The following is a 56731-nucleotide window of genomic DNA, read 5'->3' as shown; positions in this document are numbered from 1 at the left end:
CCTATCCGGACTCGATACGCCGATTCACCGCACCAAGGTCATTGGGCTCTAGGTTCATCCCGGAGGGAGGCGAACGATGGTTGCACGGGCGAGGGGTTGCTGAATGCCGGGCGCCCGGGCAACGCTTGCTGGCAAGAACCATGATGGGCGGAACTTTCAAATGTTGGAACGGCATGTGGTCTGGTTTGAGGACGTCGGCATGGGTGACGTTCCGGAAGTCGGCGGGAAGAACGCGTCACTGGGCGAGATGACCCGGTCACTCATGACCAGCGGCGTGCGCGTCCCTGCCGGTTTTGCTACAACGGCCGCCGCGTACCGGGCGTTCGTGGAGGCGAATGGCATCGATTCGGCGCTTCACCAAAGACTCCAGCTGTTTCGCGCCGGTGAAGCATCGCTCCGCGACACAGGGGAGGCGCTCAGGTCCTTGGTCCTCAACAGCTCATTCCCGGACGACATTGCCGAAGCGATCGTGAACCATTACCGGTCACTGGCTAAACGGTCCGGACTCGATGATCCAGCCGTGGCCGTTCGTAGTAGTGCCACGGCAGAAGACTTGCCGGACGCCAGTTTCGCGGGCCAACAGGAGAGCTTCCTCAACGTTGCGGGGGAGGCGGAACTGCTCGACGCGTGTCGCCGCTGTTACGCGTCGCTGTTCACCGACAGAGCCATCAGTTATCGGGAACTGAAGAATTTCGATCACTTGAGCGTGGCCCTGTCCATTGGCGTGCAACTGATGGTGCGATCTGACGTGGGTGCCTCGGGAGTCATGTTCTCCATCGACACGGAGTCCGGCTTTCCGCGGGCGGCCGTGATCAGCGCGGCGTGGGGCCTGGGCGAAACCGTGGTCCAGGGAAGCGTCGACCCCGACAAATACGTGGTCTTCAAGCCCCTTCTCGCCGAACCGGCCATTGTCCCGATTATTGAAAAAATCCTCGGAACCAAGGCACAGAAATCGGTGTACGGGCAGAATGCGAACGGCCGCACGCGGATTGTCGATACGTCCGAGGAGGAAAGGCAGGCGTTCGTCCTCGCCGACGCCGAGATCGTCTTGCTTGCGCGCTGGGCACTGCTCGTCGAAAACCACTACGCCTGTCCGATGGATATGGAATGGGCCAAGGACGGCTTAACGGGGGAAATCTATATGGTCCAGGCACGCCCCGAAACTGTGCAGGCGCGAAAGAGCGGCACCCGGTTTACGGTTCACCGTCTTCTGCAGCAGGGCAACATACTCCTGACGGGGTCGGCCGTCGGCGATTCGATTACGCGCGGTGAGGTTTGTGTGATCCGGAATCCGGCGGACATCGAGAACTTCCGTGACGGAGCCCTGCTCGTCACGGAGATGACCGACCCCGACTGGGTGCCGGTGATGAAGCGGGCTGCCGGCATCATCACCGATCACGGCGGCCCGACCAGTCATGCCGCAATTGTGAGCAGGGAACTGGGGGTGCCGGCCGTTGTCGGCACCGGCAAGGCAACGGCGGTCCTCACGGAGGGTCAGACAGTGACTCTTTCCTGCGCCGAGGGTAACGAAGGGCGCGTCTACGAGGGCGCCCTGGCATTTGATTCTGTCGACGTCGACCTGGGGGACGTGCCCCGGACGAGGACCTCCATGATGGTCAACGTCGCCAGCCCGGCGGCAGCTTTCCGTTGGTGGCGTCTGCCGGCAGAAGGTGTGGGCCTGGCACGTATGGAATTCATCATCGCCAGCCTGATCAGGATTCACCCAATGGCCCTCGTCCACCCCGAGCGCGTGCGGGACCCCGAGGTGACCCGGCAGATCCAGGAAATCACCAAAGACCACAGCAATCCGCAGGAGTATTTCGTGGAGACTTTGGCTCTCGGCATCGCGAAGATAGCCGCTGCCTACTATCCAGGGCCGGTGATTGTCCGGTTGAGTGATTTTAAGTCCAACGAGTACGCCCACCTGATCGGCGGCGAGTACTTCGAACGGCCGGAGGAAAACCCGATGCTAGGCTTCCGGGGCGCCTCCCGCTACTACCATGACCGCTACAAAGACGGCTTCTCGCTGGAATGTAAGGCCCTGAAACGCGTGCGGGAAACTATTGGCTTCACCAACGTGATTATCATGGTGCCGTTCTGCCGCACACCCGCTGAAGCGGACCTCGTTCTGCAGACCATGGCAGCCAATGGTCTAAGGCGGGGAGACAACGGCCTGCAAATCTACATGATGTGCGAGATCCCCTCCAACGTCATTCTGGCCGAGGACTTCGCCCGGCGGTTCGACGGGTTCTCCATCGGTTCCAACGATCTGACTCAACTCATCCTGGGTGTTGACCGGGACGCGGAGGACCTGGCCGGGCTCTTCGACGAACGCAACGAAGCGGTCACCTCAATGATCAGTGACGTAATCCGAAAAGCTCATGCGGCCGGCATCAAGATCGGTATCTGCGGGCAAGGTCCCAGCGACCACCCCGATTTTGCAGCCTTCCTCGTTCGCGAAGGCATAGACTCACTGTCCCTCAATCCCGATAGCTTCCTGCACACACTTCACATCGTTGCCCAAGCAGAATCCCAGACGTAACCGGACGGTCGCCCCAGTTCAGCGCTCTCCGGACTCTTGGCCTACGACAACGACCGGGCAAAAGGCGTGCGCGGCACAGGCGCTACTCACGGAGCCGATGACCTGGTTTAAGAAGCCGCCGTGGCCCCGGCGGCCCACGATCAGGAGTTGCGCATCCTTGCTCTCCTCGACCAAAACCTTCGCTGGTGTTCCAAACTTCACCGTCGTGGAGAGCCTTGGTGGACGATCCTGACCGAATGCGGTGTCAATGGCCTGATCCACCAGGCGTGCAGCGACCTCTTCCAGCTGAGTAGCCACTTCATCACTGACACGCGAGAGATGGGCCGGGAGGTAATAATCGGACAGACCAACGCAGGTTATGACCTCAAGGGGTGCGCCCAACGCCGCGGCAAAGCGCCCGGCAAGCCGCAAGGGCGCCGGCGAGTATTCAGAGCCGTCGATACCGACAACGATGCGTTCCGTGGATTCCATGGAAACACCGTGGACCCGGTATCCGTGCGGGTCTAGGGTCGAAGGTCATCGCGAGTCCACCCCGGTTCACTCAGGTCGCGAGTGGTCGGGGCGGAGGCCGGGCCGGGTCAACTGCCCGGCCCGGTGGACGGGCGCGTGAACGCGGTCCAGGGCGCTGCGACAAGCTCGCCATCACCTACCCCGCCGTCTACATCCTCCGCGTCTGCACCGCCTGGACTCGTGCAGGAACCAGGCTCCGCGTCACCGCGGGGCGAGGACGCAGAACTCGTTGCCCTCTGAGTCGGCGAGGCACACCCATGGCACATCGCCCTGGCCGACGTCGGCGTCAGTGGCGCCCAGAGCCCGCAGCCGGGCCACCTCTGCCGCTTGATCATCACCGGGGTACGGCATCAGGTCGAGATGGACACGGCCATACACGGTCTTCCCGGCGGGCGTGCGCAGGAACTCCAGATACGGCCCGACACCCTTGGCCGAACGCAGCCTCGCATGATCGTCGGTCACCTCGTGCAGGGTCCAGTCCATCGCCCCGCCCCAGAACCGGGCCATGGCCCGCGGTTCCGCACAGCGGACCACCACCGCGGCGATCGGCCCGGTGTCCCGGTAAATCGATCGAGGCTCCAACACTCGGAACACGTTGCCCTCAGGGTCGGCCAGAACCGTCCACGGCACATCACCCTGGCCCACGTCGGCAGGCGTCGCACCGAGCTCCAACAGGTGCGTCACCAGTTCCGCCTGATGGGCCGCAGAGGTGGTGGCGAGATCGAGGTGCGCGCGGTATCTCACCGTCTCGGGGTCCGGGACGGTGACGACGTCGACGCAGACGGCGGCCGGGTCCGGCCAGTCAAAGCCCACGGGTTCAACATTGGTTACACCGGGTCCCTCGCTGGATACACCCCAGCCGAGCGCCTCCGCCCAAAACCGGCCGAGTGCCGAGTCATCGCGAGCCTTGAAATTCACCTGAACAAGTCGCAGCGCCATACCGCCCGATCCTATACAGGCAATGCCCGATATGGGAGGCACTCTAGGGGGTCGCGGGTGAAGTGCCCGTCCCGGCGGTGTCCACCACGCAGAACCTGTTGCCTTCCGGATCGGCAAGTATCACGTAGTCGGCGTCGGCCGGCCGCTGGCTCCATTCGATCCGGGTGGCGCCCAGGGCCAGGAGGCGCTGCACCTCCGCGTCCTGGGTGTCCGTATACAGGTCCAGATGCAGGCGCGGGGGGACCTGGACGGCCGCGGGGACCCGGTCCAGGGAGATGCACGTGCCCACGCCGCCGGGCGGCTGCAGGATCACAAAGTCGCCGTCGGGCGCGTACCGCGGCTCATAGCCCAGGGCAGCCTGCCAGAAACTCATCTGGCGTTCCAGGTTGTCCACCCGGATCACGATCGAGCCAATGCTCAGCATCCGCCTCAAGCTACACCCGGGCCACCGGCCCGGCAAGCAAAAACATAACCGCAGGCAAAACATCACCCGAGGCCAGCGCCCCGCTTCGCCCTGAGAAGAACCCAGCTATCTCCGGGCGGCCGGACGTAGACTGACCCACACAAGTGCCCGTGACGCGTGAAGTGGAGACCAGATGCTCTGGAAACTGCTCGTCGAATACCTGCGGCCGCAGCGGCGGCTGCTGTTCGCCGTCGTCGTCTTCCAACTGGCGGCGTCCATTGCCTCGCTGTACCTGCCCACCCTGAATGCGGACATCATCGATCAGGGCGTGGCGACGGGGAACACGGAGTACATCCTGCGCATCGGCGGCCTCATGCTCCTGGTTACCCTGCTGCAGATCGTCTGCACGGTTGTGGCCGTGTATTTCGGGGCGAAGGCCGCGATGGCGATGGGCCGGGACGTCCGCGGGGCAATCTTCACCCGGGTGGCCGAATTTTCCGAGCAGGAAGTCACCCGGTTCGGCCCACCCAGCCTGATCACCCGCTCCACCAACGATGTCCAGCAGGTCCAGCAGCTGGTCCTGATGTCTGCAACGCTCATGGTCACGGCACCCATGCTCTGCATCGGCGGGGTGATCATGGCCATCCGGCAGGACCTGCAGCTGTCCTGGCTGATCGCGGTCAGCGTGCCCGTGCTCCTGATTGCGGTGGGGTCGATCATTATCCGGATGGTGCCGCTGTTCCGGCTCATGCAGACCCGGATCGACACCGTCAACCGGGTGCTGCGCGAACAGCTCACCGGCATCCGTGTGGTGCGGGCCTTCGTCCGGGAGGACGTGGAAACCGCACGCTTTGCCCGCGCCAACGAGGACGTCACGGACACCGCGCTGCGCGCCGGCCGGCTCATGGCGCTCGCGTTCCCCACCGTGATGCTGGTGCTCAACGTCTCCAGCGCCGCCGTGATCTGGTTCGGCGCGTTCCGGATCGAGGACGGGTCCATGCAGGTGGGCACACTCATCGCGTTCCTGAGCTACCTCATGCAGATCCTGATGTCCGTCATGATGGCCACGTTCATGGCGATCATGATCCCGCGCGCGGCGGTGTCGGGGGACCGGATCGGCGAGGTGCTCGGGACCGAGTCCAGCGTCCGGCCGCCGTTGCGTCCGGTTTCGCGCGCGGCCGGGCGGGCGGCGCGCGGTGAGCTGGAAATGCGCGACGTCGGGTTCGCCTACCCGGGGGCCGAGCAGCCGGTGCTCTCGGACGTGAGCTTCACCGCCCGCGCGGGGCAGACGACGGCGATCATCGGCAGCACCGGTTCCGGCAAGACCACCCTGGTGAACCTGATGCCGCGGCTGTTCGACGCGACGTCCGGCTCGGTGCGGATCGACGGTGTGGACGTGCGCGAGCTCCACCCGGACCTGCTGTGGGGGCACATCGGACTGGTCCCGCAGAAGCCCTTCCTGTTCTCCGGCACGGTGCGCAGCAACCTGCTCTACGGCAAACCCGACGCCACCGAGGACGAGCTCTGGCGGGCCCTGAGCATTGCGCAGGCGCAGGACTTTGTGGAGGAGCTCGAAGGCGGACTGGACGCGCCGATCTCACAGGGCGGCACCAACGTCTCCGGCGGCCAGCGGCAGCGGCTCGCGATCGCCCGGGCGCTCGTGAAACGGCCCGAGCTCTACATTTTTGACGACTCGTTCTCCTCGCTGGACACGGCCACGGACGCCCGGCTGCGGCAGGCGCTCAAGCAGCACACTGCCGGGGCCACGCTGGTGATCATCGCCCAGCGGGTCTCGAGCATTGTGGACGCGGACCAGATCCTGGTGCTGGACCGCGGCAGGATCGTCGCGCACGGTTCGCATGAGGAGCTGCTGGAGACGTCCGAGACGTACCAAGAGATTGTGAACTCCCAGCTCGCGGCGGAGGAGGCGGCATGAGCCGCACCGACAAGGCACCGACGCCGGTCCCCGCCGCCGCCCCCGGGGTTTCCGGGGCGCCCGCCGCGCAGGCCCCGCTGCGGATTCCCCGCCCCGCGGGTGGGCCCGGCCGCGGCGGACCGTTTGCCGGGATGAACATCCCGGCGGAGAAGGCCATGAACTTCGGGCCGTCCGCCCGGCGGCTGCTGGGGGAGCTGAGACCCGAACGGCTGTGGCTGACGCTGGTCCTGCTGCTCGCCGTCGTGAGCGTGACGTTCTCGGTGATCGGGCCCCGGCTGCTGGGCGAAGGCACCAACCTGATCTTCGCCGGCGTCGTGTCCAAGCAGCTGCCCGCCGGGGAGACCCAGGCCCAGGTGATCGCGCAGCTGCGCGCCGCGGGGGAGACCCAGCAGGCGGACATGCTCAGCGCCATGACGCTGACGCCCGGCGCCGGGATCGACTTCGCCGCGCTGGCCACCGTGCTGCTGTGGGCGGTTGCCCTGTACGTGCTGGCCTCGGCGTTCGGCTGGCTGCAGGCGTATATCCTCAACGGCGTCGTGCAGCGCACAGTCTTCCGGCTGCGCGAACGGATCGAGGCGAAGATCAACGGGCTGCCGCTGCGCTACTTCGACTCGATCCAGCGCGGCGAGCTGCTCAGCCGGGTGACCAACGACGTCGACAACATCTCCCAAAGCCTCCAGCAGTCCATCAGCCAGGCCGTGACCTCGGTGCTGACCGTGGTGGGGGTGCTTGTGATGATGATCCTGCTCTCGCCCACGCTGGCGCTGATCGCGCTGGTGACCATTCCGCTGACCCTGGTGACGACGGCGGTGATCGCCAAACGCTCCCAGAAGCTGTTCGTGTCGCAGTGGAAACACACCGGCGAGCTGAACGGGCAGATCGAGGAGACCTACACCGGGCACGCGCTGGTGAAGGTCTTCGGCCGGCAGCGCGAAGTGGAGGAGCGGTTCCGGCAGAAGAACGTGGAGCTGTACCAGGCGAGCTTCGGCGCGCAGTTCATTTCCGGGCTGATCATGCCGGCCATGACGTTCATCGGGAACCTGGTCTACGTGGGGATCGCCGTGGTGGGCGGCCTGCAGGTGGCCTCGGGGGCGATGCAGCTGGGCGACGTGCAGGCGTTCATCCAGTACTCCCGGCAGTTCACCCAGCCGCTGGCCCAGCTGGGCTCCATGGCGAACCTGCTGCAGTCCGGCGTGGCCTCGGCCGAGCGGGTGTTTGAGCTGTTGGACACCGAGGAACAGTCGGCGGATCCTTATCCGTCGGTGGCGCCTAACGGGGGCCGCGGCCGGCTGGTGTTCGAGGACGTCTCCTTCTCCTACTCCCCGGACAAGCCGCTGATCACTTCCCTGAGCCTGGTCGCGGAGCCGGGGCAGACGGTGGCCATCGTGGGGCACACCGGCGCGGGCAAGACCACCCTGGTGAACCTGATGATGCGTTTCTACGAACTCGACGCCGGGCGGATCACGCTCGACGGCGTGGACGTCACCGCGATGACCCGCGACGAGCTGCGCTCGCGGATGGGCATGGTGCTGCAGGACACCTGGCTGTTCGGCGGGACCATCCGGGACAACATCGCCTACGGCCGGCCTGGTGCTTCGGAGGACGAGATCCTGGAGGCGGCGCGGGCGACCTATGTGGACCGGTTCGTCCGGTCCCTGCCGGAGGGCTACGACACCGTGCTCGACGACGAGGGCTCCAACGTCTCCGCCGGCGAGAAACAGCTGCTCACGATTGCCCGGGCGTTCCTAGCCCGGCCGTCCGTGCTGATCCTGGACGAGGCGACTTCTTCAGTGGATACGCGGACCGAGGTCCTGGTGCAGAAGGCGATGAGTGCTTTGAGATCCGACCGGACTTCGTTTGTCATTGCCCACCGGCTCTCCACCATCCGCGACGCCGACCTCATCCTGGTGATGGAGTCCGGGCAGATCGTGGAGCAGGGCTCGCACGCTCAATTGTTGGCTGCGGGCGGGGCGTACGCGGCGCTGTACGCGGCGCAGTTCGCGGCTCCTGTGGCCGAGGTTTAGGGCGCAGAACATTTCTTCTGTCGGCCTCGAGACGGGTAGTTCGTCTCTGCGCGGATTCGACTTTACGTAAGATCCGCTATCGGTGGGATGAATGTGAGTACTGGAGTAGGGGGCGAGGTCATGCTTTCTCACCTCCGGTGGTCGAGGAAACAAGACCCCGCCGGCTCTCCCTTGGGGCAAGAACCGGCGGGATCACGCGTGAATCAAGGACTAGGGCGTGTCTCCTTATTGTCGTAGCCAGATGACGACGGCGTAGAGGACGACGCCTGCACGCGGCCTACTGCCTGACCGACTACCTCGCGCGGTCGGAAGAGCACCAGACGGCGGTCCATGCGTCGGGGCCCGAGGCTTCGAACTAGCGCTTCCCCGCCTTAAATCCGGCAAGAGCCGCGACGACTGCATCACCGTCAACCCCTTGACGGTGTGATCTGCGTCGCGTAAATTGTTCAACAAGTTCGGATTGTTCAACAATCCAACAATTGATCGCAGTCCCGACTTCCGCAGCCCATCACGGTAGCCGCACACGCACCCGGATGTCCCCACCTGCAACGACGCAGGTCCGGACAGAAAAGGCGCACAAACACCATCCGCCCGCACTCGGATGACATCCACACTCTTCATGGAGGTACAAATGGCCACTCCATCTGTAATGGCCCCCGCTGACCCGAAACCCTTTGTGGGGCGCAAGGGCATGTACAAGGCATTCGCGGCCAGCCTGACCGGAACCGCGCTGGAGTTCTATGACTTCGCCGTCTACTCCGCCGCGGCTGCGATCGTTTTCCCGCTGGTCTTCTTCCCGGCCTCGGACCCTGTCACGGGCACCCTGCTGGCCTTCTCCACCTACGCCGTGGGCTACATTTCCCGGCCCGTCGGTGGCATCATCTTCGGCCGGCTCGGGGACGAGATCGGCCGCAAGAAGATCCTGGTCATCACGCTGATGCTGATCGGCGTCGCCACGTTCCTCATCGGCCTGCTGCCCACGTACGACACCATCGGCATCATCGCCCCCGCCATCCTGGTCTTCCTCCGCTTCGCGCAGGGTGTCGGCGTCGGCGGCGAGTGGGGCGGGGCAGTCCTGCTCTCCAGTGAATTCGGTGACCCGAACCGCCGCGGTTTCTGGGCATCCGCCGCGCAGATCGGCCCGCCCGCCGGCAACCTGATGGCCAACGGCGCGCTTGCCGTCCTGACTTTGACCCTGTCCGAAGAGGATTTCCTGAACTTCGGCTGGCGAATCGCCTTCCTGATCTCGGCACTGCTGGTGGCCTTCGGGCTCTGGATCCGGCTCAAGCTTGAGGACACCCCCATCTTCAAGGCCATGGAGGCCAGGGGAGACAAGCCCAAGTCCCCGATCCGCGAAGTCCTGGCAACCCAGCGCCGGCCCCTCATCGCGGCCATGCTCAGCCGCATCGGCCCGGACGTCATCTACGCGATGTGCACCGTCTTTATGCTCACCTACGGCATTCAGAAACTTGGCTTCGACCGCGGCCAAGTGCTGGTGGCCGTCCTCATCGGTTCGGCACTCCAGATTTTCACCATGCCGCTTGCCGGAGCCATCTCTGACCGCATCAACCGCCGGCTGGTCTACGCCATCGCCGCAGTGGCCGCCGCCGTCTGGGGGTACCTGTTCTTCATCGTCCTCGAAGGTCGGTCCCCGGTCATGCTGATAGTGGGAACGGTGCTGGGCCTGCTCTGCCACTCGTTTATGTACGGACCCCAGGCGGCCTTCGTTGTTGAACAGTTCTCGCCGCGGCTCCGCTCCACCGGCAGTTCGCTGGCCTACACCTTCGCCGGAATCATCGGTGGCGCCATCGCACCGTTCATGTTCACCCTCCTGCTGAGCACCTTCAACAGCTGGGTTCCGGTTGCCATCTACCTCAGCGTTGCCTGCCTCCTGACCCTGGTGGGCCTGGCCCTGGGACGGGACTCCAACGTTGCCGAGGACCAGGAGTACCTGCAGTCTTCAACTGAGCTGGCGGAGACCCGGTGAACCAGATCAACGCACTCCAGGCACCCTCCGATGCGCGCCTGAAGTTTCGCAACGGCCTGGTCACCCCCACCTCCGGATGGAGCGACGGCTACACCCAGGCAAACCTGATAGCGGTGACGGCCGACTACGCCGACGAATTCATCGAGTTCTGCCGGCTCAACCCCAAGGCCTGCCCCGTCATCGACGTCATCCCGGCGGGACAGTACGAGAGCGCCCTCGCCGCAGGGTCTGACATCCGCAGTGACATCCCCGCCTACCGGGTGTGGGTGGACGGCGAACTTGCCGATGAAGTCACGGACGTCGCATCGGTCTGGCGTGATGACATGGTGGGCGTCCTCATCGGCTGCAGTTTCACCTTCGAAGCCGCGCTCGCCAGCGAGGGCGTCCCGCTCCGGCATACCGAAACGGGCCGTAACGTCCCCATGTACCGCACGAACATCGCGTGCATCCCTGCGGGACGAATCCACGGACCGATGGTGGTTTCCATGCGCCCGATGCCGCTCGAGCTGGTCGAAACGGCAATCAGGGTGACGTCGGAAGTGCCCAAGGTCCACGGCAGCCCGGTTCATGTCGGGGCGCCCGGGGACCTCGGCATTGCCGACATCAACCGCCCCGACTTCGGCGATGCGGTGGAGATCAGGCCGGGGGAAGTGCCGGTTTTCTGGGCCTGCGGCGTGACACCGCAGAGTGCAGTGATGGCATCCAGGCCCGCCTTCGCCATCAGCCACGCCCCCGGACACATGTTCATCACTGATGTTCCCGAAAGCACCTACCGGGAACCGGCAGGAGCGTCATTGTGAAGAAGAGACTTCCCGTTGCCGAGAAACGGGCACGCAGGATCATCAACCTCTCGGCGCCACGGCGGCAAGCCACCGGCACCCACTGCGAACTGACCGGAGTCTGGCAGAGTCCGGCGGGAGCGAGCATCTCGCTGTACGAAGGCCAGCTTCTCCCGAGCGATGCCGGCCGGCCATGTGTCTGGACGTATGCAGGCCAACCGGCAAGCAAGGCCGATTCCGGAGAACCCCGGTGGGCAGCTCCGGAGCATCACAGACTGTAGGGCAGCAAACGGCAAGCGGACGACGGCGGGACTCCCCGCCGTCGTCCGCTTGCCGTTGATTCGACAATCGCCAGCAGCTGCAAAAGCTCCGCACCATTGTGTGCCCGGGCATTCGGTCCTAGGGTGGGTGCGTTCTCACCCAAGACCAGGAGGAGCCATGTCCGGCGAGCCAGCGTTCTTTGAAATCGGCGTCAAAGATCCCCAGCGCGGCAAGGCGTTCTACGGGGCGCTCTTCGGCTGGGACTTCACGCCCGGGCCCTCCGCCGGCGGAGGATTCATGATCGGCACGCCCGGGCTCTCCGGCGGGATGCACGGCGGCGACTCCGGCGCCGTGCCGTACATCTTCTTCGGGGTGGACGACATGGATGCCGCACTGGACCGGGTTCGGGAGCTCGGCGGCTCAGTCGACGAACCCGAGCTTGGGGATGAGACCAGTGCGGGGGAGTACGGCAGGTTCAAGCTCTGCAAGGACGACCAAGGCTCGGCATTCGGACTCCACGAACCTCCCCGGCCGGCGGACTAGGGCGTGTCTCCTAAATAGGGGGTTGCTGGCTGGAATGCTTAAACGGTGTCGAGAACATCTGTTTTGAGTGATGAGCAGTGGTCCCGGATCGAGCCGTTGCTGCCCAGCTCGGACGGACAGCGGGGGCGCCCGTTCCGTGGCCACCGCCAGGTCATTGAAGGCATTATCTACCGGTACCGGTGCGGAATTGCATGGCGGGACCTACCTGCGGAGTTTGGTCCCTGGCAGACGGTATGGAAGCGTCACCGGCGTTTCGCCTCCGACGGGACATGGGACCGGATCCACGCGAGGCTTCTGGCCGAGGCGGACGCCACCGGGCAGGTCGACTGGGCAGTTTCGGTGGATTCGACCATCAACCGGGCCCACCAGCACGGGACGAACCTTCCCCGCAGCACAGGGGGAACTCCCGAAATACAAGAAACTGTTTGCTGAACCCTCAGACCACGCCATCGGCCGCTCCCGCGGCGGGCTGAGCACCAAGATCCATCACGCCTGCGACGGAAAAGGCAGGCCGCTGGCCATGATCCTGGGCCCCGGACAGGGCGGTGACTCGCCGATGTTCCCGGTCGTCATGGAGGCAGTGCGGGTGCCCCGTCTCGGCGGGGGCCCGGCCAGAACGCGGCCGGATGCCGTGATGGTCGACAAGGCGTACTCCTCCAGGGCCAACCGGTCACTACTGCGCGGTCGGGGCATCAAAGCCGTCATCCCGGAACCGTCCGACCAGATCGGACACCGGAAACGCCGTGGTTCACGCGGCGGGCGCCCCGTGAACTTCGACGCCGAAACCTACAAAGGCCGCAACACTGTCGAAAGATCCTTCAGCCTCTTCAAACAATGGCGCGCCATCGCCACCCGCTACGACAAACTCGCGCTGACCTACCGTGCAGGCGTCGTCCTCTACGCCGTCGTCATCTGGCTACGACAATAAGGAGACACGCCCTAGCCCCGGGTGTTCCTGGGGGGAGTGCGGGCTGCGCAGGTATCCGCAGGCCGCCTATGCCGGTGCCAGCGCCTGGACGGAGGTTCGCTCCACTGTGGGACAGTTAATTTTTGCGGCGGCATTGTCCGGTGCCTCGTCAAGGCCCAGCAGCATCCGGACTCCGGCTGCGCCCAGTTCGTAGTGGGGGAGAGACACCGTGGAAAGCGGGGGCCGGAGATGGGCGGCGATGACTTCTTGGTTGTCGAAACCCACCACGGCCATGTCGTCCGGGATGGACAGGCCGTGCTCGCGCAGCCCGTCGTAAAGTCCCATCGCCATGCGGTCGTTGTAGCAATACACGGCCGAGACGCCGCGCTTGAGGAGTTCCACGGTCGCCCCGTATCCGCCTTCCTGGTTGGGATAGGCTTCCAGGACCAGGCCCTCGTCGAACGGGATCCCTGCCGCTTCCAGGGCATCCCTGTAGCCCTGAAGGCGCCCGTCCTTGGCAGGAGCGGGGATGGTGGCGTTGATGAAGGCAATCCGGCGGTGGCCGTGCCGCAGCAGGATTTCCGTCGCTGAACGGCCACCTTGTGCCTCATCGGGGACCACGGCCCGTGCGCCCGGTTCCGTCGAGAAGCAGTTGACGAGGACGAAGTCCGCTTCGCGAAGAGAGACCGGTATGTCGGTGGCGCGGTGGAACCAGGTCGAGTAGAGGATGCCGCGGACCTTGTATTCGAGCATCATGGAGATCGCGTCCGTCTCAAGCTCGCTATTGCCTTCGGTGTTGGCGATCAGGAGGGCGTATCCATGTTTCCAGGCCTCATCCTGGGCCCCGTGGATGATCTGGCCTGCGAAGGGTGTGGTTGCGATGGAGTCGGCCACGAGGCCGATGAACCGGGAGCTGCCGCTGACCAGGGTTTGGGCCATCGCATTGGGCCGGTAGCCAAGGTCCCGAATCGCGTCCCGAACCCGTTTCCGGGTGGCGGCAGAGATGCGGGCGTCCTTTTTCATGTTGACGACCAACGAGACGGTGGCGGTGGAGACGCCGGCTGCTTCCGCGACCTGACGCAGGGTGATGGGGTGGGCGCGCGTGGGCTGCTTCGGGGGTGCAGCCTCAACCGATGGCGTGCCCGAACTATTCTCCATTGAAATCATGTGCCCTCCTTCAGGAGTATATCCGTCCGTTGCTGCTGTCATCCCTTGGTCGCCCCGCTTTCCAGGCCCTGGATCATCGCCTTGTTGAGCACCAAGAAGACCAGCAGCAGCGGGGTGATGGTGACGCAGACGGCGGCGAACGTGGCCGTCCAGTCGGTCTTCCCCATGGCTCCGATGTAGTTCTGCAGGCCAAGCGGGATGGTCTTGAGTTCCTCAGAGAGGACGAAGGTGTTGGCGAAGATGAAGTCGTTCCAGATGAAGATGCTGTTGACCAGCACGACGGTCACGACGGTGTTGACCGACAGGGGCAGGGTGATGAGCCCGAAGATGCGGTAGGGCCCCGCTCCGTCAAGTGAGGCCGCCTCGTACGTTTCCCGGGGGATGTAGTTAAAGAATGAGGAGAACAGGTAGATCGACATCGGAAGGGCAAAGCCGGCCAGGGGAATGATCATCGACGGGTAGGTGTCGAGCAGGTTGATCGTCGAGTAGTCGATGAACAGCGGCACGAGAGCGATCTGCACGGGCACGATGATGCCGATCAAGAACAGGCCGCGGACGACCTTGCTGAAGCGGAAGCCGAGGACCTGGAGTGCATAGGCTGCCATCATTCCCAGCAGCACGATCAGGAGGTTGGCTCCCATGGTGACGATGAAGCTGTTGAGGATGTTCATCCCGAGGTTGCCGGTTTCGAAGGCGCGGGCGTAGTTATCCCAGGTAAGGGACTTCGGCAGTGCAAACGGGTCGCCCGTCGCGAAGTCCTGTTCGGTGCGAAGGCTGGTGATGAAAAGCCATGCGAGGGGGTAGACCTGCACGATGACGATGAGGGCGATCAGCACCTTTGACAACGTGCCGTAGAGACTGGGCTTGCGCCGTCTGCGCAGCGGAGGCGGGCTGTCCGGTGAAGTCATGACAGGTCTTGTAATCGGGGCTGCTTGCGCGGTCATGCGTCCGCCTTTCGTTTGAGCATGAAGAGGATGAGCCCGACGGCGGCCAGGCATTCGACGACGATGAACACGGAGATGGTGCTGGCGTAGCCGAAGTCGGTGCTCGTGAATGCCGTCTTGTACATGTAGGTGGTCAGGAGCTCCGAGGACTGTCCGGGCCCGCCGTTGGTCATCAGGTAGGGGATGTCGAATCCGCGCAGGCCGTAGGTCGTAGCCATGATGGTGGTGGTGATCCAGACGGGCCGGATGTGGGGGAAACGGATCTTGGTGAACAGTTGCCACCGCGAAGCTCCGTCGAGGCGTGCTGCTTCCTCCAGTTCCAGTGGAACGGAGAGCAACGCCGCGTAGAGGATGAGCATGTACAAGCCCGTGAACCGCCATCCTTCCGGCACCGACACTGCGGCCAGGACGGTGTTGATGTCCGAGAGCCAGGGGCGTTCGAGGGCGCCGAGGCCAATCCACTGCAGGACCTGGTTGAGCAGGCCCACCGGGTCGATCGAGTAGATACGCACGAAGAGGAACGCGATGGCCACCGTCGAGATCACTGCCGGCAGCAGGTAGAGGGTTTTTATCAGTTCCCGGCCCCGGCTCAGCGAGGTGAGGAGGCTCGCGACCAGCAGGGCGCCGCCAAGCTGCAAGACCAGGCAGATGGCCAGATAGCCGAGAGCGTTGAAGAAGGAGCGCCAGAAGATGTCGTCGCCGGTGAACATCCGCACGTAGTTTGCCAGTCCCACGAATTCCATGTCGCTGATCCCGTTCCATGAGAAGAAGCTCAGGACCAGGGACTGGAGAATCGGGAACAGTACGGCAGCGCCGTAGAGCAGCAGCGGCGGAAGGAGGAAGACCAGGACTGATAGTCGTGACCTGTTGGGAAGCATGATGAGGCCTTTCGGGTGGGGGCCGGAGCCCCCCACCGCAGCGGTTACTTGAAGAACTTCGGGGCGTTTTGCGCGACGGCGTTGTCCATCGTGCTGGTGAACTGTTCGGGCGTGATGTTGCCCTGGACGAGGAGCACGAGTTCCTGCTGCAGCCGACCGTTGGTGGTCGGGTCGAGCTGGGTGTCCCACGGCATGGCCTGTTCGTTCCCGAGGTCGTTCGCCTTCTCAAGGGCCTTCTTGTACAGGGGTGTTGCGTTGGCCGGTACGGCGGTTTCCACATTGGTCGTCGGTGAGAGCGCTCCTGTGGCTGCGTATTCGGAAGGGTACTTCACCAGGGCGAACTTCAGGAAGTCGCTCACGAGCGGGTCGTAGGTCTTGGTGTTGACCGCCATGCCGATGCCGGACGGGGAGACGTACTCGTTGGCCGCCGTGACGGATCCCTGGGTCGTCGGGAGGGTGAAGAAGTCGGTGTTATCGCGGACTGCCGGATTCAGTTTGTCGGTTGCCAGGCTGGGCAGTTCCCAAGTGCCGATGTTGTACATGGCGGCCTGGCCGGAGGTGAACTGGTTCTGGGCATCAGAGTATCCCTGGGAGGAAAAGCCGTCCTGGAAGCACTTGGCCTTGCCGAGCGCTTCCATCCACTGAACGGACTTCTGGCCTGCGGGGTCGGAGAACTTGGCTTCGCCCTTCTTTAGCTTCTGGATGAAGTCCGGACCGGCTTCCCTGAACGGCTGGTAGGCGACATACCGTTCGAGGGGCCACTGGTCCTGGCCGTCGATGGCGATGGGGGTGATGCCGGCCTTGCGCAGGGCGGTACACATGGCGGGGAGGTCATCGAGGGACTTCGGGACGGACACTCCGGCCTTCTGCAGCAGGGCTTTGTTGTACCAGATGAACTCCAGCTCGAACTGGAACGGAATCATGTTCAGCGACCCGTCGTCGAACCGCTGGTAATCAAGTGCGCTGGGCCGGTAGTTGTCGTAGACGCCTAAGTCTTTGAGCAGCTTCTCGGCGTCGACCATCTTGCCCTGTTTCGCCAGCTGCTGGGCGAACGGTGTGGCGTCAGTGTCGAAGAGTTCCGGAAGCTTGTTCGCGGCGGCGAGGGTCTCAAGTTTCTGGATGTATGAGGGCCTGTCGGGGGTGGTGATCAGGTTCAGCGAGAAACCCGGGTGGTCCTTGGCGTAGTCGTCCGCGAGCTTCTTCATGATGTTGATGACGGCGCCGTCGGCCGGCCGGGACAACAGCCACGAAATTTCGCGGGGCTTGATTTCCCCGGTGGGGCTCACGTTGGAGGGGTTACTGGCCCCTCCGCCGCATGCTGCCAAAGCCAGGGCGGTGACGGCTGCCACTGCGGCAGTTCGGAAAAGTTTTATCATTACGGCAATCTCCCTTGATTGGAGTGAGGATGGGTCGAGTTAGATATCGGTGCGCTGGCGTGTTTCAAGTTCGGTGATGGTGACGGATCCTTCTCCGGCGAAGATGCCGATCCGGCCCTCGGACAGGTCATAGAGCCTCGTGCTGAGGGACACCTGCCGGTCCAGGACGGCGACACAGAGGTCTCCGTCCACGACCACTTCGAGTACGTGTTCGCCGGGGCTGAGGTCACAGGGGCGTTCCAACTCGATGTCGTACGGAACGTCGCCCGAGACATGCCATTGTGCATCGCCGGTGATTTCCCGGGGCCACCGGTCAAACACCATGCGGCCGCGCTTTGGTTCCAAACGGAGAACGTAGGACCGGTCTCCGTCGGCACTGGAGCGGAGCAGCAGGCCGCATTCTGTGGTGCCGGGTGCGATCTGCAGAACCGCCTTGGCGTAGAACTGCGGAGGCAGGACCTCTTCGGACACAACGGCTGCGAAGCCGTCCGGAACAGTGAGCGTCGCGGGAAGGTCCCGGTCGAAGGACACCGGGACCTCGTCCCAGAAGCTCTCCACCAGTTCGTCGGCGAAGGAGAACGCCAGGGTGCCGTCGGGGTTCCGGTGTGCTTCCAGGACGGACATGGTGCCCGCCCACTGCCATGCGCCGTCGTCGGAGTTGTCTTCCTTGCTGGCGATCCAGCCGAAGAAGAAGCGGCGCCCGTCCCGTTCGGCCGTCTTGGAGGCATAAAAGGCGCGCCCGTCGATGCTGTCCAGGTCCGGCACCGTCCAGGGGCCGTCGGGGCTTTTGGCCATCCGGTAGCGGGTTGTGAACGACTCGGAGAACTCTGAGTAGACCATGTACCACCAGTCGCCCCAGGAGAAGACGTCCGGGCATTCATGGGTGATGTAGCGGCGCGGATCCCAGAACGGCTCGGTGTGCTGCCAGGTCATCAGGTCACTGGACACGCACTGGGCTATGACCCCGCGGCGGCGTTCCGGCCCGTCGGAGTGCCGTGCCGCCAGCAGCATCCGCCACTGGCCTGCGGCCTCGTCCCGGAAAACGAAAGGGTCGCGCCAGTCGCCTGACTCGTAGCCGGCCGGGGCGCCGAACGTCAGTTCCGGGTGCTTGACCCAGGTCGTCATGCCGTCCGTGCTCGTGGCGTGCATGACGAGCTGCAGCGGCGCTCCGTCGGAGCCGAGGTTCCGGGGGTTCTGCCCCGTATAGAACAGGTGGTGGATGCCTGACTCGTCGCACACGATGCTTCCCGTGTACGCGTTGAAGTCCAGGTCGGTTTCACTTCCGTGCTGGAGGGAAACGCCCTGGTCTTCGAACTGGGTGAGGTCTTTGGTGGTGACCAGGTTCCAGGACGTCCCGGGCTTGGGGTCGGTGCGGACCTCGTGAAGGTAGAAGAGCCAGAACTCGCCGTCCTTCTCGAAGGGGATGAGATCTCCGACCCAACCGTCGGCGGGCTGGAAGAATACTGAGCGTTTCATCGGCGCTGATGTCCATTCTGCTTAAGCGTTTGATCAAAATCAAAGATAGCCTGATGCAAGACTTTGATCAAGCGTTTTAGCAATTTAACGTGGACGCAATCTTCGGCCCCTACTCTGAATTGGTGGGGGTTGGCCCTGCTGGCAGGGGAATGAGGGGTCATGACGGAAGAACAAGCAGCCGGCATCGTGCGAGATCTGAGGGATCTCACCGCGGGCGATGCAATTGAAGCCTGGCACGACGGACGACGCTACCACCGCGGCAAGGTGCTTCAGACAGTGCCGTCTATGGGCATGTTCTGGATCCTGGACAGCGGCAGCGGAACCCGGAAGCTCGTTGAGTTCGAGGCCATGATCGTCCGGCGTATCGAACAAGAACGCTGAAACAAGCCAGGCCCGAAAAATAAGAGAGGGCCGGATCTTGGGTTAGGGGAAAAGGGGCCGGCACCTTCAAAGATCTCAGCCTAGGTCCAGGCATCGGGGGAGAGCAGCCGCACGGCACCTTCGGCGGCCGCGAGACTCACGCGCTGACCCCCAGGGTCGGGTACACGCGGGCCGTGAGCGGCTTGCCGTTGGCGAAAATCTCGACGGCGGATCGATCCAAAAGGACGCGCAGGTGCACCCGGCCGTCGGGCATGCGGACGGGGCCCAGTTTGTCCTCCATATCCACGGTGGGGTCGAGGCTGCTGCGGGTTTGGTCGAGACGAAGGGTGCCATGGCCAGCGGTTCCGGGGCCTTCAAGCGTGCGGCCAAGTTCAATGACCGTTTCCTCGTTGTCGTCCGCGGAAGTTAGTACGCGGAGGCGCAGCGCAGCACCGAGGCGCGTTGGACGCGCGGCCTGGAATTGCCATGGGAGCCTACTCCCGCGTCGAGGTGAAACATTTAGCCGATAACCGACGTTATGTAAAGTTGTCAGAATGTAAGGACAAATTGCGCTCCTTTCAGTCTACATCTCACCAGCCTCGTGCGCACTCCCCGGCCCCCCAATCCGCTCAGGTGGAAGCGCCGGGCGCCGAGGCGCCCGGTCCTGGCGGTTGACGGCCGTTCTGCGGCCCTTGCCGGTTTGGATGGTCCGGGAGGTAGATTGCATCGGGCCCCACGCCGCGGTCCTCGAAAATGGTGGGAATAGCGGGTTCGTGTGTGAATTGGGCGCATGCACCCCATGCCTGCCAGACAGTATCCGCTAACGCCTATTCCGGCCGTTAGGGCACCAGCGGCAGGTCCGTCCACCAAGGTTTACCGCTGCCCGCCGAGGTGACGTCGGGGCCGGCGGCTGATCCAGGCCGGTTGAAGATCATGGATGAGGCCCGGGCTGGTAGGCTGGCCGGAGTTTCACCACTTTCACCGGTTTCACCATCTTTCACCCCACAACCACGTGCATTGGAGGCAACGGTGCAAAACCCCTTCAAGCCGACCGCCGGGGCGACCCCGCCGGATCTGGTCGGCCGGGCAGGTCTCCTGGACGAGTTCGAATACGGGCTGCAGCAGGGGCCGGGCGCCCCGGGGCTCCTTACGATCATTACCGGGTCCAGGGGCATCGGCAAGACCGTGATGCTCAGCGCAGCGGAATCGATCGCCAGGAACCACGGCTGGGCCGTGATCTCCCGGACAGCCAACCCCGGGTTTCTGGCCAGAATCGGTGACGACATGCTGCGCCTGGTTGACGAGCTCGGGGACGGCCCGCCGACGCGAAAGATCACCGCCTTCTCCGCCGCCGGGTTCGGACTGACCACCCAGCTGCCCCAGGACCGCGTTCCGGACTGGCGCCGGACCGGAGAGGAACTCCTGCGGCTGTTGGAGGCCAAGGGGACGGGCCTGGTCATCACGATTGACGAAATCCACGCCGTGGACCGGACCGAAATCTCCCAACTGGCTGCCGACGTGCAGCACTTCATCCGCGACGGACTGCCCATCGGCCTGATCTTCGCCGGCCTCCCCTCGGCCGTGTCCGATCTGCTCAACGAAGGCGTGGCCACGTTCCTGCGGCGGGCCGACAGGATCAACCTTCACGAAGCAGCCACCGCCGAAGTCACCGCCTCCTACCTTGAGCTTTTCAGCGAGGGAGGCATCGACGTCTCCCCCGAGCTGATCAGCGAAGCGGCGGAAGCCACCGAGGGTTACCCTTTCCTGATCCAGCTCGTTGGCTACTACCTCTGGATGGCGGCGGACAAGGCCGGCTGGACCCTGGATCAGGACAATGTCCGCACCGCCATCGCGGCCGCCCAGCGACGGAACACCCTGGTCGTCGTCGAGTCCGCACTCTCGGACATCTCAGAGAAGGACCGCGAGTTCCTCGATGCCATGGCCCAGCAGGACGGCCCGTCCGCAGCTGCCCAGATCGGAAACCTCATCAAGTCCAAACCCAACGTGGTCTCAAAATACCGGAACCGGCTCATCGCCGCCGGCCTGATCGAATCCGCCGGCTACGGGAAAGTTGACTTCGCCATCCCAGGGCTTCGCCAATATCTTCGGGGATAGAAGCAACTGTCCCCGGACCTACTCAGGGGGTGCGGCTGCCATGGCTGCAAAACGGCTGGCGATGTCCCGGTTGACGTCCGCGATACTCAGGGAATCCGGGTCGAAGGGCCCGTCAGTGCCCGCCATTTCCGCGGCCCAGGCCGAGTACTCGGCGTGATCCGGGCGCGTCCGGTCGGCCAGGGCATCCAGAATCTCCTCATAACCGGGAAAACCGCCGCAGTCCTCCAACGGGCCGCGCCGGGCACCGTCAATCAGTTGCGCCGGCGGGGCGTCCCGGTCAGCCGGCCGGCGGGAAACCAGTTCGATCCGGTGGAGCCAGCTGTCGCCAAAGTCGTACTCATAGAAGGCCTCCCCCGATCCACGCGCAAGAAGCTGATCCAGCGAACAGCCGTCCTCGTCCAGGTCGGTCTCTTCCTCGCACCACTGTGCCGGGAGCCACTGCAGGGACTCGGGAACTTCGCCGTTGACCGGCCGCAGCGGCGCGAAAGGATCGCTGTCGACAAACCGATGCAGATGAGCATCTTCCCAGCCAAACGCCACCTGCAGCACCTCGTGAACCAGCCCCAGCGGCATGGAGCCCAGAACCTCCAACCGACGCCAGATCTCCGGGTCACTGTCAACCAGGCCCACGCGCAGCTCCAGGACCCAGTCCGGCCCGGCCAGGTTCTCGATTCCCCTCATGCTCACTGGATAATCCTCGCAGATCCGCGCTCCCTCAACGAGGAGAGGCCACGATGAGCTGCGTCTGCGATCGGTCGTATATGTGCCGTGCCCGCGTGTCCGGGACGTAGGCCGCGCGCCGTGCTCATAGGGTCAAGGCATGCCAAGGAAAGGAGAAGCGAAAGGAACAGATGATGCTCAATACATTGCAGGTCAAACATCGATCGATGACGTCCTCACGGGGCAATACGATCTGATTCCCCAGCTTCCGCTGCATTGGGCCGCCTTCGTGGCCGGTCCCCCGGGTACGCGCCGCGTTGCCGTCGCCGACGCAACCGGCTTGAAGGCGACAAATCCGGGCACAACCAGTGCTTTTCGAAAGCCGCAGCCCTGCCAGTCCAGCTTTATCTTCGCCAGCTATCCTCGGGCTCCCAGTTCATGAATTCTTCCGTAGAGCGTCGCCCGTGACCTTCCCATGTCCCTGGCTGCGTGGCCGGTTCGCCTCTGCCGACAAGCCGGCGAGCCTCGACGAAACGTCGGTTATCGGCCTTCGATAATGGGTGGGGAGTTGCCGCGGAAGGGCTGTCCCTGGCATCGCCTCACGTGTCATGCGTTTCTCAGCGACCGTTTGCGTCTGCAGCAAGCCTCGGATTCAACGCTTCTTGCCCCCAACACCCGGCACGGACGCGACTTGTTTCATCCACGCCGCGATTTGGCGTTCGTCGATATCGTCCACGGATTCGAGCTCCACACCCCGCGTCGACTTGCCCATCCCCACCGGCGTCACCGGCGGTACAGGCTCGAGCGCAACGCCATTCACAAACATGAGCTTGACATGGCCGGCAAAGCCGCCGCAGCTGAAGCACCACCCGTCGCCGACGCCGTAGTACGACATGCCCCACTTCACCGAGCGCCGGAGGTCGGGCAGCGTCTTCGCCGCCAGCGCATCGACCGTTTCGGCGATGCCGCGCTGCGGCTGTGGCAGGCTGGCGATATATGCGAAGACCGGCTTGTCGCCGACAGCCGCTTTCGCGGGGCTTGCCCTGGTCGAAGAGTGAACCCCGATTCGCAGTCTTTAAGCCTCCGGCACCCGCAGCACCCCAACAGCGGCCACCAGATACGGCAACGGATCCGGGTCCGTTCCGGCGGCCCATTGCATCCAGGCCTCGAACGTCGCGCCGATCAGCGCGGCGCACAGATAGCCGGCAATGTCCTCGGGGACGCCGGCCGAAACCAAGTACGCCCTGGCCCGCTCGCGCTGCGGCGCCAGGGACTCATAGCTCCGGCTGGCCAGCTCGGGGTGTTCGGCGATCAGCCGCAGACGGCCACGCGTGACCGCCAAATCCGGAAGCACGGCAACCCCGGCGACAGCCACCTCGCGCAGCCGCGCCAGGACGCCGTCGGAAGCCCCGCCGGCAGCGCGGGCTGACTCCAGCACCCGCCCCGACGCCTCAATCACCGGCTCCATGCCGCCCCAGACGAGCTCGGCCTTGCTGGAGAAGTAGCGGTACAGGCTCTTGCGCCCGATCCCGGCCTCGCGGGCGATGTCCTCCATGGAGGTCTGCTGGTAGCCGCGCTCGGCGAACAGCCGCAGCGCGATGGCGGCCACGGCGTCGGGATCAATCGTCACCGGCCGCCCGGTGGGGCGCGGAACGGTGGTGGTCACAGCATCCGAAGGCATCCCACCAGTATTCACCCTTACATAATGACACAGAGTGTCATAAGCTGGGCGGCATCACCGTCAGCAACGTCTGGAAGGACATCATGGGCAACGAAGCTACATGGCAGGAAGTCGCCACCACCGGCCGGTTCGCCGGCAAGACCGTCATCGTCACCGGGGCCGCCTCGGGCATCGGCCAGGCCACCGCCCTGCGGATCGCCAAGGAAGGCGGCCGCGTCATCGCCGCCGACATCAGTAAGGAACGCCTGGACGACCTGGTGGCCGAGAACGCCGGCCTGGACCTGGTCCCCGTGGCCGGCGACATCTCCACCGAGGAGACCGTGGCCGCCGTCGTCGCTGCCGCCGGCGGACGCATCGACGCGCTGGCGAACGTCGCCGGCATCATGGACAACTTCGCCCCCATCCACGAGGTGGACGACGACCTCTGGGACCGTGTCTTCCGGATCAACGTCACCGCCCTCATGCGCCTCACCCGCGCCGTGGTGCCGCTGATGCTGGACGCCGGCACCGGCTCCGTGGTCAACGTCGCCTCCGAGGCAGGCCTGCGCGGATCAGCCGCCGGCGCCGCCTACACCGCGTCCAAGCACGCCGTCGTCGGCCTGACCAAGAACTCGGCCGTGATGTACGGGCCCAAGGGCCTGCGCTTCAACGCCGTGGCCCCCGGCCCCACCATCACCAACATCGTGGCCAACTGGGGATCCCAGCTCGCGGCCGAACGTCTCGGCCCGCTCATGCAGGCCACCGTCCCCACACCCGCCACCGCGGCGCAGCTCGCCGCCTCCATCACATTCCTGCTCAGCGACGACGGCACCAACATCAACGGCGCCATCCTCGCCTCCGACGGCGGCTGGTCGGCACTGTAGGGCAACGGCACCGAACGCAAGCGGACGACGGAAGGACGTCCCGCCGTCGTCCGCTTGTGTCGCTCGTTCACCTGGTCGTCGTCGCAACACCTTGGCAGTCACAGCCCCCGCGTCCGTCACCAAGGACCGTTCGACGCTGACCTCGTTCTGTACCCCGTCGGCTCTTGGGGTCTTGAACTATATTCGGACAAGGGGAAGGACCAGACTGCATTGCAGGGACAAGGAAGGCGGATTTCGGAATGGCTCGAATGCCGCCAGCCACGGTGGAAGTGAGTGACGCAGTGGTCCAGCGCCTCGTTCGGGACCAGCGGCCCGACCTTGGCGATTGTCCGATAGCGCTGGTTGCGAACGGCTGGGACAACGCGACCTTCCGGCTCGGTGCCAGCCTGGCCGTCCGGTTGCCGCGCAGGGCGGAGGCTGTTTCGCTGATACTTCATGAGCAGCGCTACCTTCCCGATATAGCTCGCCGCTCCCCGGTTGCGGTTCCTGTCCCAGTCCATGCCGGCAGGCCGACGTCGGACTTTCCATGGCCGTGGAGCATCGTGCGGTGGGTCCCCGGAGCCGCTGCGGCCGACGTCGGCCCGGCAGACCGCGGGCCGGGGGCTAAAGGCCTGGCCGATTTCCTGCTATCCCTTCACGTGCCCGCCGAAACCGGCGTCCCGGTGAATCCTTTCCGGGGCGTACCGCTTGCAGACCGTGACGCTGTGCTGGTGGAACGGCTCGGGGACCACGAACGCTACCCGCAGGCGGCAGCGCTGAGAGCAGTGTGGGCGCAGGCCTGTGCCGCCAAAGCCTGGGATGGTCCGGCGATGATGCTCCACGGGGACCTCCACCCTGGCAACATCCTGCTGGCGGACGACGGTTCCCTGGCCGGCGTCATCGATTTCGGCGACGTCGGGGCAGGGGACCCGGCTGTCGATCTTGCGGTGGGGTGGCTGATGTTCGACGCCGGCACTCGCCACCGCTTCATGGGCGCCTTTGGCTCCGCAGTGGAAGGGGACACCTGGATGAGGGCCCGCGGTTGGGCCCTTATCCTGTCCACCGCCATGCTGAGCAACTCCGACGACAATCCGCGGATGTTCAGCGTAGGAAAGTTCGGGATCAGGCAGATCCTGGATGACGGACTTCGCCTGCAACTCTGACGCCGGCGTTTAATGTCAGTGGCTCCTGCCATGCTGTGGGTATGGAAGGCAGAGCAGCTGCGGAGACGTTGGAGGCCATGGAGGCCTCCCTTGCCAGGTTGGCTGCATTTGCCGGTCGCGGAGCCGGGAACGCGGACTCGACTGGCGCTGACCCTCTTCGGGACGAAGCGGACGCGTGCCTGGACGGTATGGCTGAGGTGGGCAGCATGGAAGCCAGGCTGGCCGCGCTGAAAGTGCACTTCGCCGCCGGATATGCCCGCGCTGCCGTCGCCATGGCGGGCCCAGCCGTTTCCCCGCAGGAGCGCACCGCCCAGGAAATGGCGGTGACAGCAGAGGTGGCCTGTGTCCTGACCGTGAGTGAAAGATCGGCGGCGGCGCTCTTGGCGGAGTCAGCCACGCTGACTTCCGGTTTGCCCCTGACGCTGTCTGCGCTGCAGGCAGGGAGCATTTCATGGCAACACGCGCGGGTGATGTGTGATGAGACGTCCGGTCTGGACCCCGCCGGGGCGGCTGCTTTGGAAGCCCATTTCCTGGACCCCGAAGCTCCCTTTGCCGCGCGTGGCTGCCCGGCGGGGGAGCTGGTGCCGGGCAGGTTCCGGGCCAAAGCGCGCAGATGGCGTGAGCTGCACCATCCCGTGAGCATCGAAGCCCGCCACCGCAAGGGAATGGAGGAACGTCGGCTGGAATATGTGCCGGACCGGGACGGCATGGCCTGGCTCTCGGCCTATCTGACTGCGGATGTGGCTGTGGCTGCATGGTCCCGTGCCACCGAAGCGGCGCGTGCCCTGCAGGAGCCGGATGAATCCCGGACCCTGACCCAGCTCCGTGCGGACGTCGCCGCTGACTGGCTGCTGGCGGGGGTGGCGGAAGGAACTCCGTCACCCAAGGCGCAGGTCCTGGTGACCGTGCCGGTGCTGTCTCTTTTGGGCGCCGTGACTGAACCGGCCACGCTGGACGGGTATGGTCCCGTGCCGCCGAGCATCGCCCGCCGGCTTGTGGGGGATGGCGCCGGATCGTTCCTGCGTGTGCTGACCGATCCGCGCAACGGAGCGCCGCTGGAGATCGGACGGACCAGCTACCGGGTTCCGAAGGCGATGCGCCAATGGTTGCGGCTTCGGGACGGCCGGTGCCCTTTTCCGGGCTGTAATAACCATTCCCTGGATAACGAAGCGGATCATCTGTTGGCTTGGTCCGAGGGAGGCGGCACAGGGGTCACCAACCTGGGCCAGCCATGCCGGCGGCACCACCGACTCAGACACACCACAGCGTGGAGGCCGGTTGACGCGACCCGGGACCAGCCACCCGGCTGGATCTCACCTGCGGGACGCTCCTATCCAAGCGAACAACAAGACTGGGAACCACCACGCTGGCCGCAGTTCCTCGGCCACGCGGGTGAAGGCCGGGAGTTGGAACCGCCCGACCGGCTCGACGTACTTGCCGGCGCCGTCGGACCCGGAGAGGCCGGGCCGCCATTACCGGTGGATCCCTTTCCTGACTGGGCACTGTTCATCGCGGCGTAGGATCGACGCTCCATGTTCCTGCCCGTTGCCGCCGCCCTCCATCCACCAGGCTCCCTGGCCTGGCACCCTCCGCCGAGCCTGGGAAACTTCTGGCGGTTGTGCGCTTACTTAGGTGTAAAAGCGACAGAATGATTGCTACTCTGAAATCTGCACCTAGAGAGAGTGAGCAATGATGCTTCTCGAAAGAGACCTCATCCAGTCCGTCGGCTTCCGCAACGTAACGGACGGCGGACGTGTAACCGGCTTTCAGTTCCGGGTCCGGATGCCGTCCTACCGGGGCATGGCTGCGTCCCTCATCGATGGCATCGCCGTTCGCGTTGGCGGCATCGTCGACGTCGGACCTGACGTTCCGCTGTGGACCTTCGGCGGGCGGACCTACAGCCTGCGGCAGCTCTGGGAAAGTGATGGCGTGCGCTGGCCCCTTGAGGAAGCGGCAGTGGTCACCGTTCCCCTCGACGGCGGCCTGCCGCAGGGCGTCCACGAGCTCTCCATCGAGCTGCGGCTGCGGATGTCCTACATACCAGTCGAGCACCAGCCCACCGTGCACCGGACCAGCCGCAAGGTGACGCTCGCGCCGGAAGGCGGCGAAGGTACCTTCCGCTACGGCGTTTCCCTCTACAGCTTTATGGGCGATTACGGCACGGTGATGGACCTTGAGACGGCGCTGGCCGCCGTCGCTGACGTGGGCGCCACCGGCGTCGAGATTCTCGGCGAGGGCCACGTTCCCAACTATCCGGAACCGTCCCCGGCCTGGATCGATAACTGGTTCGGCCTGCTGGAGAAGTATTCACTGGAGCCGACGAACTACGGTTCCTGGATAGACACCCGTCTTCACCCGGGCCGCACCATGACGGTCGCGGAGGGTGCGGATGCCCTGCAGCGGGACCTGCGGCTTGCCAACCAATTGGGTTTCGGCTTCGTCCGCCCCAAGATCGGCGTAGTGTCCAGCGACCTGGTCCCAGACCCCATCTGGACTGAGTCCGTGGAACGCTCCCTTGCTCTGGCCCACGAGCTGGGGATCATCATCTGCCCCGAGATCCACTCCCCGACGCCCATCAAGCACCCCGTCGTCGAGGACTACATCGGACTCATCGAACGGACCGGAACCAAGAACTTCGGCCTGCTCATCGACACCGGAATCTTCCAGGACCGGCCCATCCCGCTGCGCGAAGGTGAGACCCGCGAGACCCGGCCCGCTTTCCTCGACGGCATCGGCGTCGACCCCGCCGACTTCGCCGATATCGCCCAGTACGTGGTGTTCGTCCAGGCGAAGTTCCACGACATCAACGAGCAGCTGGAAGACCAACAGATTCCCTGGCTGCCCGTCCTCAAGGCCCTCAAGGACTCCGGCTACACCGGTTATCTCTCCAGTGAATATGAAGGCGAACGCACGCCATGGCGCGCCATTGAGCAAGTGCGGCGCCAACACGCCCTGATCCGCCGCATCACCGGCGAACTTACCTGACCCATCCCATTTCCGAGTAAAGAGAACAACAATGCCAAACGGACTTCTTGACGATGCAAGCCTCCGCACCCATCCCGACGGTCTCGCGCTTGCCCTGACTCTGCCGTGGTACCGGAGTCTGTGGCTCTCCTCGGTCTCCAGCCTGCGGCTCACCGTCGACGGCCAGGATATCCCCGCCGAGAACTTGTCCCTGGAACTGGGTGGTGTCCGCTATGCGCTCCCGGACCTGCCCGCTCAAAGCGAAACTCTCTGGTACCTCCAGGAACATCCCTTGCTTATCGCCAAAACGGAGAGCCCTGTTGCCTTGGGCGAGCAGCACACCGTCCGGCTCATCGGTGAGTTGCGCCTGCCGTACATGCAGATTGCTCCCGGCCAGGACGGCGGTCCCGGCATGTACGTTCCCAACTTCGTGAACCAGGCACTGGAGCTGACTGTCACGGACAGGGCTGCGGCGGCACCGGAATTGACGACGGCGGTCACGCCGCCCCCGCCGAAAGCGGAGGACGATCCGTTCTCGCTGGGGCTCACCCTGTACTCGGCAAGTGCCGAATTCCGGGCCGGCTGGTACGACTTCGACGGTCTGCTGAACCGCGTGGCCGAGCTGGGCATCGGCCCCGGGATTGAGATTGTGGCATCGCAGGTCCTGCCTGCGTATCCCAACGTGACTGACGACTTCGTGCACTCGTGGCAGGAGGCCTTCGACAAGCACGGCTTCACCGCCAGCTCCTTCGGCGCCAATCTGGACATGGGACGCCGCCGTGACCGCGACATGACCCCGGACGAGGAGTACGAGTTCACGCAGACACTCTTCCACGGCGCCAAGAAGCTCGGTTTCCCGCTCGTCCGCATCCAGAGCGCGAAGCCGGAGCTGCTTCGCCGGCTGCTGCCGCTCGCCGAGGACCTCGAACTCAAACTTGCCTACGAGATCCATGCACCGCTGGGGCCCAACTCGCCGGAGATCATGAAGGTCCGCGACGTCTACGCCGAGCTTGATTCACCGCTGTTGGGCTTCGTGGCTGACTTCTCCTCAACCATGCACAGCATGTCTCCCACGCTCCTGCGCGCGGTTCGCCGTGCCGGGCTGGACGATGAAGCGGTGGAAAGGCTGCAGGCTATCTGGGGCACTGAGGCGCCGATGCGGGTGCGGCAGGAGGAGTTCATTGCGTACCTGCGGGGACGTGACTTCGATCCTGCCCGGCTTGGGTCCTTCGCACACCTGGCGTTCAACATGCACGGCCACGTCAACCCGAAGGAGTGGGCTGACATCATGCCGCAAATCATGCACGTCCACGCGAAGTTCTACGACATTGATGAGCAGGGCAACGAGCCGGCCATCGACTATCCGGAACTGGTCCGCGTATTCGTCGAAGGTGGTTACCGCGGTTACTGGTCCAGCGAATGGGAAGGCCATGCCTTCGCTGAGCTCGGTGAGGTGGATCCGCTGCTGCTGGTGCGGAAGCAGCATGACCTTGTCCGCAAGAGCATGCGGACGGCGCTGGCATCAGCCTGACCTGAAAGACCGACGTCCCATAGCCTCGATGCCCGTCCGTTTTAGCCGGCCGGGCATCGAGGCATTTAAGGGGCTCCCTTGGTTGCGGCGGCTGCCACGATGTCAGCAGCCTCTTTGAAGAGGCCCCGCATCCACTCATGCTCGGAGTCGCGGTTGTGCACGGGGTGCCACCACAATGCATTAACCAGCGGCGTGGCATCGAAGGGCAGCGGCAGGATCCGAATCCCGCCCACGCGCAGAGCGAACGGCACCAGGGCCGCCTGGATGAGCGCGATCCGGTTGGTCCCAACCACAAAGTGCGGCAAGGACTGGAAACTTTCAACAACCACGTCCACGCGTGGCTCAACGCCCAACTGCTGGATCTGCCGTTCCGCCGATGTTGAGGCTGAGCGCGTCTGATAGGTCATCACCCAGGGAAGTTCAGCGATGTTTTCCATGGTGATTTGCTCGCCGACGGCTTCATTGGACGTGGAGACCACGGCCACCCACCCGTCCCTCCACAGGTCCAGGTAGGGCAGCCCGGTGAGGAATCCATGGGGAATCACCATGCCGTCCACCGATCGAAGGCGGTTGGCTGCATCCTCCACCACCATCGGATTGTGGAGCATAAACCGGAACCGGACTCCTGGGGCGCGCTCGGCTGCAAGCTCGGAAGCAACCCGGCCAATGGTAGTGAAGCCGTAATCCGAGCCGTAGATGGAGAACTCGCGCTCAGATTCGGTGGGCTCCCAGGTGGCCTGGCTTTCGAAGACGCGGCGGGCGGCCTCCAGCGCGGTGGTGGTGTGCTCCGCGAGCCGGAGGGCGAAGGGGGTGAGCTCATAAGCATTACCGCGGCGGGCCAGGATCGGGTCCCCAAAGTGGGATCGGAGCCGGGCGAGCGAGGCGCTGAGCGCCGGCTGGCTGAGGTGGAGCCGCTCGGCCGCCCTAGTAACGCTTCGCTCGGTAATGAGGGCATCCAGCGAGATCAGCAGGTTGAGGTCGAGACGGGAAAGCAGGACATGTTTCGTCACGGCGCAGCGATCCTTTGGAAGTGGAACCGTTTCAAGTGAGTTTATCAGCGGGATCTATAACATGGGCGAAGTCATCAGGCATCTGGATAGACCTTCCGCGGACCTCCGTTGGACTTATGTCCGTCATAGCGAATACTTATGTGTGTTTTAGGCACATCTCCTGCATACTTGTGAGTGACCGGGGTCACGACACCCGGATTTTGGACAATGAAGTCAGAAAGGCTGGACATGACACAGCACCGTCGCTATTCGGGCCTGAAGGTCGGCGCCCTCGCCGTCCCCACCGTCGCAGCACTCATTCTTACCGGTTGCTCGGCCTCCACCGGCAGCAGCTCCTCTTCGGGTGGTTCCCAGGAATTTTCACTGTCCTTCGCGACGTCCAACACCATCGAGAGCCCCTTCCAGGTGTTGGCAGAAAATTACATGAAGTCACACCCGAACGTGAAAATCACCTTCAATCCTCAGCCGAACGACTCCTACGACCAGACCCTGCGCACACAGCTCCAGGCCGGAAACGCCTCAGACGTCGTAGTGACCTCACCCGGCTCCGGCACCGGCCGCAGCATCCTGCCGCTCGTCCAGGCAGGTTTCCTTGAGCCGCTTGACGATGCCGCGAAGCAACTGCTCCCCGAAGGAAGCGCCAGCACCTTTGGATCCGACGGCAAGGTGTACGGCCAGGCCACGGAAATCACGATCTCTGCCTTGGTGAGTAATGAGACGGCTGCAGATGCAGCCGGTGGCTTCCCTGCCGACTTTTCTTCCCTCCAGCAGCAGTGCAAGGCTCTGGAGTCCTCCGGTAAATCCCTCTTTGCCCTTGCCGGATCAGCCCCTCCCAACACAGGGCTGATGGCGATGTCCCTGGCAGCCTCGCGCGTCTACGCGGAAGACCCGAAATGGAACGATAAGCGCGCCGCCAAGGAAACCACCTTCGCCGGCTCGGACGGTTGGAAGGCAGCCCTCGAAGCGGTTAATACCTTGAAGGATGCGGGCTGCTTCCAGAAAGGTGCTGCCGGCGGCGGTTTCGACGCCATCACCAAGGGGCTTGCCAGCGGAACGTCCGTGAGCGGCTTCATCCCGGCCCCAAGCTGGAAGCAGCTGCAGTCCGCCGCTGGGGGCTCCCAATTCGCCGTACGGCCGTTCCCGGCGGAACAGGGCTCGGGCAACAGCTACGTATTCGCCAGCGCAAACTACGCCTTCTCCATCAACGCGGCCTCCAAGAACAAGGACGCTGCCAAGGCCTTCCTCGACTGGGCCGCACAGCCTGAGCAGACCAAGGCCTTCGCAGAAATCGACGGTGCCCTGCCGGTCAGCGGACTCGACAAATACGATTTCGACGGCGGCGCCTACAAGAACGTCGGCGTCCTGATCAAGGACGGCAAGTACGGCCCCCTGCCCAACATCCAGTGGCCGAATTCCGCCGTCTACGACGCACTGGCCACGGGGGTCCAGGGCATCATCACCGGCCAGAAGAGCCCTGACCAGGTCCTGCAGGCCATGGACGCGGCCTGGGAACAGTAGCAGTTCTTCACCATCAACGTTCCGACGACTCAAAGGGACAAGCAAGGAATACCAATGACTGCGACGATGCAACCGAAAAGCGAAGCAGCTGAAGCACCCCGGCGAGGCAAGCGTACGCCGGGGACGGGTGAGAACACCCGTCCCCGGCGTGGGCCCATGCAGTTCGGACACTGGTGGTGGGCGCTGCCCGGGATCGCCCTGGTGTTTGCCATCCACTACGTGGCAACCGGTATCGGCGGATTCTTCGCCTTTACCAACTGGACGGGCATCGGCTCGTTCAAAATCACGGGCTGGGCAAACTTTGAGGCCATCTTCAAGGACCCCACGAAACTCGGAGCCCTCTCCAATACCCTCTTTCTGGCCTTTGGCTCGGTTCTCCTGGGCAACATCGCCGGGCTGGTCATTGCGCTGGGCCTGAACCGCGTCCTCAAGACGCGCTACATCCTCCGGACCCTCTTCTTCATGCCGGTGGTGCTCAGCCCGCTAGCCACGGCCTACATCTGGAAATATATCTTCGACTTCGACGGTCCGCTCAATGCTTTTCTTACGGCAATAGGCGCCGGCGACCAAGCCAAGCCGTGGCTGGCCGACCCGCAGTGGGCCATCTGGACCGTCCTGGTGGTGCTGGTCTGGTCTTCCACCGGCTTTGCCATGGTGATTTTTATGGCCGGCCTGGCAGGTGTCCCCGTGGAAGTGGAGGAGGCGGCGGCCATTGACGGCGCCAACCTGTGGCAGCGGTTCCGCAACGTTACCCTGCCCGCCATCCGCCCCGCCGTCGCCATCGCCACCACGCTGGGAATCGTCCAGGGGCTGCGCGTCTTCGATCCCATCATGGCGCTCACCGGCGGCGGACCGGCCGGAGCGACGGAAACGCTGGCCACGCTGGTTTACAAGCAGGCCTTTGCGCTCGGGAACTTCGGGGGCGGTGCCGCCCTGGCCCTGGTGCTCGCCGCTATCATCCTGATCTTCGCCGTTCTCCAGCAGCGGCTGACGCGTTCGAACCCTGAGGACTAAGCCATGTTCCGCTACACCAAACTCACCCTGCTCCGCGAAGTCGGCCTATGGGCGCTCGCCCTGCTGTTCCTCGCGCCGTTCTACTTCCTGGTGACAACTGCCCTGAAACCGGACAACGAGTTGTTCACCACCTCGGCCCTGGCTCCGCCAACAAGCCCCGACTTCAGCAACTTTGTCGACGTCCTCACCGCCACCGGCAACTCCAACGTGGTGATGGGCCTGGTCAACAGTGCCATCATCACCGCGGGCAGCATCGTGGGGCTCATCGCACTCGGTTCCATCACCGGATACGTCATCTCCCGCAGCACCCGACGCTGGAGCAAGGGCGCGTATTACCTCTTCCTGATCGCCATCATCCTCCCCGGCCAGCTCGGCGCCGTCCCTCTCTACATGGGTGCACGGGCCCTTGGACTCACCGGATCCGCTTGGGGCCTGATCATCCTGTACACGGGCATGCTCCTGCCGTTGTCGATCTTCCTCTACGCAAACTTCTTCCGCGGCCTCGGCACGGACTACGAAGAAGCGGCCACCATCGACGGCGCCAGCAAATCCCAGATTTTCTCCAAGGTGGTGTTCCCCATGATGGCCCCAGCCACGGGAACGGTCACCATCTTCGCCGGGCTCATCGTGTGGAACGACTTCTTCACGTCGCTGATCTTCCTGGGCGGCTCCGCCAACCAGACACTGCCGGTGGCCATGTACTACTACATCGGTTCCCTGGTCTCCCAGTGGAACTCGATCTTCGCGATAGTGATCGTCTCCATGATTCCCATCCTGGCGCTGTTCCTGTTCGCACAGAAGCGGTTCATCCAGGGCTTCTCCGGCGGCCTGAAGGGCTGACCCGCGATGGTGGACAACCGCGCAGCGTTCGAGCGCTTCGTGGAGATCTTCTACACCCAAAAACGGGTGCGTGAAGCCTTCGACTTCCTTGTGGCCGGCGACTACCGGCAGCACAACCCGACCATTCCTGACGGGCCTGAGGCGGCAGTAAGAATGCTGACGCCGAAGTTCGACGGATCGCCAGACTCCCGGTTCGAGGTTCAGCGCATCCTGGTGGACGGTGACCTGGCGTTGGTGCATGTACGCGCTTCAGGTCCCGGGCGACCCGACGCCGCCGTCGCAGACATTTACCGCTTCGAAAACGGGCGGATTGTTGAGCATTGGGACGTGCTTCAGCCGGTTCCTGAGCATCCGGTCCACGACCACCCCATGTTTTAGACCACTATTTCAATTCTCTAGGAGACATCCATGTTCCAACTTTCGCCCAATATCGACCTTTTGTTCGCCGAAGCAGGCGAAAGTGCTGCTGACCGGGTTCGCGCGGCGGCAGCGGCCGGCTTCGACGCCGTCGAAATGTGGGGCCCAACGGGCAAAGACATTCCGGCCCTGAAGGCCGCACTCGAGGAAACCGGAATCCAGCTCACCTCCCAACTGGCGGAACCGCGTATGCAGTTCATGATCCCGCCCCGCAACCACGATGCTTTCTACACTGGGCTGGACGCCGGCGTCGAAGTTGCCCAGCAGCTCGGCTGCCCCCGGATGGTAGTGGGCAGCGGTACCGGATTCGGCGGGCGCAAGCGGCAGGACCAGCTGGACGAACTGATCGAGATCTTTACCAAGGGCACAGCGCACATCGAGGGTTCGGGCATCACGCTGGTCCTCGAGCCGGTGAACGTCAGGGTTGACCACCCGGGAGCCCTCCTCGATCGGACCTCGGAAGCCGTCTACATCGCCCAGGGCGTCAACTCGCCCAACTTCGGCGTCCTCTACGACCTCTACCACTCCACGGTCGAGGGCGAGGACGTGGCCGCCGAGCTCGCTAACGCCGGCGACCTCATCAAGTATGTTCAGATCGCCGACGCTCCGGGGCGCGGCGAACCCGGCTCGGGATCCATCGACTGGCACGCCCGGCTCACGGACCTGAGGAACAGCGGCTACGCCGGCCCCATCGGGCTCGAGTACTACCCGACCATCGACTCGGCGAAGTCCGTCCGGCGCATCCAGGAACTGGTGGCGGGACGGTGAGCGGGAACCGGTATCCCGCTGCGGTCGACGTCGCCATCGTCGGCAGCGGCCCCACGGCATCGGCGTACGCACGGATCCTCAGCGAGGAAGCCCCTGGCGCCACCATCGCCATGTTCGAGGTGGGCCCCACCGTCAGCAATCCACCCGGGGCGCACGTCAAGAACATTGAGGATCCTGAACGCCGAAGCCTCGCGCAGCGGGCATCGGAAGGCCCCGGTGCAGGTGCCGAGACGGTGAACTCACCCGGCGCGGTTAAAAGCGGGGAGCGAAGGGCCAGGCCCGGAACCTACCTGCTGCAGGACGGCTACGCTTTCCCCGGCGAGGACGGGATGCCCGTTGCCGCCATGTCCAGCAACGTGGGCGGCATGGCCGCCCACTGGACCGCTGCCTGCCCCCGCCCGGGCGGCAAAGAGCGCATTCCGTTCCTGCCGGACCTTGAAGAGCTTCTTGACGACGCCGACCGTCTGCTGGGGGTGACCACCCGCGCCTTTGACGGGGCCCCGTTCTCCGACCTCGTCCGCGAACGTCTTTCAGCCACGGTGGATCAGGGTCGGGACCCTGCTCATCGTGTCCAGCCCATGCCGCTCGCCGTACACCGGCGGGAGGACGGCGGCCTGGTCTGGTCAGGTTCCGACGTCGTGATGGGGGATGTGACCCGGGAAAATCCGCTGTTTGAACTTTATGATGAGTCGCTGGTGACGCGCGTGCTCCTGGAGGATGGCGCTGCTGCCGGCATCGAAGTCCAGGACCGCCGCAGCGGCGAAACCCATCAGGTGGCCGCCCGCTACGTTGTGGTGGGTGCGGATGCCCTGCGCACGCCGCAGCTGCTGTGGGCTTCCGGGATCCGGCCCGACGCCCTGGGCCGCTACCTCAACGACCAGGCACAGGTGGTGTTCGCGAGCAGGCTGCGCGACGTCACGGCTCCGCAGGGCCGGGCAGCCGCCAACGGCGCGCTCAGTGAGCAGAGCGGAGTTGCCTGGGTTCCCTACACGGACGAGGCGCCCTTCCACGGCCAGATCATGCAACTGGATGCGTCACCTGTTCCCTTGGCCGATGATGACCCAGTTGTCCCGGGCTCTATCGTGGGGCTTGGCCTGTTCTGCGCCAAGGATCTGCAGCGAGAGGACCGGGTGGTGTTCGAGGACGGCATCCGCGACTCGTACGGGATGCCCGCCATGCGCATCCACTACCGCCTCACCGGGCGGGACCATGAGGTACTGGACCGCGCCAAGCAGGAAATTGTCCGCCTGGGCAAGGCGGTGGGTGAACCGCTCGACGAGCGTCCGTTCGTCATGCCGCCCGGCGCATCGCTTCACTACCAGGGGACAACCAGGATGGGTGCAAGGGACGACGGCGAGAGCGTGTGTTCGCCCGACAGCCAGGTGTGGCAGGTCCCCGGCCTCTTCGTGGCTGGCAACGGCGTCATTCCCACCGCCACGGCATGCAATCCCACGCTGACGGCCGTCGCCCTCGCCGTGCGCGGGGCCCGGAAACTCACAGAAGAACTCAACAGCTCTTTACTTATGTCTGAATCAGACAATAGACTGACTAAATAATGAATAAGTGGCGCAATGCCGCTGCTATTTCGTTCAATCACAGGCAAGGCATGCCGCAGACAAGGAGGTCTCGATGATCGCCGACCGCATAATCGAGCAGGGAACACTGATCACCCAGGACGGCCGTACCGCCGTCGAAGTCCGCATCCCCTGGTACCGGGCCCTGCCGGGTTCCAGCATCGCTGGAGCTGCATTGACAGTGGACGGCGTCAGCGCCCCCGAGGGCTCACTGCGCTGGACCATGAACAACCGCACATTCAGCTTCGAGGAACTCGTGGACGAGACCGGTGAATGGTGGTTCCCGCTGGACTCGGCAGTCCTTTCGGGCGACCTTGCCGTCCCGGACAGCCAGATCGAGCACGAGGTCAGGGTGGACCTGAAGCTCTACATCCCCTACATCATCACCGACCACGGCGTGCTGCACATCGAAGAGCACGACACCAAGACCATGAAGGTGGCACAGCGATGACCAGCCTCGGCACGCCGATCCAGGGCGTCACCCTTTACAGCTTCACCCGGGCCTTCCACGGCCGGCAGTACGACCTCGATGGCCTCATCCGCAAGGTGGCGGATGAAGGCTTTGGCCCAGGGCTTGAAGTCATCGGATTCTCCAGCCTGCGCGGCTTCCCGGACCGGATCGATGACAACTTCGTTGGCCAGTTCCGTGATCTTGTGGCCGAGGTTGACCTGGTCCCCACCTCCCTCGCAGTCAACGTTGATACCGGTATCCGCCGCCACCGGCTCATGAATCATGACGAGCTTGTCGAATACATGCGCAAGCAGATCGAAGTAGCCGCCAAGCTCGGCTTCCCGATCGCCCGGGTGCAGATCTCGCTGACTCCGGACGCCATGGAAAGCCTGCTGCCCGTGGCCGAGAAGTACGGCGTCACCCTGGCCCTCGAAGTCCACGCGGACCAGCACGGCGCCCACGAACGTGTCCTGGCCCTTCGCGACCGCTACGAGAAACTCAATTCCCCCTTGCTCGGCTTCACCGCGGACTGGGGTGCCACCGTTACCGGCTTTGCGCCCTCCCTGCTGGAGGCCTACCGCCGCCGTGGTGCTTCGGAGGAACTTCTCGGACAGGTGGTTGACCTGTGGAATGGTTTCCACGTCGACGGACCGCCAAACACGCAAAAGGTTCACGGCGAACGCTTCGGTGCCTTCATCGGCCTGGCGGCCCGGAACGGCCGGCCCGATCTTGGCATTGACTTCGCCATCAACGGAACAGGGCTTTTCGGTCCTGCACCGCTGGACACCTGGCTGGAGATCATGCCTTGGGTCCGCCACGTGCACGGCAAGTTCTTCGGCATCGACGAGACCGGCGAAGAGCCCTCGGTGCCGGTCCGGAGCCTTGTCCGGCAACTGGTTGAGAACGGCTACTCCGGCGCAATCTCCAGCGAATACGAAGGCTGGCACTGGAACAACTGGCAGGACCCGTTCGACATCATCCGCGGCGAGCAGGCCGTCCAGCGCTCAGCGGCCGCCAACGCCGGTTCGGCCATGATCACCGACGCTTCAGAAGCCCGCCGCATCCTCAATAGCCATCTCGCCCAGCCCGTCCGCGGCTGACAACGAAGGAACCAGAAATTATGTCAGAAGGCATCGCAGGCTCGGGTATCGAGCTTGGAATTACCCTCTATTCGCTCACCTCCGAGTTCGCCGCCGGGCTCTACACCCCTGAGACGCTGATCAAAGCTGTTGCAGATGAAGGCCTCGGCCCGGGGGTTGAGTTCAACATCGCCCAGATGCTGCGCACCTACCCGGACGTCGACGACGACTTCGTCCGCCTGTGGCGCGACAGCATGGACCGCTACGGCCTGACCCCCAGCGCAGTGGGCACCAACCTGGACATGGGCCGCCGCAAGGACCGGGACATGACACCCGATGAGGAGTACGACTTCTTCGCCGCGCAGCTGCACACGGCTAACAAGCTTGGTTTCCACCGCGTGGTGATCCGCTCCGCGGGCAAGGAATTGCTCCGCCGGCTGCTTCCCCTGGCCGAGAAGTACGACCAGAAGCTCGGCTACGAAATTCACGCACCGCAGGGCCCGAACGATCCCAAGATCCTGCAGATCCGCGAGATGTACGAGGAACTGGGAAGCGACCGGCTCGGTTTCACCGCAGACTTCAGCTCGACGATGCACAGCCTATCTCCGACCCTCTTCCGCACGTTGACGCAAATGGGGCTGCCCGAGGAGCACTTCGCTGTCATGCAGGAGATCTGGCGCAAACCGTCGCCCATGCATGAGCGCAATCAGGAGTTCGAGGACTACCTAAGTGCCAACAACTTTGATCCTGCCCGCCTGGGCCCGTTCACCCGGCTGGCATTCAACATGCATGGACTGGTTCCGCCGGAGGAGTGGCTGGATATCATGCCGCAGATCTTCCATGTCCACGCAAAGTTCTACGACATCGACGAACACGGCAATGAACCCGCGATGGACATTCCCCGCATTGTGCGCCAGTTCGTCAAGGGCGGCTACCAGGGCTACCTGTCCAGCGAGTGGGAGGGCCACGCGTTCGCCGACCTGGGCGAATCCGATCCGATCGACCTCGTCAAGAAGCAGCACACGCTGATGCGGCATGCCATCGAAGAGGCCGTTGATCCAAATGCACCCGACTCCCACGCGACCCTGGTCGAGACTGTTAAGTAAGGAAAGTCATGGCAACTCACAATTCCCTGTTCCAGGATACCGACGTCCGCAGGCACCCCGAGGGGATTGCCGTGTCGGTGCAGCTGCCCTGGTACCGCAGCCTCTGGCTGTCCGCCGTTGACGACGTCGTTGCAACCGTCAACGGTGTGGAGATTCCCAAAGAGTCCCTCCGCTTCGAACTGCAGGAAAAGTCCTACTCCATAGCTGAACTCCCGGAGCAATGGGAAACCCTGTGGTTCGTCGCAGACAAGCCCGACGTGGTCATCCCCCTGGACCGCGTCCCCGACGCCGGCGAGGAGATCGACGTCGAGGTCATCCTCACCCTGCGCCTGCTCTATATGCAGATCGCGCCCTTGCGCTACGTGGGCAACCGTGTCGCGGTTGAACGGAAAGTGGTGCTCGCATGAAAGCCTTGCGCGTAGCCATGATCGGTTATGGCTTCATGGGTGCTGCCCACTCCCAGGGCTGGCGGACGGCGCCGCGGGTATTCGACCTGCCTGCCGAGCCGGAAATGGCGGTTGTTGTCGGCCGCAACGCTGAAGCGGTCGCTGCCGCTGCCAGCAAATGGGGCTGGGCTGAGTCAGCAACAGACTGGCGGGACGTGATCGCCCGGGACGATATCGACGTCGTCGATATCGTCACCCCCGGCGACTCCCACGCCGAAATCGCGATCGCCGCGCTGGAAGCCGGGAAGCACGTTTTGTGCGAGAAACCACTCGCCAACACCGTGGCGGAAGCCGAAGCGATGGCCGAAGCTGCCGAACGGGCGGCTGCCCGGGGCATCCAGGCAATGGTCGGTTTCACCTACCGCCGCGTTCCGGCCGTCACCTTCCTCCGCAACCTCGTCGCCGAAGGCGCCGTCGGCACGATCAACCAGGTGCGTGCCTCCTACCGGCAGGACTGGCTGGTGGACCCGGAGATGCCGCTGGCGTGGCGCCTGCAGAAGGAACACGCCGGCTCCGGGGCTCTGGGGGACATCGGCGCCCATGCCATCGACCTGGCCCAGTTCGTCACAGGCTTGAACCTGGAGAAGGTGTCCGGCGTTATCGACACCATCGTGAAGGAACGGCCTCTTTTGAAGGGTTCCACTTCAGGCTCCGGGCTCTCCGGCGCTGCCGGCGTCGGCTCCGGCCAGGTGACGGTGGACGATATCGCTATCTTCACGGGCCGCTTCGAATCCGGCGCGCTGGCGTCGTTCGAGGCCACCCGGTTTGCCACCGGCCGGAAGAACGCGCTGCAGATTGAAGTTTCCGGGGACAAGGGCGCCCTGGCCTTCGACCTGGAGGACCTCAACAGCGTCCAGTTCTACGACCGTACGGCACCTGCGGATCGCCAGGGCTTCCGGAAGGTCCTGGTCACGGAAGCGGAGCATCCCTACGTTTCGGCGTGGTGGCCGGCAGGCCACATGCTCGGTTACGAGCACGGGTTCTCCCACCAGGTCAAGGACCTCGTGGAGGGCATCGTGGGCGGCACCGTCCCGCATTCGTCGTTCGCTGACGGGCTGAGGGTGCAGCGGGTGCTCGACGCTGTCGAGCGCAGTTCCGAAAATGATTCCGCCTGGACACGCGTCGCTGCCGGCGTTCCCGTGCCGGCCAGTTGAGGAGGGGAAGTACGTGGCACGACCAATTACCTTGTTCACCGGCCAGTGGGCCGACCTGCCGTTCGAGGAGGTGGCCCGGTTCGCCGGCGAGTGGGGCTACGACGGGCTGGAGATCGCCTGCTGGGGTGACCACCTGGACCCCTGGCGCTGGGACGACGACGCCTATGTGCAGGGCAAGCTGGACATTCTTGAACGCCACGGCCTCAAAGTGTGGACCATCTCCAACCACCTCAAGGGCCAGGCCGTCTGTGACGACCCGATCGACGAACGGCACCGCGGCATCCTGCCGGACGTCGTATGGGGCGACGGCGATCCTGAAGGGGTCCGCCGTCGCGCCGCCGAGGAGCTGAAAAACACTGCGCGGCTCGCCGCGAAGCTGGGCGTGAAAACGGTGACCGGCTTTACGGGATCGTCCATCTGGAAGTACGTGGCGATGTTCCCGCCCGCCTCAGAGAAGATGGTCGACGCCGGCTACCAGGACTTTGCCGACCGGTGGAACCCCATCCTCGATGTCTTTGACGAGGTGGGCGTCCGCTTTGCCCATGAGGTGCACCCGTCAGAGATCGCGTACGACTACTGGACGACTCAGCGCGCCCTGGAGGCGATCGGGCACCGTGAGGCGTTTGGGCTGAACTGGGACCCGAGCCACATGGTGTGGCAGGACATCGACCCGGTGGGGTTCCTGTGGGACTTCAAGGACCGGATCTACCATGTGCACTGCAAGGACACGAAGAAGCGCCTGTCCAACGGGCGCAACGGCCGGCTCTCCTCCCACTTGGCCTGGGCTGATCCGCGCCGCGGCTGGGACTTCATCTCCACCGGCCACGGTGACGTGCCGTGGGAGGATGCGTTCCGGATGTTGAACGCCATCGGCTACCGCGGGCCGCTGTCCGTGGAGTGGGAGGACGCCGGAATGGACCGGTTGGATGGCGCCCCCGAGGCGCTGGCTTTCGTGCGCCGGCTCTCCGGCTATGAACCCTCGGCAGCGGCTTTCGACGCCGCTTTCAGTACGAAGTAATTCGCATACAAGTGAGGCCGGCCCCGCGGGGCCGGCCTTTCCTGTGCCATGAGCTTCTTGTATCCGGTCAGAGGGCAGCCCGGGCCGCTGGTGCCGGCTCCACGAATGCTGGCTCCGCGAGGGCTGCCCCCGCCAGGGCCAGGTGACTCCGCGTCATCTCCGTTGGGTCGTCCTGCAGCCATTCGTGGCCGCCCCACTCGCTGGTCAGCGTGCCCGTGAAGCCGGTCCCGCCCAGCAGGCTGCCGAGGTCACGCAGCGGCTGTGTGACCCGCCCGCCGTCGTCGTCCAGGTCCCAGAATTTCAGGTGGAAGGCACCCACCAGGGGGAGGATGCCCTGCAGGTCGGTGGCGTCGCTGCGGCCGAAGCGGATGAGCAGGTTCATAAAGAGGGTGTGGATGCGCGGCGGAACCTGCCCTGCGCGGAGCAGGGCGGTGACGGCATCGAGGGTGGCGGGATCGCGCCAGTCATTCTCCAGGCGCGCCAGAAGGTCGGAAGGAACGCCGCCCTGCCGCAGCTCATCAAGGTAGGTGACGGGAAGGGCCGGCATGAGCATGCTGATGTCAACGAGTACCCGCACGTGGTCATCTGCCAGCCCGGCTATCGCATCCAGGGCTGGTGCCACCGAAGGGTTGTTCGGAGTCTGCTGCCCTTGGACTTCTTCGTACAGCACCAGATCGAGTTCATGCAGCAGCGGCTGCAGCAGCGTGAGCAGTTCCGTGCCCGCCTGTCCGATCGGTAACCGGATCCCGCGGGCGCCCACTCGGCTGGCGGCGCTGAGTTGGGGGACCAGGAAGTCCAAGCGCTCCTGCAACGAGCGGCGGTCGGTTGGGGTCGTGAAGTCGTCGAGGCTGGCGCCAACGATGCTGACGCGTCCCCCTCTTGCCGCCAGCGAATCCCGCAGTTCGTCTACCTCGGCGTCCTGCGGAGCGGGGAAGGACCGCCACAGCAGCCCAGGTTCGAGCTCTATTGTCTTCGTCACGGAATCCGCGATGCCAGTCACAACGTCCGCGGCTGTCCGCCGGGCTGCCGTGATCTCCGGAGTCCAGTTGAAGGAGCTGGCGCAGAGGGTCCAGTTGTCAGGAAGTGCGGGGGCCATGTGATGCCTTCCCAATTACGCTTGTTAATGACAAACTTATGTCACTTTTAGGATAAAGGATGGAAGCCATGTTGCAAACCGCTTTGCGCGAAGATGCGCTGACGGCCACGCCGGAAGGCTTTGAACTCCGGCTCGGCCTGTCATGGATCCGCTCAATGCCCCTTTCCAGCGTGGCTGAGCTCGCAGTTGAGGTCGACGGCATCCCGGTGGCACCAGGGGATTTGGCGGTGGTGCTGGGGGCCCGGCGCGTGCGTGCGGACGCATTGCAGGCGGAGTCCGGGTGGTGGTTCGTGCAGGACAGGCTGGTCTTGGCCGGCCGGCGCAAGCTTTCCCGCGGGGTGCACGCCATCGCCGTCGACTTCCAGCTGCTGGTGCCCTACCTTCAGACGCATCCCGGTTCGCCGCTGGTCCTGCCGTTCCATCTGGAGGCCCGGCTGGAGCTTGACCGGGCACCGGTGCCCAGCGTCTCCCGCGACGTGGCCTGAGCGGCTATGCCCAGGCCGCGCAGTGGACCCTAGGCGGGAACAGCGGCCCGTTCCGGTGAGGGCCTGCCGTCAGCAAACCAGCGCGGGAAGGTGACATCGAACAGCTGCTCGCGCGCCAGCTCAGCTCCTCCGCGCAGGGGCTCGCGCTCATCGTTGACGGACAAGGTGATGGTGAGGTCGCGGGTGGCGAGCGGCAGGGACAGTTCGTAGACCCGCTGGCGCACTTCGGCCAGGAATACTTCGCCGGCCGATCCCATGGCCCCGCCGATGACGATGATTCCGGGGTTGAACATGTTCACTAGGGCTGCAATGGTCTCACCCGCTACCCGGGCCGACTTTTGAATCAGTGTGATGGCCAGCGGGTCCCCGGCCTGGGCCGCGAGGGTGATCTCCTCGAGGGTCAGTGTCCCCTTTTTTACCAGCGGAGCCAGGGAGCTCTGGGTGCCTTCCGTGACAGCCTGTTCCGCGTCCCTGACCAGGGCCCAACCGCTGGCCACCGCTTCGAGACAGCCGATCTTGCCGCAGCGGCATTGGGCATGGGAGTCGGAAACCCGGACATGGCCGATGTCGCCGGCCGCGCCGTTGGCACCGCGGTGGATCCTGCCCTGGGACAGCAGCCCGGCACCGATGCCCGAACCGATCTTGCAATAGATGAGGTTCGCAAGGGATTCGCGACGCCGGGCGCGCTCACCAAGGGCAAGCAGGTTGACGTCGTTATCCACCCACACCGGTGCGTTAAAGCGGTCCTCGAAGGGTGTGCGGACATCGAATCCATTCCACCCGGGCATGATCGGAGGTGCCACCGGTTGTCCCGTGGCGAAGTCAACCGGGCCGGGGAGGCCCACCACGACACCCCAGACGGGCACTTCGTGATCCTTTTTCAGCACGTCGTCAACGAGGGCCATCACTGCGTCAATGGTCTTCTCGGGGCCCTGGGCGATATCCCAGGTGCGGTGCGTGTGTTCCAGGATGTCGCCGTCAAGGGCAGTGACGCCAACCCTTATATGAGCGGCTCCGAGGGCACATATGACGATCCGTCCCTGCTCCGCGCGGAAGCGAAGGGTCCGGGGCGCGCGGCCACCGGAGGAGGCGCCGAATTCTCCATCCCCGAGAAAGCCGATCTCAATGGCCTGGTCCACACGCTGGCTGACAACGCCCCTGCCCAGCCCAGTGACCTTGCCGATTTCAGGGCGCGTTGTGGCCTCGCCCGTTCGCACCAGGTTGACGATCCTCAGCAGGCTCGTCACTTCATCCGTTTGTGCTCCAAAGCGGAGTGTGGACTCTGTCGTCATGATCACAATTCTCACACATAGGAGGGGACTAAGGTGGGGTTGAACGCGACTATAGCCGGATATTTCCGTACTTATGAATAATAAGGACAAAAGAGGGGGAGGCGACGATGCCTTGGAATATAGGAGTTCTTGGAGCCGGGCCGGGCGTCGCGGCCCTGCATCTGCCGGTGCTGGGGCGGCTGGCGGAGCTGTTCAAGGTGGTGCACATTGCCGATGCGGGAAGCGGGCGCGCCCAGGGCCTGGCCGAAAGGCTTGATGCCCGGTGGTCGGTGGGGGAGGCAGACCTGCTTGCGGACCCGGCTGTCCAGGTGGTGGCCATCTGCAGCCCGCCCGCTGAACACGCCCGCCAAATCCTGGCGGCTGTAGCCGCGGGGAAGCCAGCCATCTTTTGCGAGAAGCCGTTGGCCACCAGCAGGGAAGAAGCCGATGAAGTCATCTCTGCCTGCCGGGTCGCGGGAACGGTTCTTCTGGTGGGGACGAACCACCTGTTTGACGCCGCGTGGGGGCGGGCGAAGCATCATCTCGTGGCCCTCGGGGGCCGGGTGCAGGCGGTCTCCGTGACGCTGGCACTCCCACCGAATGAGAGGTACCACCGGCTGGTCGCCGAGGGTGGTCCTTTACAGGCAGCCCGGCGGGGACGTCTGGACCTCGGCAGTCCTGCAATTGCGGCCGGAGTCCTGCGGCAGTTGCTGACCGGTCTTGCGATCCATGATCTTCCGGCCGTGAGGGACATCGCGCCAGGCATCGATGAGGTTGTCTACGCGCGGGTCGCTCCGCCGATCGGCTACCTTGTGGGGTACCGGGCCGGCGGAGTCATGGTCCAGTTGGCGCTTGCCATGCTTCCGGAGGGGCCGGACGCCCTCTGGAGGATGGGTATCGCCACCTCCCACGACCGCATCGAGGTGAATTTCCCGCCCGCCTTTGTCCATGCCGGAAGCGCGGCCGCCCGGGTGCGGAGCGCGGACGGGCAGTGGACGGAGTACCGGCGGGATCCGGAAGACGGGTATGTGGCCGAGTGGCGCCTGCTTGCGTCACTCCTTGAAGGCGGGGCCCCTGTGGAGTACGACGAACTGCTGGCTGACTCGCACTTTGCAATCGACCTGGCCGAGGCTGCCGCAGCGAAAGTTCTTGAAGGGGTGTCGCAATGAGTTCAGCAGATCTAGGGTTCGGCATCTTCACGGCGTTACCCTCCTATGTCGCCGCCGTCGCCGAGCTTTCCGTCAGCGCTGCGCTCACCGATGACATCAGTGGGGCGGTGGCTGTGGTGCCTGGATCCGGCGATTGGTGGCAGGGCATGCTGGCCGCCCGGGCCGGGGGAGCGGCAGCAGTGGTGATTGCGGACCCTGCTGTGCTCCCGCAGGAGGCGCTTGAATCACGCCCCTGGCCAGCTGACATCCCGGTCATCGTTGAGCGTCCCCGGCTGCGCCCGGATGTGGTTGCCGATGCCCTCCGGGCCAGACGAGGCGGCCCGGCCCGGATCGTCACCGTCGAGTGTGCCGCCCCCGCGGCAGGTCTTGAAGCGGTTATCCGCGACGGCTTGGGCTGGGCGCGGTCCCTGGTCCGGGGCCCGTTGACGCTCCAGGTGTGCAGTGCCACGGCGGAAGCCAGGATTGCTCTGCTGGACTCAGGGGGATCCGCGGGCGGGGCAATACCGGTCACCCTTGGGGTGGCGGCCGCAGCGGGCCTTCACGCCGACGGCCTGCTCCAGGTGCTGGCCCTCGGCGAGGTGCGAACTGAAGTCACCGTGGACCGGCAGGCCGGGCTGACGAGGCTGGAGACGTCCACCGAGGACGGGACACTGAGGGCTCCGGAGCGCTATGAATCATCAGCCCGTCTGGCGCTGCGCCGGGCCATCGAGGCGCAGTCTTCGGGTCAGCCCGGAACGGAACTGGATGAGCTGCTCGAGGACATGTCCCTCACGCGCGCAGTGCTTGCTACATAAAGGGGCGCCCGCCACCGGCGTCTAATTCACGCATTCTTTTGTTGCTTTTCAACTAAAGTCGGGTAACATGAGTAACGGCGCCGGGGTTCCTTCCGAACCCGTTCTCCGTCGTGATGGTGCGCCGGAGGCACAATACGTCGCGTCGACGGCCCGATCGTTCGGGTAGATCACTATGCCACTTTCACCTTTGAGACTCCGTCTCCTTGTTATCTCCTTGCTCACGGTTTCCTTCCTCGGGGCCCTGGACCACACCGTGGTGTCGACATCCCTGGCCACGGTTGCGGGTGAGCTGGGCGCGCTGAAGCTCATGAGCTGGGTTGTTGTGGGATACACCCTCGCGAGCACAGTGCTGCTGCCGGTGCTCGGCAAACTAGGTGATGTCCTGGGAGCCCGCCGGATCTTCCTCGGTTCGCTGGTGATGTTCCTGGCGGCCTCCCTGGCCTGCGGCTTCTCGCAGGACATGGCATGGCTTATCGCCGCACGCGTCCTGCAGGGGATGAGCTCCGCGGGCCTGCAGCTGATGTCGCAGACCATCATCGCCAGGGTCACCTCGCAGCGGGAACGTCCGCGCTACATGGCCATCATTGGCGCAGCTTTCCCCATCGCGGTCCTGGTTGGCCCCGTTCTCGGCGGCGCCATCACCGATTACTGGGGATGGCAGTGGGTTTTCTGGATCAACATCCCGGTGGGCGCTGCAGCCCTGGCCCTTGCCCTGGTTGCCGTTCCCCACCTGGAGCCTGGCCCCATGCCCCGCCACTTCGATGTTGCCGGGGCGGCTGTATTTACCGCTGCACTGGTGGCCCTTGTCCTCGCCGCCACCTGGGCCGCAGAACGCAGCGCGGGCCCCGCCACCGCTGCCGCGCTCGCGGTCAGCATGCTGGGCTTTGTTGCCTTCTACTTTGTTGAGCGCCGCGCACCCGAACCCATCGTCCCCCTGCATTTCTTCGCCAACCGGACCATCGCTGCAGGCACTGCACTCTCGGCGATTATCGGCGTCGGCCTCTTCTCCATCACCGCCTATTTGCCCACGTACGTCCAAATGGCGTACCAGACCACCGCCACCGTGTCCGGGCTCGTGCCCATCGCAACCGTGTTCGGCATGTTGACCAGCAACCTGCTGACCGGATGGCTGGCCAGCAGGACGGGGCGGTACCGGATCTTCCCCATCCTGGGAACATCGTTGGGGGCCGCCGGACTATTTGTGATGGCGGTGCTGCCCGCCGGGCTTCCGCTGTGGGTTCCCATGATCGTTATGGCCGTTGTTGGGATGGGCACCGGCGCGTTCATGAGCCTGATCGTCACTGTGGTCCAGGGAGCTGCTCCGGCCAGCCAGACCGGCACCATCACCGCGACGATCAACCTGGTGCGGCAGGTGGGATCAACAGTGGCGACGGCGATTATCGGCGGGGTGATCGGCTTCGGCGTGGCGGCCCTTTTGCCGGCGGGCCTGGACGCTTCCACCCTGACCCCGCAACTGGTCAAAGGGGCTGCTCCGGCAGTCCAGGCCAGCGTGGCTCAGATCTACGGCTCAGTCTTCACACCCATCTTTATTGCCTTGGCGGCCACGTACGCCGTGGGAATAGTCGCGGCGGTCCTGCTTCCGCACGGGCGCCTCTCTGACGAAACCGTTCCCGCCCCCCAAACAACTTCCGAATCCCTTTCGGCCTGATTTCAAAGGAGACATCATGTCCAACCCAACCATCGCCATCGTCGGCAGCGGGCCCATCGGCTCCACCTATGCGCGGGTGCTCCTCGAGCAGGTCCCGAACGCGCGGGTGGTGATGTTCGAAGCCGGGCCGCAGGTGACGGAGGTTCCCGGCGAAAGCGTCCGCAACATTGCCGACCCTGGCGAAAAGGCCCGTGCGCGCGAAATGTCGCAGGGGCCGCAGGCCGGCGCCTACCGTGAGTCGCTCGGCATCCCGGCAGCCACAGTCACCGAGGGAATGTTCACCGCCCGCCAGGGCACCCACCTTCTCGACTTCGGCGGCGCGGGCTCCGCCCACGCCTCGAGTTTTCCCGCGGCGGCTGCGGCCACCAACGTCGGCGGCCAGGGTGCGCACTGGACCTGCGCGACGCCGTCGCCCGCCTTCAGTGAAAAAATCCCCTTCATAGCGGACGACGAATGGGACGGGCTGATTGAGGACGCGAAGCAGCTGCTTCACGTCCACAGCGCAGCGTTTGCCGACTCCGCCGTTGGTGAGGCCATTCGGACCCTCCTCGAAGAAGAGTTCGGCGCGGAGCTGCCGGATGGGTACGGCGTGGGCACCCTTCCGGTTGCCGGGGACCCGCAAGCGGACGGCTCCGTGCGCTGGGCGGGCGCCGACGTCGTCCTCGGCCCGCTCGTCGACAAGGACAGCCCGCTCTCGAAGCAGTTCGAACTCCGTGACCTCACCCTGGTCCGCCGCGTGGAACTGGACGGACACCGGGTCACCGGTGTCACCGTCGAGGACCTCCGCACCGGGGAGAAGTCATTCGTGGCAGCGGACATCGTGGTGGTGGCCGCCGATGCCTTCCGCTCCCCGCAGCTCCTCTGGGCATCCGGTGTGCGGCCGCAGGCCCTCGGCCACTACCTGACCGAGCATCCCGTGGTCATCTCCACGGTGGCGCTGGACGCCGAAAGGATGGGGCGGTACGCCACCGAAGGGGACCTTAAGGCCGAGCTGGCCCGGCGCGCACTGAACCCGGCAGACCCCGTCGCGGCGGTCAACCGCATCCCGTTCTCAGAGCCGGAACACCCCTTCTCCGTCCAGGTGATGTACACCGAGACCACGCCGTTCCCGATGGAGCCGGGAACCCCGTACTCCGAGAACCGCTGGGGCTACGTCAACATGGGCTACGGCATGCGCAAGCACCCGCGCTACGAGGATGCCGTCACGTTCGACGACAATGAGCCGGACTACCGGGGATTCCCCAACATGACCATCGAGTACGCCCTCACAGAACGGGAAGACGCGGAAATCGCCGAGGCAACCGAGCGGCTGCGGCGTGCCGGCAAGGCCCTTGGCGCCTTCGTTGCCGAGCCCCGGCTCATGCCGAACGGCTCGAGCCTGCACTACCAGGGCACCATGCGCATGGGTGAAACCGACGACGGCGCCTCTGTGGCGGACCCGTGGTCACGCGTGTGGGGCTACAACAACCTGGTGGTGGGCGGAAATGCGCTCATTCCGACGGCAACGGCCATGAATCCCACGCTGATGAGCGTGGCCATCGCCGTTCGCGGCGCCCGGAAGGTTGCCGAGGAGCTTAGTTCGCAGATTGCCTAGGTCAGCTGCTCGTTGGGGCTCAGACGCCCGCCGGCTGTGGCTGGGCTGACGTTGAGGCACGGATAACCTGTGGGTATGAAGAACCTGGACCTCAACCTGCTGCCCCAGCTGCAGGTCCTGTTGGAACTGCGGAACATCTCCCGGGCAGCCGAGAGGCTCCAGCTCAGCCAGCCGGCCACCAGCGCCGCAATGGCCAGGCTCCGGCGCCATTTCGACGACGAACTCCTGGTGCGGAACGGCCGCACCTATGACCTCACGCCCTTCGCACAGTCCCTGGTCCCGCTGGTTGATGAAGCCATGCTTCACATCCAGCGGGCCACGCGCGTGCGGTCCGGCTTCGACGCCGGCACGAGCGAGCGGGAATTCATCATCGCCGCCTCGGACTACGCGGCGGCCCTGATCGTGGGGCCGCTGCGGGGGATCCTGCGCGAGGAGGCCCCCGGAGTGTCGGTGGATTTCGTTCCCACAGCCAAGTCCGGGATCCAGGGCCAGATGGCTGACTACTCAAAAATCGACCTGCTCGTCGGGCCCACGGGGTACCAGATGCAGGGAGCCAGCAAGCAGCTGTTCCGGGACAGCTTTGTTGCTGTGGCTGACACCGGAAATCCCCTGCTCCTGCAGCCCCGGCTCACTGTGGAGGACCTGGCCACTGTTCCCCACGCCGTCGGCTATTTCGGTGAGGGAATCAGCACCCCGGCGGACAAGCTGTTCGAATCGCGAGGTATTCAGCGCCGAGTGGCGGCTGTGGTGGCCGGGTTCCTGTCTCTGCCACTCCTGGTGGAAGGGACAGACCTCGTGGCGCTCGTCCCCGGGATGCTGGCAGCACGGGCCCAACGCGGCGCGGATATTGTTGTGCTGGGGTTCTCCGAAGGCGCTGAAGCGTCCCTCGTGGAAGCGATGTACTGGCACCCGTCCCAGGCGGAGGACCCTGCCAGCGTCTGGCTGCGTTCCGTGGTCCAGCGGGCCTGTTCGCGGCTGCACGAACTTTTCCCCATCACCGCCCACCCGGTAACTATCCACGCGGCAGATACCACCTAGAGCTAAAGCGCCGTTCCCCATCCGGACCATCCCTGCGAGAGTCGAAGAAACGCACTTTCGAAAGGAATCCCCATGCCTGTCTCCAGCCAGCGCCTGGCCGGCAAGACCGCCGTCATCACCGGAACGGCCAGCGGCCAGGGCAGGGCGGCGGCGCTCGCCTTCGCCGAGGCGGGCGCCGTGGTGGTGGGCTGTGACATGGACGACGACGGCGCCGCGGCCACCGTCCGCCAGGTCACCGCAGCCGGGGGCCGGATGAGCAGCAGCCGGGTTGACCTCACGGACGAGGCCGCTGTGGCGGCATGGGCGCAGGACGTGGCCGCAAACCACGGCCAGGTCCACATCCTGTATGCCAACGCGGCGGTCACCCGCTTCGCCCCGGTGGAGCAGCTCACGTTTGCCGACTGGAAGTGGAATGTCGAACACGAGATGGATGTGGTGTTCCTGCCGGTCAAATACTTCTGGCCACAACTGATCCGGGCGCAGAACGCCGCCATCGTGCTGGTGGGATCCACGGCAGGAGTTACCGGTTCCATGACTAACGGCCGGCTGGCCCACACCGCCACGAAAGGGGCCGTGGTGGCCATGACCAGGCAGCTCGCGGCCGAAGGGGCTCCGTATGGACTGCGCGTCAATACTGTCAGCCCCGGAATGATCCGCACCGCAGCCACCGAGGGCAACCTCCTGGCCGCCGACCACCCCATGCGGTCCATCGCCGGCAGCATCCCGTTGGGCCGGATCGGCACGCCGGAAGAAGTGGCCAAATGCGCGCTGTTCCTAGCCTCCGACGAAGCGTCCTACGTGACGGGCGCCAACCTGATGGTCGACGGCGGCTGGTCGGCCGTGCTGCCGGGCTAGGCGAAATCGTGCACCGCGTCAGCGCATGGCGTCGGAGACAGACTTTGCTCCGCCGTGGCCTGACTGGCCGCCGTCCACCGGTATCTCGGCACCGGTCACGAAGGACGAGAGCGGGCTGAGGAGGAACAGCACGACGCCGGCCACTTCTTCCACGCTTCCAGTGCGCCCCAGCGGAGTCTCTGCCAGGGTGGCCTGCCTGAATTCCGGCTTAGCGCTCGCCGTCATGGGCGTTTCGATGAAGCCCGGATGGACAGTGTTAATGCGGATCCCCCGCGGGCCGAGTTCCATGGCGGCCACCTGCGAGAGTCCCCGCAACGCCCACTTGCTGGCGGTGTAGGCCACCGGATAGTGCGCGGTCAGGCCTGCGACGGAACCGACATTGACGATGGATGCGGCACTGCCCATCAGCGGTGCGAGCGCCTGGATCCCCAGCAGGCTTCCGGCGACATTGACTTCATAGACGCGCTGCAGGTCAGCCACCGAGGCATCCAGCAACCGGCTCCGCTGGGTGATGCCTGCATTGTTGACCAGCCCGTCCACCTGCCACCCATGGGACTCGATCCAGGAAGCGAGTTCGGACCAGCCGGAGGCATCGCTGACGTCCAGCTGCCGGTACACCAGCGCACCGGCCGAAGACGATGACACGGCCAGCTCGGCTGGCATGGTCAGCGCGAGGTCTGTGGCGATGACACGGGCCCCGGCCTCCACCAGCATGCGCGCCTCGGCAGCGCCCTGGCCCTGGCCCGCGCCGGTGACCACCACAGTCCGGCCATCGAGCTGAAGGGAGACCACCCTACGTCCCGGAAGGAACCGTAAAGGCCACCCGGTTGCGCGGACGCTGCCGGGCACGCACGCGGGTCGCGGAGTTACGGCGTTCACCAACCGTGTTCACGATAGTCCCGATGCCTTCCACCGTCATGCGGACCACGTCTCCCGTCTTCAGCGGCGGGGGAGTCTTCGCGCCGTTCCGTCCCCAGAGCTCCGCGAGGCAGCCGCTGCCGCAGGTGCCGGAGCCCAGCACGTCGCCGGGCCGCACCACGGAGTCCTGCGAGGCGTAGGCGACGAGCTCGGCGAACGGCCAGCCCATGTTGGACAGCAGGTCCTGCCCGATGGCTTCCCCGTTGACTTCCACGGCCATGGAGATCGGCAGGAACCCTTCGGCGTCGTGCAGGTCCTCGAACTCATCCGCGGTGACAATCCAGGGTCCCAGCGTGTTGGCGAAGTCCTTGCCCTTGCACGGCCCCAGGCTGACTTTCATCTCCCGGCGCTGCAAGTCCCGCGCCGACCAGTCGTTGAGCACCGTGTAGCCCAAAATGTGCCTGTGCGCCTCAGCTGCGGTCAGGTTCCGGCCGTCGCTTCCGGGGACGCGTCCGACGACGGCGGCGACTTCAGTTTCAAAGTCCAGGTCCTCGCAGCCTGCCGGAATACCAATCACCTCGCCGGTACCGGTCACCGTATGCGGGTTGGTGAAGTAAAAGGTGGGCGCCTCGTACCATTCGGGCACCACGCCGGCCACGCCATCGATGCTCTTCCGCACGCCTTCGACGTGTTCCTCGAACGCGACAAAGTCCCGGATGGTGGTTGGCGCCAGTGGGGCGAGCAGCTGCACGGCGGCCAGCGGAACGGCCGGGCCAGAACCGATGGTCCGGCGGGCAACATCCAGCGTTTCTTCGAGCCCGGCGTCCAAGAGCATCTGGACCGTCTGGCCTGCGGGGAGGGCGTAGCAGTTACCGCTGTCAACGAAGCCGGACTGCGTCCGGCCGTCGTGGTTCCAGCGTGCGATCTTGGCCATGAAATTCTTCCTTAGGCTGTGCGGCGGTCGGCGAGGACTGAAGCGGGCGTAATGCCCAGGGCAGCCGCGTTGCCGGCCAGCACCCTGGCCTCGTCCTCGGCGGAAAGCTGTGACTCGATTACCTCGGCCGCGGGGCGGTCGGAGCCCATGTCGAACGGGTAGTCCGAGCCGAGCAGCACCTGCCCCGGGCCAGCGGCGGCCACGAGCGCCCGCAGTTCAGCCGGGTTGTGGACCAGCGAATCGAAGTACAGCTTCTTCAGATACGACGACGGCGGCTGGGCGCAGCCGTGTGCCTCCGGCCGGACGCGCCAGGCATGGTCGGAGCGCCCGATCGTCGTGGGAAGATACCCGCCGCCATGCGCGGCGAGTACTTTCAGGTCGGGGTGCCGGTCCAGGATCCCGCTAAAGATCAGGTGGGAGAGAGCCACCGCGTTTTCCGCGGGCTGGGAGACGGTGTTGGCGAGGTAGAAGCGGTCCAGTCGTTCGTCCAGCGAGCAGCCGAACGGGTGCAGGAACACCAGGGCACCCAGCTCTTCCGCGCGGCGCCAGAACGGTTCCAGCCTGGCGTCGGAAAGCTCAACCGTGCTGCGCTCCGGGTCTGCGGGGGTGGCGGCGAACGAGCCGATTTCCACGCCTAACAACCCGCACTCCAGCATGGCGTGTTCCAGGGCTTCGACCATCAAGGAAGGGTGCTGCAGCGGCACCAGGCCCAGGCCGTTCAGCCGTTCCGGGGCGCGGTCCACGAACTCCCGCACCGCCTGGTTGGCGGACCTGGCCACCTTCAGGGCCAGCTCTTCCCCGGCGAAATAGTAGTAGTGTGACGGCGACGGCGAGACCAGCTGCACGTCCACACCTTGGGCGTCCATGTCCGCAAGACGGCGGTCCAGGTCCGTCAGCTGCAGCCAGCGCTCCTTGATCATCTTTCCCGAAGCGGCCATCGACTCGGGTCCGTTTCGCCGGACTTCCAGGGCCTGTTGAGCGCCGAACCCCTCGGGATCAGCTTCGGCCACCAATTGCTGCAGGGCCGGAAGCAGGATGTGGGCGTGGACGTCCACCGTAGGTTTTTCAGCGGGGCCGGTGCTCATGCGGGCTCCCTAACCAAGCTGGAGACTGAATGCATGAGGCCCGGCACGTTGGCGTCCCGGACGCCGTCGAGCATCCACTGGCCCAGCTGGACGGAGGCGTCCACCACTGCTTTTGCCCGGTCCAGGCGGCGGTCGGTGAACTCTTTCCAGAGTGTCTCGGTAATGTCGTCGGCGCCGATCAGGAGATCGGCCAGCACGGCTGCGTCTTCCATTGCCATGGCAGCACCTTGCGCAATGGTTGGCGGGCAGCTGTGGGCGGCGTCGCCGATGATGATCGTGCGGCCGCGGTTCCACGGCCCGTCAACCAGGTGGGTCGTGAACCACGTGTAGTTGATACGGGCGCTCTGGTCCAGGTTGGCGCGGATCTCGTTCCACGGGCCGCCGTAGGCGGCGGCGAGTTCGGCCATAATGCGGGGGCCGTCCTCGTGCTTGCGCTCCTGCGCCCTTTCCACGAGGTAGGCATAGATGGTGTCAGGGCCGGTGGGGCAGTAACCGGCAATAAAGCAAGGCCCGCCGTACGTCAGGTCGGTGCGGACCACGTCCTGCGGCCGTTCCACGAACGCGCGCCAGATGCCCATGCCCGTGGACCGGGGTTCACTATCGATGCCGATGGCCTTGCGGACAGCTGAGTGCAGGCCGTCGGCGCCGACCAGGAGGTCGTAGCGGGCGGTGCCGCCGTCGGCGGTGCTCACGGTGACGGAACCGCCGTCGTCCGTTATTTCGGTGACCGTCTTGCCGTAGCTGATCCGTGCGCCTGCCTGCGCGGCACGCTCGCGGAGGATGGCGGTGAGGTCGGGGCGGTACATGCCCAGGGTGGCCGGGAGGTCATCGCCGCCGGTCCGCATGTCATCCAACACGGCGATGACGGTGCCGGCGGGGTCCGGGGCGCGCAGGCCGAGGGTGCTGAACGCGTAGCCCTTCGCCTCGATTTGCTCCCAGACGCCTAGCTGGCGGAGGACCCGTAGGGCGTTCCCCTGCAATGTGATTCCAGAGCCAAGGGTTTGCGGGGCATCGGCCTTCTCGAGGATTTCAACCTGGATTCCGGCGTCGGCCAGCAGGATGGCGGCGGTCAGTCCCGCGGCTCCCGCCCCGACGATTCCGACGTTCTGTACTGCTGCCATCGCTGACTCCTTTGTATTGACGGCGTAACTGATGATGGTTGTGGTGCTGTGGTACTGAAAGCTACCGGACGGTGATTACCGGAGGGCGATCGGGTTGACGGGCGATCCGACGGCGCCGGTAATGGGCAGGGGCGCCGCGGTGAGCAGGAAGTCGTACCTGCCGTCTGCCGCGCAAGCCTCCGCGAGGCCGTCCGGGTCCCACATTTCGCCCAGGAACAGCCCGAGGTTGGGGATGGCGATCTGGTGGAGGGGCTGGAAGGCGCCTTCGAACTCGTTTGGCCGGACCTCGAAACCCCAGGTGTCCGTGGCGATCCCCGCGATTTCACTGCGGTGAAGCCATGGTGCGGTGCTGAAGGACAGCCCCGGGGCTGAGCCGCCG

General features: G+C 64.8%; 53 protein-coding genes (1 of these 53 only partly in view). 33 read left to right on the top strand and 20 right to left on the bottom strand.

Translation table 11 applies throughout. The features are described 5' to 3' along the window. Positions 1 to 160: 160 nt before the first annotated feature. Complete coding sequence (gene ppsA, locus LQV16_RS01145; protein WP_229992101.1) at positions 161 to 2542, top strand: phosphoenolpyruvate synthase; 2382 nt, start codon at positions 161 to 163, stop codon at positions 2540 to 2542. A gap of 18 nt (positions 2543 to 2560) precedes the next feature. Here ppsA and LQV16_RS01140 read toward each other — a convergent pair whose 3' ends face one another. The 3 genes from LQV16_RS01140 to LQV16_RS01130 all read right to left on the bottom strand — a co-directional run bounded on the left by LQV16_RS01140 (position 2561) and on the right by LQV16_RS01130 (position 4415). Beyond that, positions 2561 to 3013, bottom strand: a complete 453-nt coding sequence (locus tag LQV16_RS01140; protein ID WP_229992100.1) for a universal stress protein — start codon at positions 3011 to 3013, stop codon at positions 2561 to 2563. A 240-nt stretch (positions 3014 to 3253) separates the two neighbouring features. Next, a complete protein-coding gene (locus tag LQV16_RS01135; protein ID WP_229992099.1) occupies positions 3254 to 3991 on the bottom strand; it encodes a VOC family protein in 738 nt (245 codons plus the stop codon). A 43-nt stretch (positions 3992 to 4034) separates the two neighbouring features. Next, entirely contained in the window at positions 4035 to 4415 is a 381-nt protein-coding gene (locus tag LQV16_RS01130) for a VOC family protein (protein ID WP_229992098.1), read from the bottom strand. Between the two features lie 172 nt (positions 4416 to 4587). Between LQV16_RS01130 and LQV16_RS01125 the strand changes: the two genes are divergently transcribed. The 6 genes from LQV16_RS01125 to LQV16_RS01100 all read left to right on the top strand — a co-directional run bounded on the left by LQV16_RS01125 (position 4588) and on the right by LQV16_RS01100 (position 12852). After that, complete coding sequence (locus LQV16_RS01125; RefSeq protein WP_229992097.1) at positions 4588 to 6330, top strand: ABC transporter ATP-binding protein; 1743 nt, start codon at positions 4588 to 4590, stop codon at positions 6328 to 6330. Next, positions 6327 to 8354, top strand: a complete 2028-nt coding sequence (locus tag LQV16_RS01120; RefSeq protein ID WP_290369303.1) for an ABC transporter ATP-binding protein — start codon at positions 6327 to 6329, stop codon at positions 8352 to 8354. Before LQV16_RS01125 ends, LQV16_RS01120 begins: the two co-directional genes overlap by 4 nt. A 631-nt stretch (positions 8355 to 8985) precedes the next feature. Continuing rightward, entirely contained in the window at positions 8986 to 10341 is a 1356-nt protein-coding gene (locus LQV16_RS01115) for an MFS transporter (RefSeq protein WP_229992096.1), read from the top strand. Beyond that, positions 10338 to 11141: a putative hydro-lyase gene (locus LQV16_RS01110; RefSeq protein WP_229992095.1), complete on the top strand. Its 804-nt coding sequence runs from the start codon at positions 10338 to 10340 to the stop codon at positions 11139 to 11141. Before LQV16_RS01115 ends, LQV16_RS01110 begins: the two co-directional genes overlap by 4 nt. A 417-nt stretch (positions 11142 to 11558) precedes the next feature. Further along, complete coding sequence (locus tag LQV16_RS01105; RefSeq protein WP_229992094.1) at positions 11559 to 11924, top strand: VOC family protein; 366 nt, start codon at positions 11559 to 11561, stop codon at positions 11922 to 11924. 45 nt (positions 11925 to 11969) lie between these two features. Beyond that, positions 11970 to 12852 (top strand): IS5 family transposase gene (locus LQV16_RS01100; RefSeq protein WP_229992093.1). Its coding sequence is split into 2 segments (ribosomal slippage): positions 11970 to 12329 and positions 12331 to 12852, totalling 882 coding nucleotides; the frame shifts between segments, so codons are not numbered across the junction. Between the two features lie 66 nt (positions 12853 to 12918). On the opposite strand, the gene LQV16_RS01095 is transcribed toward LQV16_RS01100, so the two are convergent. From LQV16_RS01095 to LQV16_RS01075, 5 genes are read right to left on the bottom strand one after another with little or no spacing between them, the layout of a single operon-like run. After that, the gene (locus tag LQV16_RS01095) at positions 12919 to 13998 is read right to left on the bottom strand and encodes a LacI family DNA-binding transcriptional regulator (protein WP_229992092.1); all 1080 of its coding nucleotides are present in this window, start codon (positions 13996 to 13998) and stop codon (positions 12919 to 12921) included. A 38-nt stretch (positions 13999 to 14036) separates the two neighbouring features. Continuing rightward, the gene (locus LQV16_RS01090; RefSeq protein WP_229992091.1) at positions 14037 to 14942 is read right to left on the bottom strand and encodes a carbohydrate ABC transporter permease; all 906 of its coding nucleotides are present in this window, start codon (positions 14940 to 14942) and stop codon (positions 14037 to 14039) included. Beyond that, positions 14939 to 15820, bottom strand: coding sequence for a sugar ABC transporter permease (locus tag LQV16_RS01085; protein ID WP_229992090.1), 882 nt, complete (start codon positions 15818 to 15820; stop codon positions 14939 to 14941). Before LQV16_RS01085 ends, LQV16_RS01090 begins: the two co-directional genes overlap by 4 nt. Before the next feature lie 44 nt (positions 15821 to 15864). Continuing rightward, a complete protein-coding gene (locus LQV16_RS01080) occupies positions 15865 to 17196 on the bottom strand; it encodes an extracellular solute-binding protein (protein WP_229992089.1) in 1332 nt (443 codons plus the stop codon). A gap of 39 nt (positions 17197 to 17235) precedes the next feature. Further along, positions 17236 to 18672: a family 43 glycosylhydrolase gene (locus LQV16_RS01075; RefSeq protein WP_229992088.1), complete on the bottom strand. Its 1437-nt coding sequence runs from the start codon at positions 18670 to 18672 to the stop codon at positions 17236 to 17238. 159 nt (positions 18673 to 18831) lie between these two features. On the opposite strand from LQV16_RS01075, the gene LQV16_RS01070 reads away from it, so the two are divergent. After that, positions 18832 to 19053, top strand: coding sequence for a hypothetical protein (locus LQV16_RS01070; protein WP_229992087.1), 222 nt, complete (start codon positions 18832 to 18834; stop codon positions 19051 to 19053). Between the two features lie 136 nt (positions 19054 to 19189). On the opposite strand, the gene LQV16_RS01065 is transcribed toward LQV16_RS01070, so the two are convergent. Beyond that, the gene (locus LQV16_RS01065) at positions 19190 to 19429 is read right to left on the bottom strand and encodes a GH32 C-terminal domain-containing protein (RefSeq protein ID WP_229992112.1); all 240 of its coding nucleotides are present in this window, start codon (positions 19427 to 19429) and stop codon (positions 19190 to 19192) included. Between the two features lie 632 nt (positions 19430 to 20061). Between LQV16_RS01065 and LQV16_RS01060 the strand changes: the two genes are divergently transcribed. Further along, entirely contained in the window at positions 20062 to 21147 is a 1086-nt protein-coding gene (locus tag LQV16_RS01060) for an ATP-binding protein (RefSeq protein WP_229992086.1), read from the top strand. 18 nt (positions 21148 to 21165) lie between these two features. Here LQV16_RS01060 and LQV16_RS01055 read toward each other — a convergent pair whose 3' ends face one another. From LQV16_RS01055 to LQV16_RS01045, 3 genes are all read right to left on the bottom strand, one after another. Continuing rightward, the gene (locus LQV16_RS01055) at positions 21166 to 21828 is read right to left on the bottom strand and encodes a plasmid pRiA4b ORF-3 family protein (RefSeq protein WP_229992111.1); all 663 of its coding nucleotides are present in this window, start codon (positions 21826 to 21828) and stop codon (positions 21166 to 21168) included. Between the two features lie 631 nt (positions 21829 to 22459). Next, complete coding sequence (locus tag LQV16_RS01050; protein ID WP_290369304.1) at positions 22460 to 22771, bottom strand: DUF1801 domain-containing protein; 312 nt, start codon at positions 22769 to 22771, stop codon at positions 22460 to 22462. Between the two features lie 111 nt (positions 22772 to 22882). Next, on the bottom strand, positions 22883 to 23488 hold the full coding sequence (locus LQV16_RS01045; protein WP_229992085.1) for a TetR family transcriptional regulator: 606 nt from the start codon (positions 23486 to 23488) through the stop codon (positions 22883 to 22885). Positions 23489 to 23571: 83 nt separating this feature from the next. On the opposite strand from LQV16_RS01045, the gene LQV16_RS01040 reads away from it, so the two are divergent. The 5 genes from LQV16_RS01040 to LQV16_RS01020 all read left to right on the top strand — a co-directional run bounded on the left by LQV16_RS01040 (position 23572) and on the right by LQV16_RS01020 (position 29988). Next, a complete protein-coding gene (locus LQV16_RS01040) occupies positions 23572 to 24351 on the top strand; it encodes an SDR family NAD(P)-dependent oxidoreductase (protein WP_229992084.1) in 780 nt (259 codons plus the stop codon). 269 nt (positions 24352 to 24620) lie between these two features. Further along, positions 24621 to 25493 (top strand): aminoglycoside phosphotransferase family protein, encoded by an 873-nt coding sequence (locus tag LQV16_RS01035; RefSeq protein ID WP_229992083.1) that lies wholly within the window; start codon positions 24621 to 24623, stop codon positions 25491 to 25493. Positions 25494 to 25570: 77 nt separating this feature from the next. Beyond that, complete coding sequence (locus LQV16_RS01030; RefSeq protein ID WP_229992109.1) at positions 25571 to 27013, top strand: HNH endonuclease signature motif containing protein; 1443 nt, start codon at positions 25571 to 25573, stop codon at positions 27011 to 27013. A 172-nt stretch (positions 27014 to 27185) separates the two neighbouring features. Continuing rightward, positions 27186 to 28478 carry a DUF6379 domain-containing protein gene (locus LQV16_RS01025; RefSeq protein ID WP_229992108.1) on the top strand — a complete coding sequence of 431 codons (1293 nt, stop codon included), beginning with the start codon at positions 27186 to 27188 and terminating at the stop codon, positions 28476 to 28478. A gap of 31 nt (positions 28479 to 28509) precedes the next feature. Next, a complete protein-coding gene (locus LQV16_RS01020; RefSeq protein ID WP_229992082.1) occupies positions 28510 to 29988 on the top strand; it encodes a DUF6379 domain-containing protein in 1479 nt (492 codons plus the stop codon). 65 nt (positions 29989 to 30053) lie between these two features. On the opposite strand, the gene LQV16_RS01015 is transcribed toward LQV16_RS01020, so the two are convergent. Continuing rightward, entirely contained in the window at positions 30054 to 30998 is a 945-nt protein-coding gene (locus LQV16_RS01015) for a LysR family transcriptional regulator (protein ID WP_229992081.1), read from the bottom strand. 228 nt (positions 30999 to 31226) lie between these two features. Between LQV16_RS01015 and LQV16_RS01010 the strand changes: the two genes are divergently transcribed. The 12 genes from LQV16_RS01010 (at position 31227) to LQV16_RS00955 (ending at position 42383) form a co-directional block, all read left to right on the top strand. Beyond that, on the top strand, positions 31227 to 32516 hold the full coding sequence (locus LQV16_RS01010) for an extracellular solute-binding protein (RefSeq protein ID WP_229992080.1): 1290 nt from the start codon (positions 31227 to 31229) through the stop codon (positions 32514 to 32516). A gap of 156 nt (positions 32517 to 32672) precedes the next feature. Next, a complete protein-coding gene (locus tag LQV16_RS01005) occupies positions 32673 to 33530 on the top strand; it encodes a sugar ABC transporter permease (protein WP_229992079.1) in 858 nt (285 codons plus the stop codon). Between the two features lie 3 nt (positions 33531 to 33533). Next, entirely contained in the window at positions 33534 to 34370 is an 837-nt protein-coding gene (locus LQV16_RS01000) for a carbohydrate ABC transporter permease (protein WP_229992078.1), read from the top strand. A 6-nt stretch (positions 34371 to 34376) separates the two neighbouring features. After that, a complete protein-coding gene (locus LQV16_RS00995) occupies positions 34377 to 34748 on the top strand; it encodes a nuclear transport factor 2 family protein (protein WP_229992077.1) in 372 nt (123 codons plus the stop codon). A 30-nt stretch (positions 34749 to 34778) separates the two neighbouring features. Further along, complete coding sequence (locus tag LQV16_RS00990) at positions 34779 to 35555, top strand: TIM barrel protein (protein WP_229992076.1); 777 nt, start codon at positions 34779 to 34781, stop codon at positions 35553 to 35555. Further along, positions 35552 to 37111: a GMC oxidoreductase gene (locus LQV16_RS00985; protein ID WP_229992075.1), complete on the top strand. Its 1560-nt coding sequence runs from the start codon at positions 35552 to 35554 to the stop codon at positions 37109 to 37111. Before LQV16_RS00990 ends, LQV16_RS00985 begins: the two co-directional genes overlap by 4 nt. A 73-nt stretch (positions 37112 to 37184) precedes the next feature. Continuing rightward, positions 37185 to 37580, top strand: a complete 396-nt coding sequence (locus LQV16_RS00980) for a DUF6379 domain-containing protein (RefSeq protein ID WP_229992074.1) — start codon at positions 37185 to 37187, stop codon at positions 37578 to 37580. Next, positions 37577 to 38680: a sugar phosphate isomerase/epimerase gene (locus LQV16_RS00975; protein ID WP_229992073.1), complete on the top strand. Its 1104-nt coding sequence runs from the start codon at positions 37577 to 37579 to the stop codon at positions 38678 to 38680. The genes LQV16_RS00980 and LQV16_RS00975 overlap by 4 nt, the downstream gene beginning before the upstream one ends. A 20-nt stretch (positions 38681 to 38700) precedes the next feature. Then, on the top strand, positions 38701 to 39765 hold the full coding sequence (locus LQV16_RS00970; RefSeq protein ID WP_229992072.1) for a TIM barrel protein: 1065 nt from the start codon (positions 38701 to 38703) through the stop codon (positions 39763 to 39765). Positions 39766 to 39773: 8 nt separating this feature from the next. Then, complete coding sequence (locus tag LQV16_RS00965; protein WP_229992071.1) at positions 39774 to 40172, top strand: DUF6379 domain-containing protein; 399 nt, start codon at positions 39774 to 39776, stop codon at positions 40170 to 40172. Continuing rightward, entirely contained in the window at positions 40169 to 41365 is a 1197-nt protein-coding gene (locus LQV16_RS00960; protein WP_229992070.1) for a Gfo/Idh/MocA family oxidoreductase, read from the top strand. The genes LQV16_RS00965 and LQV16_RS00960 overlap by 4 nt, the downstream gene beginning before the upstream one ends. 13 nt (positions 41366 to 41378) lie before the next feature. Next, positions 41379 to 42383 (top strand): sugar phosphate isomerase/epimerase family protein, encoded by a 1005-nt coding sequence (locus LQV16_RS00955; protein ID WP_229992069.1) that lies wholly within the window; start codon positions 41379 to 41381, stop codon positions 42381 to 42383. Between the two features lie 67 nt (positions 42384 to 42450). Here LQV16_RS00955 and LQV16_RS00950 read toward each other — a convergent pair whose 3' ends face one another. Continuing rightward, positions 42451 to 43479 carry a restriction endonuclease subunit R gene (locus LQV16_RS00950; RefSeq protein WP_229992068.1) on the bottom strand — a complete coding sequence of 343 codons (1029 nt, stop codon included), beginning with the start codon at positions 43477 to 43479 and terminating at the stop codon, positions 42451 to 42453. A gap of 68 nt (positions 43480 to 43547) precedes the next feature. Between LQV16_RS00950 and LQV16_RS00945 the strand changes: the two genes are divergently transcribed. After that, complete coding sequence (locus LQV16_RS00945; RefSeq protein ID WP_229992067.1) at positions 43548 to 43964, top strand: DUF6379 domain-containing protein; 417 nt, start codon at positions 43548 to 43550, stop codon at positions 43962 to 43964. Positions 43965 to 43993: 29 nt separating this feature from the next. Here the strand turns inward: LQV16_RS00945 and LQV16_RS00940 are convergent, their stop codons facing one another. Continuing rightward, a complete protein-coding gene (locus tag LQV16_RS00940; RefSeq protein WP_229992066.1) occupies positions 43994 to 45256 on the bottom strand; it encodes an ROK family protein in 1263 nt (420 codons plus the stop codon). 107 nt (positions 45257 to 45363) lie between these two features. Here LQV16_RS00940 and LQV16_RS00935 point away from each other — a divergent pair, with 107 nt between their 5' ends. From LQV16_RS00935 to LQV16_RS00910, 6 genes are all read left to right on the top strand, one after another. Further along, entirely contained in the window at positions 45364 to 46404 is a 1041-nt protein-coding gene (locus LQV16_RS00935) for a Gfo/Idh/MocA family oxidoreductase (RefSeq protein WP_229992065.1), read from the top strand. Further along, positions 46401 to 47198, top strand: a complete 798-nt coding sequence (locus LQV16_RS00930) for a hypothetical protein (RefSeq protein ID WP_229992064.1) — start codon at positions 46401 to 46403, stop codon at positions 47196 to 47198. Before LQV16_RS00935 ends, LQV16_RS00930 begins: the two co-directional genes overlap by 4 nt. Before the next feature lie 187 nt (positions 47199 to 47385). Then, a complete protein-coding gene (locus LQV16_RS00925; protein WP_229992063.1) occupies positions 47386 to 48867 on the top strand; it encodes an MFS transporter in 1482 nt (493 codons plus the stop codon). A gap of 16 nt (positions 48868 to 48883) precedes the next feature. Further along, positions 48884 to 50461: a GMC oxidoreductase gene (locus tag LQV16_RS00920; RefSeq protein ID WP_229992062.1), complete on the top strand. Its 1578-nt coding sequence runs from the start codon at positions 48884 to 48886 to the stop codon at positions 50459 to 50461. 75 nt (positions 50462 to 50536) lie between these two features. Further along, positions 50537 to 51499, top strand: a complete 963-nt coding sequence (locus LQV16_RS00915; protein WP_229992061.1) for a LysR family transcriptional regulator — start codon at positions 50537 to 50539, stop codon at positions 51497 to 51499. Between the two features lie 72 nt (positions 51500 to 51571). Continuing rightward, positions 51572 to 52354 carry an SDR family NAD(P)-dependent oxidoreductase gene (locus LQV16_RS00910; RefSeq protein WP_229992060.1) on the top strand — a complete coding sequence of 261 codons (783 nt, stop codon included), beginning with the start codon at positions 51572 to 51574 and terminating at the stop codon, positions 52352 to 52354. Between the two features lie 18 nt (positions 52355 to 52372). On the opposite strand, the gene LQV16_RS00905 is transcribed toward LQV16_RS00910, so the two are convergent. The 5 genes from LQV16_RS00905 to LQV16_RS00885 form a co-directional block, all read right to left on the bottom strand. Continuing rightward, positions 52373 to 53146 (bottom strand): SDR family NAD(P)-dependent oxidoreductase, encoded by a 774-nt coding sequence (locus LQV16_RS00905; protein ID WP_229992059.1) that lies wholly within the window; start codon positions 53144 to 53146, stop codon positions 52373 to 52375. Position 53147: 1 nt separating this feature from the next. Further along, on the bottom strand, positions 53148 to 54146 hold the full coding sequence (locus LQV16_RS00900) for a fumarylacetoacetate hydrolase family protein (RefSeq protein WP_229992058.1): 999 nt from the start codon (positions 54144 to 54146) through the stop codon (positions 53148 to 53150). A gap of 11 nt (positions 54147 to 54157) precedes the next feature. Further along, a complete protein-coding gene (locus LQV16_RS00895; RefSeq protein ID WP_229992057.1) occupies positions 54158 to 55231 on the bottom strand; it encodes an amidohydrolase family protein in 1074 nt (357 codons plus the stop codon). Next, the gene (locus tag LQV16_RS00890; RefSeq protein WP_229992056.1) at positions 55228 to 56352 is read right to left on the bottom strand and encodes an FAD-dependent monooxygenase; all 1125 of its coding nucleotides are present in this window, start codon (positions 56350 to 56352) and stop codon (positions 55228 to 55230) included. The genes LQV16_RS00895 and LQV16_RS00890 overlap by 4 nt, the downstream gene beginning before the upstream one ends. 75 nt (positions 56353 to 56427) lie before the next feature. Further along, positions 56428 to 56731, bottom strand: the 3' portion of a protein-coding gene (locus LQV16_RS00885) for a cyclase family protein (protein ID WP_229992055.1). 740 nt of this gene lie beyond the right edge of the window; 304 of the gene's 1044 nt are visible here — the last part of the coding sequence; its start codon lies beyond the right edge, outside the window; it ends in the stop codon at positions 56428 to 56430.

Origin of the sequence: Arthrobacter sp. Bi26, assembly GCF_918697925.1 — a bacterium.
Classification (GTDB): Bacteria; Actinomycetota; Actinomycetes; order Actinomycetales; family Micrococcaceae; genus Arthrobacter.
Note: the sequence above shows the minus strand (reverse complement) of the source record. Positions and strands in the feature narration are given on the sequence as shown.

Excerpts from the sequence above, each read along its gene's own strand:
- ppsA (WP_229992101.1), top strand. The coding sequence starts at position 161 with ATGTTGGAACGGCATGTGGTCTGGTTTGAGGACGTCGGCATGGGTGAC.
- LQV16_RS01140 (WP_229992100.1), bottom strand. The coding sequence starts at position 3,013 with ATGGAATCCACGGAACGCATCGTTGTCGGTATCGACGGCTCTGAATAC.
- LQV16_RS01135 (WP_229992099.1), bottom strand. The coding sequence starts at position 3,991 with ATGGCGCTGCGACTTGTTCAGGTGAATTTCAAGGCTCGCGATGACTCG.
- LQV16_RS01130 (WP_229992098.1), bottom strand. The coding sequence starts at position 4,415 with ATGCTGAGCATTGGCTCGATCGTGATCCGGGTGGACAACCTGGAACGC.
- LQV16_RS01125 (WP_229992097.1), top strand. The coding sequence starts at position 4,588 with ATGCTCTGGAAACTGCTCGTCGAATACCTGCGGCCGCAGCGGCGGCTG.
- LQV16_RS01120 (WP_290369303.1), top strand. The coding sequence starts at position 6,327 with ATGAGCCGCACCGACAAGGCACCGACGCCGGTCCCCGCCGCCGCCCCC.
- LQV16_RS01115 (WP_229992096.1), top strand. The coding sequence starts at position 8,986 with ATGGCCACTCCATCTGTAATGGCCCCCGCTGACCCGAAACCCTTTGTG.
- LQV16_RS01105 (WP_229992094.1), top strand. The coding sequence starts at position 11,559 with ATGTCCGGCGAGCCAGCGTTCTTTGAAATCGGCGTCAAAGATCCCCAG.
- LQV16_RS01095 (WP_229992092.1), bottom strand. The coding sequence starts at position 13,998 with ATGATTTCAATGGAGAATAGTTCGGGCACGCCATCGGTTGAGGCTGCA.
- LQV16_RS01090 (WP_229992091.1), bottom strand. The coding sequence starts at position 14,942 with ATGACCGCGCAAGCAGCCCCGATTACAAGACCTGTCATGACTTCACCG.
- LQV16_RS01085 (WP_229992090.1), bottom strand. The coding sequence starts at position 15,820 with ATGCTTCCCAACAGGTCACGACTATCAGTCCTGGTCTTCCTCCTTCCG.
- LQV16_RS01080 (WP_229992089.1), bottom strand. The coding sequence starts at position 17,196 with ATGATAAAACTTTTCCGAACTGCCGCAGTGGCAGCCGTCACCGCCCTG.
- LQV16_RS01075 (WP_229992088.1), bottom strand. The coding sequence starts at position 18,672 with ATGAAACGCTCAGTATTCTTCCAGCCCGCCGACGGTTGGGTCGGAGAT.
- LQV16_RS01070 (WP_229992087.1), top strand. The coding sequence starts at position 18,832 with ATGACGGAAGAACAAGCAGCCGGCATCGTGCGAGATCTGAGGGATCTC.
- LQV16_RS01055 (WP_229992111.1), bottom strand. The coding sequence starts at position 21,828 with ATGAGGGGAATCGAGAACCTGGCCGGGCCGGACTGGGTCCTGGAGCTG.
- LQV16_RS01045 (WP_229992085.1), bottom strand. The coding sequence starts at position 23,488 with ATGCCTTCGGATGCTGTGACCACCACCGTTCCGCGCCCCACCGGGCGG.
- LQV16_RS01040 (WP_229992084.1), top strand. The coding sequence starts at position 23,572 with ATGGGCAACGAAGCTACATGGCAGGAAGTCGCCACCACCGGCCGGTTC.
- LQV16_RS01030 (WP_229992109.1), top strand. The coding sequence starts at position 25,571 with ATGGAGGCCTCCCTTGCCAGGTTGGCTGCATTTGCCGGTCGCGGAGCC.
- LQV16_RS01025 (WP_229992108.1), top strand. The coding sequence starts at position 27,186 with ATGCTTCTCGAAAGAGACCTCATCCAGTCCGTCGGCTTCCGCAACGTA.
- LQV16_RS01020 (WP_229992082.1), top strand. The coding sequence starts at position 28,510 with ATGCCAAACGGACTTCTTGACGATGCAAGCCTCCGCACCCATCCCGAC.
- LQV16_RS01010 (WP_229992080.1), top strand. The coding sequence starts at position 31,227 with ATGACACAGCACCGTCGCTATTCGGGCCTGAAGGTCGGCGCCCTCGCC.
- LQV16_RS01005 (WP_229992079.1), top strand. The coding sequence starts at position 32,673 with ATGCAGTTCGGACACTGGTGGTGGGCGCTGCCCGGGATCGCCCTGGTG.
- LQV16_RS01000 (WP_229992078.1), top strand. The coding sequence starts at position 33,534 with ATGTTCCGCTACACCAAACTCACCCTGCTCCGCGAAGTCGGCCTATGG.
- LQV16_RS00995 (WP_229992077.1), top strand. The coding sequence starts at position 34,377 with ATGGTGGACAACCGCGCAGCGTTCGAGCGCTTCGTGGAGATCTTCTAC.
- LQV16_RS00990 (WP_229992076.1), top strand. The coding sequence starts at position 34,779 with ATGTTCCAACTTTCGCCCAATATCGACCTTTTGTTCGCCGAAGCAGGC.
- LQV16_RS00980 (WP_229992074.1), top strand. The coding sequence starts at position 37,185 with ATGATCGCCGACCGCATAATCGAGCAGGGAACACTGATCACCCAGGAC.
- LQV16_RS00975 (WP_229992073.1), top strand. The coding sequence starts at position 37,577 with ATGACCAGCCTCGGCACGCCGATCCAGGGCGTCACCCTTTACAGCTTC.
- LQV16_RS00970 (WP_229992072.1), top strand. The coding sequence starts at position 38,701 with ATGTCAGAAGGCATCGCAGGCTCGGGTATCGAGCTTGGAATTACCCTC.
- LQV16_RS00965 (WP_229992071.1), top strand. The coding sequence starts at position 39,774 with ATGGCAACTCACAATTCCCTGTTCCAGGATACCGACGTCCGCAGGCAC.
- LQV16_RS00960 (WP_229992070.1), top strand. The coding sequence starts at position 40,169 with ATGAAAGCCTTGCGCGTAGCCATGATCGGTTATGGCTTCATGGGTGCT.
- LQV16_RS00950 (WP_229992068.1), bottom strand. The coding sequence starts at position 43,479 with ATGGCCCCCGCACTTCCTGACAACTGGACCCTCTGCGCCAGCTCCTTC.
- LQV16_RS00945 (WP_229992067.1), top strand. The coding sequence starts at position 43,548 with ATGTTGCAAACCGCTTTGCGCGAAGATGCGCTGACGGCCACGCCGGAA.
- LQV16_RS00940 (WP_229992066.1), bottom strand. The coding sequence starts at position 45,256 with ATGACGACAGAGTCCACACTCCGCTTTGGAGCACAAACGGATGAAGTG.
- LQV16_RS00935 (WP_229992065.1), top strand. The coding sequence starts at position 45,364 with ATGCCTTGGAATATAGGAGTTCTTGGAGCCGGGCCGGGCGTCGCGGCC.
- LQV16_RS00930 (WP_229992064.1), top strand. The coding sequence starts at position 46,401 with ATGAGTTCAGCAGATCTAGGGTTCGGCATCTTCACGGCGTTACCCTCC.
- LQV16_RS00920 (WP_229992062.1), top strand. The coding sequence starts at position 48,884 with ATGTCCAACCCAACCATCGCCATCGTCGGCAGCGGGCCCATCGGCTCC.
- LQV16_RS00915 (WP_229992061.1), top strand. The coding sequence starts at position 50,537 with ATGAAGAACCTGGACCTCAACCTGCTGCCCCAGCTGCAGGTCCTGTTG.
- LQV16_RS00910 (WP_229992060.1), top strand. The coding sequence starts at position 51,572 with ATGCCTGTCTCCAGCCAGCGCCTGGCCGGCAAGACCGCCGTCATCACC.
- LQV16_RS00900 (WP_229992058.1), bottom strand. The coding sequence starts at position 54,146 with ATGGCCAAGATCGCACGCTGGAACCACGACGGCCGGACGCAGTCCGGC.
- LQV16_RS00895 (WP_229992057.1), bottom strand. The coding sequence starts at position 55,231 with ATGAGCACCGGCCCCGCTGAAAAACCTACGGTGGACGTCCACGCCCAC.
- LQV16_RS00890 (WP_229992056.1), bottom strand. The coding sequence starts at position 56,352 with ATGGCAGCAGTACAGAACGTCGGAATCGTCGGGGCGGGAGCCGCGGGA.